The sequence below is a fragment of the Frigidibacter sp. MR17.24 genome, from assembly GCF_037095655.1.
Taxonomy (GTDB): Bacteria; Pseudomonadota; Alphaproteobacteria; order Rhodobacterales; family Rhodobacteraceae; genus Frigidibacter.
The window spans coordinates 1-56473 of sequence record NZ_JBAWKE010000011.1 but is presented as its reverse complement, the minus strand read 5'-3'; the positions used below and the strand labels follow the sequence as shown (position 1 = coordinate 56473).

Sequence of the window (56473 nt, the reverse complement as noted above, 5' to 3'; positions counted from 1 at the left end):
CTCGACGATCTACGTCTTCATCAACCTCGCCGTCGACCTGCTCTACGGGCTGTTCGACCCCCGCATCCGCTATTGACCGCTTCGGGCCCGCCCGGGCCCGCGGCTTCGCCCCCACCGCCACCGGAGGCAGGATGACCCGCGAAACCGCCCCCCCCACGACCGGCCTGCCGACCAGCGGCCTGCCCGCCACCGGCCTGCCTGCCAACGGCCTGCCGCCCGAACCCCTCGCCCTGCCCGACATGGCCGAGGCCGGCAACGCCTCCGGCGCCCGCGCGCTGATCGCGGGGGTGCTGTCCAGCTGGCCCGCGCGGATCTCGGCGGCGGTGCTGGCGCTGATCGTCGCGATGGCGGTGACGGCGCCGCTTCTGGGCACGGTCGACCCGGTGCAGCTCGATCCCTCGATCCGGTTGCAGGCGCCCTCGGCCGCGCACTGGCTGGGCACCGACAGCTTCGGGCGCGACATGTATTCCCGCATCGTCTACGGCGCGCGGGTCTCGCTTGCCGTGGGCGCCGGCACCGCGATCGCGGCCATCGCCTTCGGCATCTTCTTCGGCGTGCTGACCGGCTATTTCGCCTGGGCCGACATCATCGTCATGCGGTTCATGGACGGGCTGATGGCGATCCCGGGCATCCTTTTGGCGATCGCGCTCGTCGCGATCTCGGGCGCCACGATCACCACCGTGCTGATCGCCATCGCCATCCCCGAGATCCCGCGCGTGGCGCGCATGGTGCGCTCGGTCATCCTGGGCGTGCGCAACGAACCCTATGTCGAGGCCGCCTCGGTCCTCGGGACCGGGACGTTGCAGATGATCTGGCGCCACCTGCTGCCCAACACCGTCGCCCCGCTCATCGTGCAGGGCACCTACATCTTCGCCTCGGCGATCATGACGGAATCGATCCTGTCGTTCCTCGGCGCGGGCGTCCCGCCCGAAACGCCGAGCTGGGGCAACATGATGGCCGACGGGCGGGTCTACTTCCTGCTCAAGCCCGAGCTGATCCTCTACCCGGGCGTGATGGTCTCGCTCACCGTGCTCAGCGTGAACCTTCTGGGCGACGTGCTGCGCGACCGGCTCGACCCGCGCATGGCCAAGCGCCTCTGATCCCGGAGATCCAGATGACCGACACATCCCCCGACGTCGTGCTCTCCGTCGAAGGCGTCAGCATCGACACCCGGCCCGCGGGTGCCAAGCCCATCGTGCGCGACATCTCGTTCCAGGTCCGCGCCGGCGAGACGGTCTGCATCGTCGGCGAAAGCGGCTCGGGCAAGTCGGTGACCTCGATGGCGGTGATGGGCCTGCTGCCCAAGGACGCGCTGCAGGTCACCGCGGGCCGGATCCTGCTCGACGGCGAGGACGTGCTGAAGGCCAGCCCCGCGCGCCTGCGCCAGCTGCGCGCCGCCTCGGTCGCGATGGTGTTCCAGGAGCCGATGACGGCACTGAACCCGGTGCGCAGCGTCGGCGACCAGATCGACGAGGTGCTGCGCCTGCACACCCCGCTGTCGGCGGCCGAGCGGCGGCGCCGGGTGCTCGACATGCTCGAACGGGTGCACATGCCCGATGTCGAGCGGATCTACCGCGCCTATCCGCACGAGCTGTCGGGCGGCCAGCGCCAGCGGGTGGTGATCGCGATGGCGCTGATCCTGCGCCCGCGCCTGCTGCTGGCCGACGAACCGACCACGGCGCTGGACGTGACCACGCAAAAGCAGATCCTGTCGCTGATCCGCGAGTTGCAGGAGCAGGAACAGACCGCGGTCGTCTTCGTCACCCACGATTTCGGCGTCGTGTCCGAGATCGCCGACCGCATCGTGGTGATGAACCGCGGCGCGCTGGTCGAGACCGGCACCCGCGACCAGATCCTGTCGGCTCCGCGCGAGCCCTATACCCGGATGCTCGTGGCCTCGGTCCCCAGCCTGATCCCCCGCCGCGAGCCGCTGAGCGGCGCGCCGAAGCTGCTCGAGGTCATCGGCCTGCAGAAGCGCTACGGCAAGAAGTCGATCTTCGGCGACACGAGCGTGCTGGCCGCCGACGACATCCGCTTCACCGTCCACAAGGGCGAGATCACCGGCATCATCGGCGAGAGCGGCTCGGGCAAGTCGACGGTCGCGCGCTGCGTGATGCGGCTGACCGACCCGACCGACGGCGCGGTGGTGGTCGGCGGGCGCGACATCGTGCCCCTGCGCAACCTGCGCGAGATGCGCCGCCAGGTGCAGTACATCTTCCAGGACCCCTACCGCTCGCTGAACCCGCGCCGCACCATCGGCCAGTCGCTGATGGAGGGGCTGACGAACTACGGCACGCCCGAGGCCGAGGCGCGCGCCCGCGTGGGCCGCACGCTGGAACTGGTGAACCTGCCCGCCTCGGTGATGAACCGCTATCCGCACCAGTTCTCGGGCGGCCAGCGCCAGCGCATCGCCATCGCCCGCGCCGTGGTGATGGAGCCCGACCTCCTGATCGCGGACGAGGCGGTCTCGGCGCTCGACGTCACCGTGCAGGCCCAGGTGCTGAAGCTGCTCGAGGACATCCGCGACAACACCGGCGTGTCGATCCTGTTCATCACCCACGACCTGCGGGTGGCGGCGCAGATCTGCAACTCGGTCGTGGTGATGAGCCGGGGCCGGATCGTCGAACAGGGGCCCGCACGCGACGTGCTCTCGGCCCCCAGCCATCCCTACACCCGCACCCTGATCGAGGCCGCGCCGGCCCCGGACTGGGATTTCCAGAACTTCCGGCAGGCGGCGCACTGATCCCGCGCCGCCCACGCCCTTCCGGAGCCCCGACGATGCGCATCCTGCTTGCCGGTTTCCAGCACGAGACCAACACCTTCGCCACCAGCCGCGCCGATGACGCGGCCTTCGCCCATGGCGGCGGCTTCCCGCCCCGCTGCCGCGGCGAGGCGGTGCGCGCGGCGATGCACCCGGCCGTCAACCTGCCCGCCGCCGGCTTTCTCGCCGCCGCGGCCGAAGCCGGCGACACCGTGACGCCGATCCTGTGGACCGCCGCCTGCCCCTCGGGCTTCGTCACGCGCGAGATCTACGAAGAGGTCGCCGACGAGATCACCGCCGCCATCGCCGCCGACCCCGGGGCCGACGCGATCTACCTCGACCTGCACGGCGCGATGGTGGCCGAGCACCAGCCCGACGGCGAGGGCGAGCTTCTGGCGCGCATCCGCGCGCTCACCGACCGCCCGGTGGTCGTCAGCCTCGACCTGCACGGCAACATCTCGTCGCGCCTGCTGGAACTGGCGGACGGCGCCGTCGCCTTCCGCACCTATCCGCATGTCGACATGGCCGCGACCGGGCGGCGTGCCCATGCGCTGCTGACCCGGCGCGTCGCGCTCGGCCGGCCCTTCGCCAAGGCCTGGACCCGCGCCCCCTACATGACGCCGATCTGCTGGCAGTCGACCGATGTCGAACCCGCGCGCGGGCTTTATGCCGCGCTCGACCGGCTCGAGGCCGGCACGACCGCCTCGCTGTCCTTCACCATGGGCTTTCCCGCCGCCGACATTCCCGACTGCGGCGCGCTGACCTGGGCGCTGGCCGACACCCAGGCCGAGGCCGACCGCCTTGCCGCCGCGCTGCACGCGGCCGTCGTCGCGGCCGAACCCGCCTTTGCCGGCCCGCTCTACGCCCCCGACGCGGCGGTGGCCGAGGCGGCGCGCCTTGCCACGACGCCGGTCGTCATCGCCGATGCGCAGGACAATCCCGGCGCCGGCGGCAGCGGCGACACCACCGGCCTGCTGCGGGCGCTGGTCGCGGCGGGGGCGCAGGACGCGATCCTGGGCCTGCTGCACGACCCCGCCGCCGCCGCCGCCGCCCATGCCGCCGGCCCCGGCGCCACGATCCGCCTGCCGCTCGGCGGCCGCGCCGGCATCGCCGGCGACACGCCGTTTCAGACCGAGGCGGTGGTCGAGACGCTGTCGGACGGCCGCTTCCACACCTCGGGGCCCTATTACGGCCGGCTCGCCATGGATCTCGGCCCCTCGGCCTGCCTGCGCATCGGCGGCGTCCGGGTCGGCGTGGCGACCCGGATCGCGCAGATGGCCGATCTCGAGATGTTCCGCTACCTCGGGATGGAGCCCACGACCTCGGCCATCGTCGTGGTGAAAAGCGCCATCCATTTCCGCGCCCATTTCGCGCCCATCGCCGGGGCGGTGCTGACCGCCGTCGCGCCGGGCGCGATGATGATGCGCGCCACCGACTGGCAGTGGCAGTCCCTGCCCGGCTGGATGCGCCTGATGCCCGGGGGCCCCACCGCCGACGAAGCCCGCGCCGCCTGACCCCCTCCGGAAGAAGCAAGAGATGACCCGTACCGACCTGCGTTCCCCGAACCTCGCCCGCCGCCCCGCCGCCCCGGCCACCGCGACCCGATCCGACGGCGGCGTCGTCGCCGCGCAGAACCGCGAGGCCGCCGCCATCGGCGCCGCCGTCCTCGCGCGCGGCGGCTCGGCGGTCGATGCGGCCATCGCCACCTCCTTCGCGCTCGGCGTGCTGGAACCGTGGATGAGCGGCGTCGGCGGCGTCGGCGCGATGCTGGTGCGCCCCGCCGGCGGGCCGGTGACCGCGATCGATGCCGGCGCCCGCGCGCCCGCCACGCTCGACCCGGCCGACTTCCCGCTTGCGGGCGGATCGGACGACGACCTGTTCGGCTGGCCCTCGGTGCTCGAGGACCGCAACGTCATCGGCGCGAAGTCGGTCTGCATCCCGGGCCTGCTGAAGGGGCTCGCCGCCGCGCATGACCGCTTCGGCCGCCTGCCCTGGGCCGAGCTGGTGGCCCCCGCCATCGCGATCGCCGAGGCGGGCCCGGTCGTCGATGCCCACACCACCGCGATGATCGCCGCCGACATGGCCCGGATCGGGCGCGATCCGGCGGCAGCGGCGCTGTTCCTGCCCGGCGGCCTGCCGCTCGCGCAGCCCGCCGCCGTCACCGGCCGCACCGCGCGGATCCGCAACGCGGCGCTTGCCGCCACGCTGCGCACCATCGCCGCCGAAGGCGCCGCCGCGCTTTACGACGGGCCCCTGGCCGAGGCGCTCGCCGCCGACATCCGCGCGCTTGGCGGCTATCTCTCGCCCGCGGACCTCGCCGGGTTCGAGGCGGTGGTGACCGAGGCCGCGTCCGAGCCCTACCGCGACCACCAGCTGCATTTCGCGCCCGAGCTGAACGGCGCCGTCACCGTGGCCTTCGCCCTGCGCGGGCTGGCCGGGACCCCCGCGCCGACGGGGGCCGATCCGACCCCGGCCGAGATCCTCGCCAGCGCCACCGCGATGGCCGCCGCGTGGGAGCACCGCTTCACCCGCATGGGCGACGGCGCCGAGCGGCGGCTGCCCTCCTGCACCACCCACCTCAGCGTCATCGACCGCGACGGCATGGCGGTGTCGCTGACCCAGACGCTGCTGTCGCTGTTCGGCTCGGGCGTGATCTCGCCCGCGACCGGCATCCTGATGAACAACGGCGTGAACTGGTTCGACCCGCGCCCCGGCCGGATCAACGCCATCGGCCCGGGCAAGAAGGCCCTCGCCAACTACGCGCCGGTGCTGATGACCGGCCCGGGGGACGAGGTCGTCTCGCTCGGCGGCTCGGGCGGGCGCAAGATCCTGCCGGCGGTCTACCAGGCGCTGATCCACCTTGCCGACTACGGCTTCCCGCTGGCCGACGCGATCGCCGCGCCGCGCTTCGACCTGTCGGCGCCGCCGACGCTCGTGGCCGATCCCCGGCTGGGCGCGGCGACGCTGGATCTGCTGGAAACCGCCTTCCCGCTGGTGCTGGCCGACCGGGTCGCGCAGCCGCAGGCCTTCACCACCCTCGCCGCCGTGCGCCGCAAGGACGGCGTGACCGAGGGCATGACCGATCCCTGGCACCCTTGGGCCGCCGCCGTCGCCGAGGGCACGCCGGTGATGACCCTGCCCGACAGCTACCAGCGAGGCTGAGACCATGACCGACACCCCGCTCTGGGCCCTGCCCGCGACACGCATCGCCGCGATGGTGCGGGCGGGCGACGTGACCGCCGTCGCCGTGGCCGAGGCGGCGATGGGCCGCCTCGCCGCCGCCAACCCCGCGATCAACGCGGTGGTCGAGCATCGCCCCGAGGACACGCTCGCCGCCGCCGAGGCCGTCGACGCCGCGATCGCGGCGGGCCGCGACCCGGGGCCGCTGGCCGGGGTGCCGGTGACGATCAAGGTCAATGTCGACCAGGCGGGCTATGCCACCACCAACGGCCTGACCGCGCAGAAGGACCTGATCGCGACCAGCCACAACCCGGTCGTCGCGCACCTGCTTCAGGCCGGCGCCGTGCCGCTGGGGCGCACCAACACGCCCGCCTTCAGCTACCGCTGGTTCACGGGCAACCTGCTGCACGGCCACACCCACAACCCGCGCCGCCGCGACCTGACCCCCGGCGGCTCGTCCGGCGGGGCGGGGGCGGCGACGGCGGCGGGGATCGGTGCGATCGGGCACGGCACCGACATCGCCGGCTCGGTGCGCTATCCGGCCTATGCCTGCGGCATCCACGGCCTGCGCCCGACCATCGGGCGGATCGCGGCGCACAACGCCTCGGGGCGCGACCGCACCATCGGCGGGCAGATCATGGCGGTCTCGGGCCCGCTCGCGCGCAGCGTCGGCGACCTGCGCCTCGCGCTCTCGGCCATGGCGCGCGCGCATCCGCGCGACCCCTGGTCGGTGGCGATGCCGCTCGCGGGCCCGCCGGTCGCGCGCCGCGCCGCGCTCTGCCTGCGCCCCGACGGGATGCAGACCGCGCCCGAGCTGATGGCCGAACTTCTGGCCGCCGCCGAGCGGCTGCGCGACGCCGGCTGGCAGGTCGACGAGGTCGACGCCCTGCCTCCGATCGCCGAGGCCGCGGTGATCCAGCGCACGCTGTGGATGGGCGACGGCTATCAGGCGATGCGCGCCGCCGCCGAGGCCGAGGGCGATCCGGGCGCGCTTGCCGCGCTGGACGGCCAGCGCGCCTTCGCCGAGACGATCGGGCAGGCCGAATTCTCGGACGCGCTGGTGCGCCGCTTCGGCATCGCCAGCCTCTGGGCGCAGTTCACCGCGCGCTATCCGGTCGTGCTGCTGCCCCCCAGCGCCGAGCTGCCCTTCGCCGACGATCTTGACCTGAAAAGCACCGCTGACTACCAGCGCGTCTGGACGGCACAGGACGTGCAGGTCGGCCTGCCGGTGTCCGGCCTGCCGGCGCTGACGCTGGCGACCGGGCTGACGGGGGACGGCACGCCGCTGGGCATCCAGATCGTCGCGGGCAGGTTCCGCGAGGACGTGGCGCTGGAGGCGGCCGAGGCGATCGAGGCGCGGGGCTGGGCGGTAAGCATCGCCGAACCGCAGCACTGAGGGGATGGCGTGGGCGGTGAGACGACGATCAGCGGGCTGAAGCCCGTCGCGCGCCAGTCGACCGAGGCGATGGTGACCGAGCACCTGCGCGACTTCATCCTGTCGGGCGAGATCGCGCCCGGCGCCCGCCTGACCGAGATCGCGCTGGCCGAACAGCTGGGCGTCGCCCGCTCGACCCTGCGCATGAGCCTGCACCGGCTCGCGGGCGAGGGCATGGTGACGCTGGTGCCCTATACCGGCTGGCACGTCGCCGCCCTGACCGCCGAGGACATCTGGGAGATCTGGACCCTGCGCGGCAGCCTCGAAAGCCTCGCCTCGCGCCTCGCCGCCGCCCGCCCCGACCCCGAGGTCCACCACCGGCTGGAAACCTTCTTCACCGCGCTCGAGACCGCCTGCGCGCGCGGCTCGCTGCGCGAGATGATCGAGGCCGACGTCGCCCTGCACCGCGGCATCGTCGAGGCCGCCGGCCACCGCCGCCTTGCCGCGCAATACCGCGTGGTCGAGGCGCAGGTGCGCCTGTTCGTCTCGACCTCGAACAGCTTCGTCGCCACCGGGCCCGACGACATCATCGCCCAGCACGCGCCGCTGATCGCCGCCCTGCGCGCCCGCGCCCCCGAAGAGGCCGCCCGCGCCGCCTGGGAGCATGACGAGACCGAGGGCCGGCGCCTGACCGCCTGGCTTGCCGCCCATCCGGGCACCGGACCCGGCACCGGTCCCGGCACCCCCTAGGACGTCACGTCGCAGCCGAAAGGTTTGCCGCGCAGGGCGGAACATGCGATCTGGCGGGCATGGACGCGATCCCTCGCCTGCGCATGCTCGGCCTGATGCTGGTGGCCCTGCTGACCCTCGCCTTCGGGGCGGCGGGCCATGCGCACCATGTGCCGGACGCGGGCGACCTGCGGCTCGAGGCGCACCTGCTCGCGGGCGGATCGATCGCCGATCTCTGCGCCGACGGCGGCGCGGGCCACCATGCCGCCCCCGGCTGCCCGATCTGCCACCTGATCGGCGCCGCCGTGGTGCCGCCGGCACAGGAAGGCCTGCGCAGCCTCGAATACCGCGTGGTCGCCACCGTCACCCTGCCGCGCCTCGCGCGCAGCTTCGGGCGCGCCCGCGACCCGGCGGTGCCGCCGCGCGGCCCCCCGGCCCGCGCCTGACCGGCCCGATGCCCGACCGGTGACGCCCGACGGCTGACACCGGAGGCAGGGCGGGCCGCCTGCCCCGGCCCGCGGCCGACGCGCCGCCCGCCGGGCCCCACCGCCCCCGTTCCCGTTTTCCGGAGCATGGTCATGCGCCCCGCGCGACCCCGCCCGGCCAGCCGCGCCGCGCGCGCCGGCTGGCGCGAGGAGACCGGCCTGCTGGCCGCGCTCTTCTCGCTCCTCCTGCTCTCGACGCTCGCGCCGCTGCACCAGGGCTCGGCGCTGTCGATGCTGCGCGCGGCCGGCGCGGGCGCGGCCGGCGGCTGGACGATCTGCACCGCCACCGGCCCCGCCACCGGCCCACGGCCGCAGGCCGGGGCCGCGCCGCCGGGCGCGCCAAAGGGGACGGACCCCGCCGATGCCCGCGCCCGCGCGCTCGCCTGCCCGGTCCACGCGGCGGCGTCGCAGCTTCTGCCCGGCGGCCCCGGCCCCGGCCTTCCCGCCGCGCCCGCCCGGCCGGCAGCCGCCGTCGCGGGCCGCCATCGCCCCCGCGCGCCCCGTCCGTGCAGGCCGCGCCGGCGCCACCGGCCGCGCGGCCCCCCGGCGCGCGCCCCCGCGATCCGCCCAACCTGACCCATCGCACAACCGGAGACGCAGATGTCCCGCATCCTGACCCTTGCCGCGCTGATCGCGGCCACCACCACCGCCGCGCCCGCGCTGGCCCATGTCAGCTTCGAGCAGGCCGCGGCCCCGGCCGGATCGGCCTGGAAGGCCGTCCTGCGCGTGCCGCACGGCTGCGACGGCGCCGCGACCACCGCGCTGCGCATCGAGCTGCCCGCGGCGCTGCGCATGGCCAAGCCGATGCCGCATCCCGGCTGGACCCTCGCGACCGAGCCCGCGCCCGGCGGCGGCCTCGCCGCGATCGGCTGGTCGGGCGGCGCCCTGCCCGACGCGCAGTACGACGAATTCACCTTCCGCGCGACGCTGCCCGCGGATCTGGCGCCGGGAACGGTGATCGCGGTGCCGGTGATCCAGTCCTGCGGCGCCGCCAGCATCGCCTGGACCGCGACCGGCACCGGCGCGGGCGAACCCGCCCCTGCCCTGACCGTAACCGCGGCCGGGCCGACCGGCCACGGCCACCACGGCGCGATGGCGATGCCGGGCGGGGCTGCGCCCGATGCCGTGACGCTGGGCGATCTGACCCTGTCCGGCGCCTTCGCCCGCGCGACCCCGCCCGGCGCGCCGGTCGCGGGCGCCTTCGTCACGATCGAGAACCGCGGCGCCGAAGACGACCGCCTCGTCGCCGCAAGCGCCCCCTTCGCCGCCCGGACCGAGATCCACGAAATGTCGATGCAGGGCGACCGGATGCAGATGCGCGCGCTGCCCGGCGGGGTCGGGATCCCGGCCCATGGCACGGTCACCCTCGCGCCCGGCGGGCGCCACGTGATGTTCATGGACCTGACTGCGCCGCTCGTCGAGGGCACCCGCGCCGAGATGGTGCTTCGGTTCGAGAAGGCGGGCGCGGTCACGGTGCCGCTCGCGGTCACCGCGCCGGGCGCGACCGCGCCGCACGGGCACTGAGGGGGGACCGGCCATGACCGACCTGCGGATGATCCGGCTCGGGCTCTGGGCGATGGTGGCGCTGGCCGCGGCGGCGGCGCTGTGGTTCGGCGTCCTCGCGCCGCGCCTCGCGCGCGACGCCGCGCTCGCCTTCGGGCGCGGCGACTACCGGCTGACGACGACCGACGGCACGCCCTTCACCGAGGCCAGCCTGCGCGGCGGGCCCTCGGCGGTGTTCTTCGGCTTCACCCACTGCCCCGACGTCTGCCCGACCACGCTTGGCGACATCGCCACCTGGACCGAGGCGCTCGGCCCGCGCGCGGCGGCGCTGCGGGTGTTCTTCGTCACCGTCGATCCCGAACGCGACACCGCCGCGACGCTGGGACCCTATGTCTCGTGGGTGCCGGGGGTGACCGGCGTCACCGGCCCGCGGGCCGAGATCGACAAGGCGGTGCGCGCCTTCCGCATCTTCGCGCGGCGCGTCCCGCTCGAGGGCGGCGGCTACACGATGGACCATTCGTCCAGCGTGCTGCTGTTCGATGCCGCGGGCGACTTCGTGGCACCGATCCCCTACCAGGCGCCGGACGACATCGCGCTGGCGGCGCTGAACCGGGTGCTGCCCGCCGACGGCTGAGCGCGCACGAAAAAGGGGCCGCAGGCGATGCCCGCGGCCCCCGTTTTCATCCGTGCCGGCGCTCAGTGCGTCGGTGCCTCGCGCTGGGCGGCGACATCGGCGGCCGAGACGGCGCCCGCGTCGTTGCCCCAGGCCTGGCGCAGCCAGGTCGACAGCTCGGCGACCTCGTCATCCGACAGGCGGTCGGCATAGCCCTGCATCACCAGGTGCATCGGCCGCTTGGCGGTCGGCATCACCTCGGCCCCGTGCAGGATCACCGAGACCAGCGGCCCGACTTCCGAGCCGGTGACCAGGTGGTTGCCCTGCAGTTCCGGGAAGATCCCGGCGGCGCCCTTGCCGGTCACGAAGTGACAGGCCGAGCAGTTGTCGAGATAGAGGCGCGCGCCTTCGGGCAGGCCCGGTTCGGCGGCGGTCAGCATCTCGGCCGTGGCCTTGCCCGCGTCGTCGGCCGGTGCGGTCGGCGTCACGATCGGCCCGGCGTTGGCGAAGCTCGACGGCACCGCGACCTTCTCGCCGTCGATGCCCTTGAGGAAGGCGGCGATGGCGATGTTGTCCTCGTCGGTCAGGTACTGCAGCGAGTGCTCGACCACGAGACCCATCTCGCCGTTGGCGGTCGAGTGGGCGTTGCGGCCGGTGGCCAGGTACGAGGCCATTTCCTCGACCGACCACTGCTGCGGCGCCGAGCCTTCACCGCGCAGCGAGGGCGCGTTCCAGCCACCGATGACACCGCCCGACAGGAACGAGCCGTTGTCCGCCGTCACGCCGTCCTGCGCCATGAAGGTGTTGCGGGGCGAGTGGCAGGCAGCGCAGTGGCCGGGACCTTCGACCAGGTACTGGCCGCGATCCTCGGCCTCGGTCTTCTCCAGCGGGGTGAAGCCCGGGCCGTGCGACAGCGCCAGCCAGTTCCAGGCACGGATGCCGAAGCGCATGTTGAACGGGAACGACAGGCTCGTTTCCTTGTTCGCCACCGCGACCGGCTTCACGTCCGCCATCAGGTAGTCGTAGAGGGCGCGCAGGTCCTCTTCCTTCATCAGGCGGTAGTTCTCGTAGGGCATCGCCGGGTAGAGATGCGTGCCGTTCGGCGTCACGCCGTCGATCATGGCGGCGCGGAAGTCGGCGAAGGACCAGTCGCCGATGCCGTTTTCCTTGTCGGGCGTGATGTTGGTCGACCAGATCGTGCCCATCGGGCTTTCGATCGCGCGGCCGCCGGCAAGGGTCTCGCCGTCGGGCGCGGTGTGGCAGGCCACGCAGTCGCCCGCGTTCATCACGTATTCACCCTGGCCGGGGGCCGGGGTCCAGTCCGCGGCCAGTTCGGTCGCGGGCTCGGTCCGTTGCACCGGCACGAAGATGAAGGCCAGCAGGCAGACCACGCCAAGGATGACGAGGCCCGCGAGGATGCGAAGTGCTTTGTACATCTACGCTCTCCTCAGACCAGCGGACGCGGGTTGGACAGGTACTGCGTACGGATCGCATGCACCGTGTGATAGGCCAGGCCGCCGACCATGCCGGTCGGGTTGTACTGGGTGTTCTGGACGAAGTTGCCCGCGCCCATGCAGAACACGTTGTGCTTGTCCCAGGCCTGGCTGAACTTGTTCACCGCGCCGGTGGTCGGGCTGTCGGACATGATGTGCCCGCCGGTGTTGTGCGTGGTCTGGTACGGGCGCACGTCGTACTGCGCGCCCACGTCCTTGAACCCGGCCTGCCAGCTGTCGGCGCCCATCATCTCGGCGATCGGCTCCATCATCCGCTTCTGGAACTGGTTCATCCGCAGGTCGTTCTGGTTCCAGTTGAAGGTCATGCGCATCAGCGGGCGGCCGTGCGGGTCCTTGTAGGTCGGATCCAGGTCGAGGTGGTTGGTCTTGTAGGACATGTGCGAGCCGTGGCTGCCGATCGACATCGCGTGGCCGTACCACTCGCCGATGCCTTCCTTCCAGCCCGCGCCCCAGGTGGGCGTGCCCTTCGGCAGCGGCATCGAGCGGATCGGCTGGCCGTTGAACGTGCCCGCGCGCCAGTAGGCGCCACCGATGAAGCCCTCGGCCCCGAAGTCGATCTGGCTGATCGAATAGTCGTCGATCGCCTGGCCGTTGGCACCGTGGCCGACGAAGGGGTTGAAGTTCTTGTCCTTGAAGAACAGCGTGATGCCGCCGTTCATCTGGTAGGCATAGTTCTTGCCGGTCACGCCCTCGCCGGTCACGGCGTTGTAGGGCTGGCCGATCCCCGACAGCAGCATCAGGTGAACGTTGTTCAGCTGGTACGACGACAGGATCACGATGTCGGCGGGCTGGAAGACCTCTTCCTGCGCGGCGTGGTCGAAATAGGTGACCCCGGTCGCGGTCTTGCCGTCTTCCGCCATCTCGACGCGCAGGACTTCGGCCCCGGTGCGGTACGAGAAGTTCGGATAGGCCTTCAGCGCGTCGAGCGTCGCGGTCTGCGGCATCGACTTCGAATACTGGTAGCAGCCGTAGCGCTCGCAGAACCCGCAATAGTTGCACGGGCCCATCTGCATCCCGTACGGGTTGGTGTAGGCCTGCGAGGCGATGCCGGCGGGCGCCGGGAACGGGTGGCAGCCGGCCTTCTTGGCGGCCTCGGCGAAGAGCGAGGCGTCATAGGTCGTCTTCATCGGCGGCATCGGATAGTCTTCCGACCGCCAGCCCTCGAACGGGTTGCCGCCTTCGCGGATCTCGCCCTTGAGGTTGCCCGCGTAGCCCGAGATGCCCGCGACCTTCTCGAAGCGGGTGAAGAAGGGCTCCATCTCGTCATAGGTGACGGGATAGTCCTGCAGCACCATGTCGTCCGGAATGATCTGCTCGCCCCAGTGATCGCGGACGTGGCTGCGCAGCTGCAGCTCGACCGGCTGCGGGCGCCAGTTCAGGCCGTTCCAGTGCGTGCCCGCACCGCCGACGCCGTTGCCCGGCAGGAACGAGCCCAGCACGCGGTAGGGCAGCGCGTTCTCGCCCTCGTTGCGGCGGACCGTGACGGTCTGGCGCGACGGGTGCTGGAAGTTCGTGTTCCGCACGCCGTATTTCAGCTCGTCGATCTGGTTGGGATACTTGAAGGTCGGCACGACCGACTGGTCCTCGCCCCGCTCCAGCGCGACGATGTCCAGGCCTTCCTGCGCCAGTTCGATCCCGGCGATGGACCCCGTCCAGCCGAGACCGACGATGACGACGTCCTTTTTCTTTTCCTGACGTGCCATGCTCAGGCCCTCTCGCCTTTGATCGACACCGGGCCGAGCGGATACTTGATGTTGTGGCGTTCCGGCCATTCGCGGAACGCGGCGCGGGCGCCGGGGAAGCCAAGGTAGACCCACGAGGCCATGCCGTGGTTGCCACCGTACATCGGGTCGGCGAAGTAGCCTTCCTTGGTGTTGGCCAGCAGCGTCGTGAAGAAGATCGACAGCTCGGGCGCAAGCTTGGGCTCGCCCTTCTGCAGCGCGGTCAGCGCCGCATCCTGCTTGTCGGCGTCCAGCTCGGCGAACTTGGCGCCCTGGGTGCTCTCGCACCAGGCGTCGAAGGCCGGGATCGCCTGGCGGTACAGCTCGGCCGGGTTCAGCGGCGTCTGCCAGCCGCGGTCGGCGCTGGCGGTCGGGTCATGCGGACCTTCCATGTACCACATGTCGGCCGTGCCGTAGCTGCCGGCCAGCTGCAGGTCGATGAACACCGGCACGCGGGCCTCGATCGCGCCCGGGCCATTGCCCTCGGACGGGATCAGCCGCGCGGTCGCGGCCATGACGAAGGCCCATTCGTCGGCGTTCAGAAATTCGGGTTGATACTGGTCCAGCGGGGCAACCGCGGGCGCATTGCCCTGCGCCTTGGCCTGCGCCGCAACCCCGACCAGCGCGACCGAAGCCGCGGATGCCTTCAGGAAATTGCGACGGCTGGGAATACCGGGAAGATCGGTCATGTCCATTCCTGCCGTTAGGTGGGAGGCCAACAATATTGTCGACAATCGGGGGATATATCGCCGCTGCGACATTGTGAAGCTTCAAACTCAAAAAACGGTATTCCAATGCACACACGCCACAGGCGCCTTGATAATAAGGGCTTTGCTTGCGACGCGGGGCATGTCTCGCCCGGCGCGGCCGGGCCTGGGCACAGTCTGCGACAATATGGCACGCGAGTCGATCCGGCGGTCACGACGGGCGTCGCGGTCACCGCGGCGCGCTAGCCGCGATGGTCGGCGTCCAGCGCCCGGGCCAGCTGGCGGGCGAAGTTCGCCGCCGCGACGGGCAGCGACCGGCCGCGCAGCTGCGCCAGGTACAGCACCCCCGCCGGCAGGTCGCGCTGGCTGACGGGGCGCGACACCACCCGGTCGCGCTCCAGCTCGGGCGGCAGCCCGATCGGGATCTGGAACGTCACGCAATCCTCGAGCCCCGGGTAGTAGCGCAGGAACTCGAAACTGTCCGAGGTGATCGCCGGCGTCAGCACGACCCCGGTGCGGCGCATCGCGTGATCCATGATCTGGCGCACGGCATAGGGTTCGTTCGGCAGGCCGGCGGGATAGTCCACGCAGTCCGACAGCCGGATCTCGGCCTTGGCGGCCAGCGGGTGGCCGACGCGCATCACCGCGTGGATCGGCTGGATCGCGGTCGCCAGCACCTGCACCTCGGACAGCCGCACCGGCTCCAGCACCAGCGCGATGTCGGCCTCGTGCGCGACCAGCGCGCGCTCGGCCTGCTCGCGGTCGCGCAGCCGCACGTCGAAGGTCACCTGCCGGTGCCCGGCGCGGTAGGCCGCGATCTCGCGCGGCAGGAAATAGGGCAGCAGCGCCTGGCTGCAGGCGACGCTGACATGGCCCCGCCGCTCGCCCGACAGGTCGGCGATCTGGCTGCGCACCCGGTCGAGATCGGCGCGCTGGCTGCGGATGTGCTGCACCAGCAGCTCGCCCGCCGGCGACAGCCGCACCCCGCGCGGCAGCCGCTCGAACACCGGCGCGCCCAGTTCCCGCTCCAACGCCAGCAGCCGGCGGTTGAGCGCGGTCGAGGTGATCGCCAGCCCCTCGGCCGCCGCCCGGATCGAGCCTGCGCGCGCGATCGCCTCGATGAAGGCCAGCGGGGTCATCGTCGGCATGAGTGCTGCATTCCATGCATCGGTTCAGTGATAACTTAGCAGCAGACAGCAGCACTCCCAAGCGTAACCTTTTGGTGTCCACGCCGCTCCGCGCCCGCCCAGGACCGACGTCACCCCAGCCAAGAGGTTCAGACGCATGGCCGATTTCCGGATGCCCGCCCCCCGCCCCCGCCTGCTCGCCGCCCCCGCGCTCGACCGCCGCCGCTTCCTCGCGGGCGGCGCGGGCCTTGTCGGGGCGACCGCCCTTGCCGGCCTGCCGGCCCGCCCCGCCCGCGCCGCGGGCGAGCTGACCGTCGGGTTCATCTACGTCGGCCCCCGCGACGACTACGGCTACAACCAGGCCCAGGCGCTCGGCGCCGCCGCGGTGAAGGAGATCGCCGGCGTCACCGTCGTCGAGGAGGAGAACGTCGCCGAGACGCAGGACGTCCAGCAGACGATGGAATCGATGATCAACTTCGACGGGGCGGGCCTGCTGTTCCCGACCTCGTTCGGCTATTTCGATCCCCACATCCTCACCGTCGCCCCGACCTACCCCGAGGTCCGCTTCGAACATTGCGGCGGCCTGTGGAAAGAGGGGATGCCCGACAACACCGGCAGCTACTTCGGCTATATCGGCATGGGCCAGTACCTCAACGGCATCGCCGCCGGCCATGCCACCAAGTCGAAGAAGATCGGCTTCGTCGCCGCCAAGCCGATCCCGCAGGTGCTGCTGAACGTGAACTCGTTCCTGCTCGGCGCCCGCTCGGTCGATCCCGCGATCACCTGCCAGGTGATCTTCACCGGCGAATGGTCGATGGCGGTGAAAGAGGCCGAGGCGACGAACGCGCTCGCCGATGCCGGGGCCGACGTGATCACCTGCCATGTCGACAGCCCCAAGGTGGTGATCGAGACCGCCGCGGGCCGCGGCGCCTATGTCTGCGGCTACCATGCCGACCAGTCGAGCCTCGCGCCCGAGAAATACCTGACCGGGGCCGAGTGGAACTGGGCCAAGGTCTACACCGACATGGTCACCGCGACGATGGCGGGCGAGGCGATCCCGAACTTCGTCCGCGGCGGCCTCGCCGAGGGCTTCGTGAAGATGTCGCCGCTCGGCCCCGCCAACTCGGACGCCGCGCGCGCCCAGTTCGACGCGACCCTGGCCGAGATCATGAAGGGCGGCTTCGCGGTCATCAAGGGACCGCTGAAGGACAACGCCGGCAACACCGTCGCGACCGAGGGACAGGACTTCGCCGAAACCGACGTCGCGCTCGAATCGATGGGCTACCTCGTCGAGGGCGTCCTCGGCTCGACCTCCTGAGGGCCGGGGCGATGAGCGTCGGCATCGGGATGAAGCGGCCGGCCGAGGCCGGCCGACCGGCCTGGGTGATCCCCCTGGCCGCACGGATCGAGGCGCTGAGCCTGCCCCTTCTGTCGCTGCTGGCGGGGCTGGCGATCTTCGCGGTGTTCCTGGCCCTGCAGGGCCGCAACCCGGTCGACTTCTACGCGCTGGTGCTGAAGGCGGGCTTCGGCACGGCGTTTTCCTGGTCGAACACGCTCGCCCGCGCGGCGCCGCTGCTGTTCGCCGCGCTCTGCGTCGCGATCCCGGCGCGGCTCGGCCTTGTCATCATCGGCGGCGAGGGCGCGATCGTGCTGGGCGGCGTGGCCACCGGCGGGCTTGCCTTCCACGTCGCGGGCCTGCCGCCGGTGGTCGCGATGCCGCTCCTGGCGCTGGCCGCCGCGCTGACCGGCGCCACCTGGATCGGCCTGTCGGGCCTGCTGCGGCAATGGCGCGGCGTGAACGAGACCATCGCCTCGCTCTTGCTGGCCTATATCGCCATCGCGCTGATGAACCACCTGGTCGAGGGGCCGCTGCGCGATCCCGCCAGCCTCAACAAGCCCTCGACCGCGCCGCTCGAGGCCAGCCTGCGCGTGGGCGAGATCCCCGGCTGGTCGGTGCACTGGGGCCTCGCCGTGGCGCTTGGCGGCTGCCTGATCGCCTGGGTGCTGATCGAGCGCACGACGATCGGCTTCGCCGCGCGCATCGCCGGCGGCAACATCCGCGCGGCCCAGGTCCAGGGCCTGCCCGTGGGCCGGCTGGTCGTCGGCTTCACCGCGCTCGGCGGCGCCTTCGCCGGCCTCGCGGGGTATTTCGAGGTGTCGGCGGTGCACGGCTCGGCCAATGCCTCGCTCGCGGCGGGCTACGGCTATACCGGCATCCTGATCGCCTTCCTCGCCCGGCAGAACCCGCTCGCGCTGATCCCGGTCGCGATCCTGCTCGCGGGGTTCGAAGCCTCGTCGGGCCTCGTGCAGCGCCGGATGGACCTGCCCGACGCCACGATGCTGGTGCTGCAGGGCTTCGTCTTCGTCGCGCTCCTCGTGGGCGACAGCTTCCAGGGCCGGCTCGACCTTGCCGGCCGCCTGTTCCCGAAGGAGCGCTGAGATGCCCGACGACATCGGCCTCTGGGCCGTTCCCCTCGCGATGCTGGGCGGCGCGATCCGCGTCTCGACCCCCTTCCTCTTCGTCTCGCTGGGCGAGGTGATCACCGAGCGCTCGGGCCGCATCAACCTCGGGCTCGAGGGCACGCTCGTCTTCGGCGCGATGGCGGGCTACGCGACCGCCGTCCTGACCGGCTCGCCCTGGCTCGGGGTCGCGGCGGCGGCGCTGGCGGGGGCGGCGTTCGGGCTGGTCCACGGGCTGTTGTGCTCGCTGCCCAAGGTCAACGACATCGCGGTCGGGATCGCGCTGATGCTGCTGGGCATGGGCCTTGCCTTCTACTTCGGCAAGCCCTTCATCCAGCCCGTCGCGCCCGACCTGCCGGCGCTGAACCTCGGCGCCTGGTCCGACCTGCCGCAGGTGCAGGCGGCGCTGCGCGTCAACGTGCTGTTCGTGATCGGCATCGCGCTGGCCTTCGCGCTGGCCTGGGCGCTGAAGCGGACCCGCGCCGGCCTGATCCTGCGCGTCGTCGGCGACAGCTCGGACGCGGCGCGCGCGCTGGGCATCCGGCCCGCCCGCGTGCGCATCCTCGCCACCAGCCTCGGCGGCGCGATGGCGGGCATCGGCGGGTCCTACCTGTCCCTCTATTACCCGGGCAGCTGGACCGAGGGCATCTCCTCGGGCCAGGGGCTGATCGCGGTGGCGCTGGTGATCTTCGCCCGCTGGTCGCCGACGGCCTGCCTCGGGGCCGCTGTTCTGTTCGGCGCGGCGGGTGCCCTCGGCCCCGCGCTGCAATCGGTGGGTATCACCGGGGGCTACTACCTCTCCTATGCGGCACCCTACGTGCTGACGTTGATCGTGCTCGTGATCTCGTCGTCGAAGACCGCGGCGCTGACCGGCGCCCCGCGCGAACTGTCCCTCACCAAGTAACCCTGCCCGACACAACCGGAGGCCGTTGCCATGAACGTGCAGTCCACCGCCCCGCAAAGCGGCACCACGATCCGTTCCGAACCCTACCGCTGGCCCTGGAACGGCGACCTGCGCCCGGAAAACACCGCCCTGATCATCATCGACATGCAGACCGACTTCTGCGGCATCGGCGGCTATGTCGACGCGATGGGCTACGACATCTCGCTGACCCGCGCCCCGATCGAGCCGATCGGCCGCCTGCTCAAGGCCTTCCGCGACCGCGGCTTCATGGTGATCCACACCCGCGAAGGCCACCGCCCCGACCTCGCCGACCTGCCCGCCAACAAGCAGTGGCGCTCGCGCCGCATCGGCGCGGGCATCGGCGATCCGGGGCCGCAGGGCCGGATCCTGACCCGCGGCGAGCCGGGATGGGAGATCATCCCGGAACTCGCGCCGGTCGAGGGCGAGGTGATCATCGACAAGCCCGGCAAGGGCTGCTTCTGCGCCACCGATCTCGAGCTGATCCTGCGGCTGAAGGGGATCGACAACATCGTGCTGACCGGCATCACCACCGACGTCTGCGTCCACACCACCATGCGCGAGGCCAACGATCGCGGCTTCGAATGCGTGATGCTGACCGACTGCTGCGCCGCGACCGACCCCGCCAACCACGAGGCGGCGATCAACATGATCAAGATGCAGGGCGGGGTCTTCGGCGCGGTCGCGGCCTCGGACGCGCTGCTGATGGCGGTCGCATGACCGTCATCGGCGCCGATCCCCCGCCCGCCACCGCGATCGGCATCGAGACGATCGCGATGACCATGCGCTTCGGCGCCATGACCGCGCTCGACGCGGTCTCGATCTCGGTCCCGCCCGGCAGCTTCCACGTGCTTCTGGGCGAGAACGGCGCCGGCAAGTCGACGCTGGTGAAATGCATCATGGGCTTTTACCACGCGACCGCGGGCCAGCTGGTCGTCGACGGGCGCGAGGCGCGCGTGACCGACCCGCGCGACGCCCACCGCCTCGGGCTCGGGATGGTCTACCAGCAGTTCACCCTGGTCCCGGCCCTGACCGTGGCCGAGAACCTAGTGATCTCGCGCCCCGACGTGCCCGCCGTCATCGACTGGGCGGCCGAGCGGCGCGCCCTGTCGGACTTCATGTCCCGGATGCCGTTCCGCGTTCCGCTCGACCAGCCCGTGCACCGGCTCGCCGCCGGCGAGAAGCAGAAGCTCGAGATCCTCAAGCAGCTCTACCTCGGGCGGCGGTTCCTGATCCTGGACGAGCCGACCTCGGTCCTGACCCCGGACGAGGCCGACGAGGTGCTGGGCCATGTCCGCGGCCTGTGCGACGCGGGCGAGATCACGGTGCTGATGATCAGCCACAAGTTCCGCGAGGTGATGGCCTTCGCCGATGCCGTCACCGTGCTGCGCCGGGGCGCCCATGTCGGCGGCGGGCTCGTGCGCGACCTGACGCCCGCCGACATGGCCGCGATGATGATGGGCGAGGCGAAGCCCCTCAAGCCCGCCGCGCGCCGCGCCACCGACGGCGCCCCGGTGCTCGTGGTCGACGGGCTGCGCGCCCGCGACCGCTCGGGCTATGGCGAGATCGCCATCGACGGGCTGAGCGTGCGCGGCGGCGAGGTCGTGGGCATCGCCGGCATCTCCGGCAACGGCCAGATGGAGCTGATGGAGATCCTGACCGGCCAGCGCCCGGCCAGCGCCGGCACGGTGACGGTCCATGGCCGGCCCTATGGCGCCACCCGCGCCGAAAGCCGCCGCCACCGCGTGCGCTATCTGCCCGAAGAGCCGCTGGTGAACGCCTGCGCGCCGGCGATGTCCGTGGCCGAGAACATCGCCTTCCGCAGCTTCGACGCCGAGGATACCGAGCGGCCGCGCTTCTGGCTGTCGCGCCGGGCGATGCGCGCCCGGGCCGAGCGGCTGGTCGCGGACTACAAGGTCCGGCTGCCGGGCATCGACGCGCCGATCCGCGCGCTCTCGGGCGGCAATGTCCAGCGCGCGGTGCTCGGGCGCGAACTCGACGGCGAGGTCGAGCTTCTGGTGATCTCGAACCCCTGCTTCGGGCTCGATTTCACCGCCGTGGCCGAGATCCGCGCCCGGATCATGGCCGCGCGCAACCGCGGTGCGGCGGTCCTGCTGATGAGCGAGGATCTCGACGAAATCCTCGAACTCGCCGACCGGGTGATGGTGATGGCCGAGGGCAGCCTCGTCTACCAGTGCCCCGCCGCCGAAGCCGACATCGCCGTCATCGGCCATCACATGGGAGGTCACGCATGATCCTCGACGCCGCCCCCTTCCCGCTCGACTTCGCGCCCCGCTCCACGGCGCTGATCGTCATCGACATGCAGCGCGACTTCATCGAACCGGGGGGCTTCGGCGCCTCGCTCGGCAATGACGTCGCCCTGCTGCAGGCGATCGTGCCCACGGTCGCGGCGCTGATCGGCGGCTGCCGCGCCGCCGGCATCCCGGTGATCCACACCCGCGAATGCCACCGCCCCGACCTTGCCGACTGCCCGCCCTCGAAGCGGCTGCGCGGCGCGCCGGCGCTGCGCATCGGCGACGCGGGCCCGATGGGCCGGGTGCTGATCGCGGGCGAGCCGGGGGCCGAGATCGTGCCCGCGCTGTTTCCCGCGCCCGGCGAGATCGTCATCGACAAGCCTGGCAAGGGCGCCTTCTACGCCACCGACCTCGGCGCGCATCTGGCGCGGATGGGCACGCGCACGCTGATCTTCGCCGGGGTCACGACCGAGGTCTGCGTGCAGACCACCATGCGCGAGGCCAATGACCGCGGCTTCGACTGCCTGCTCGCGACCGATGCCACCGAAAGCTACTTCCCCGCCTTCAAGGCCGCCGCGATCGAGATGATCCGCGCCCAGGGCGCCATCGTCGGATGGACGGCCGAGACGGCGCAGATCCTGTCCGTGCTGGAGACCACCGATGCCTGACGCCGCCGCCCTGCCCCCGCCCGACCTGTCGCGCCTGCTCACGCCGCGCGGCTGGCACGACCAGCCCTATGTCCCCTTCCGCGACGGGATCGAGATCTGCACGCTCTGGCAGGGGCCGCCCTCGGTGGCGCTGCTGCGCTATCGGCCCGGCGCCGTGGCCCCGCGCCACCGCCACGACGGGCTCGAGACGATCCTGGTGCTGGAAGGCGCGCAAAGCGACGAATCCGGCACCTACGGCGCGGGCTCGGTGGTGTTCAACCCGCCCGGAACCGAACATTCCGTCTGGTCCGACGAGGGCTGCGTCGTGCTGATCCAGTGGGAGCGCCCGGTGGCCTTCCTGGCCGGCGAGACCGGCGCGGCATGACGGCCGACCTCTCCATCGCGGCGCTGCACGCCCGCTACGCCACAGCCGACGACGCCAAGGCCGAGGCCGCGACCGTCCTGACCGAGATCGCCGCCCGGGCGGCCGCCCTCGGCGATCCCGGTATCTACATCACCCCGACCCGGCCAGAGGCGCTGGCCGCCGCCGTCGCCGCCCTGCCCGCCTTCGATGCGGCCGCGCACCCGCTCTGGGGCATCCCCTTCGCGGTCAAGGACAACATCGACGTCGCGGGCCTGCCCACCACCGCCGCCTGTCCCGCCTTCGCCCATGCGCCCGCGGGCGACGCCGCGGTGGTCGCCCGCCTGCGCGCGGCCGGCGGCATCGTCACCGGCAAGACCAACCTCGACCAGTTCGCCACCGGCCTCGTCGGCACCCGCAGCCCCTATCCGGTGCCCCGCAACGCCCGCGACGCGGCGCTGGTGCCCGGCGGCTCGTCCTCGGGCTCGGCGGTGGCGGTGGCGCGCGGCCTCGCCAGCTTCGCGCTCGGCACCGACACCGCCGGCTCTGGCCGCGTCCCCGCGGGGCTGAACGGCATCACCGGGCTGAAGCCCACGCTGGGGCTGCTCTCGGCCGCGGGCATGGTGCCCGCCTGCCGCACGCTCGACACCGTCTCGGTCTTCGCGGCCGGCATCGCCGACGCCTGGGCCGTGACCTGCCTCGCCGCCGGCTTCGATCCCGCCGACGCCTATTCCCGCCCCCTGCCCCCGCCGCGGCTCGACGCCCGGCCCCGCCCGGTGGTCGGCATCCCCGACGCCGCCTCGCGCCTGTTCTTCGGCGACACCCTGCAAGAGGCCGCCTTCGACGCCGCCCTCGCCCGGCTCGCCGCGCTCGGCTGCACGCTGCGCGAGATCGACCTCGCGCCCTGCTTCGCCGTCGCGCGCATGCTCTACGAAGGCGCCTGGGTCGCCGAGCGCATGGCCGCGACCGAGCCGTTCATGGCCGGCGCCGCCCCCGACCTGCACCCGGTCACCCGCCAGGTGATCGCCCCCGCGCGCGGGCTGACCGCCGTCGACGCCTTCCGCGGCCTCTACCGGCTGGCAGAGCTGCGCCGTGCGGCAGAGCCGGCGCTCGCCGGGCTCGACCTGCTGTGCGTGCCGACCTATCCCCGGCCCGTGACCCTGGCCGAGATCGCCGCCGACCCGATCGGCCCGAATGCGCGCAACGGCACCTACACCAATTTCGTCAACCTCATGGACATGTGCGCCCTGACCGTGCCGACCGCGCCCCGCGAAGACGGGCTGCCCGCCAGCGTGACGCTGATCGCGCCCGCGGGCGCCGACGGCCGGCTCGCCGCCCTCGCCGCCCGGATCGAGACCGACGCCGCCCTGTCGCCCGGCGCAGGCCTTGCCCCGCCCGCGCCGCTGGCCGTGCCCGCGGCCGCACCCGACGAGACGGTGATCGCCGCCGTCGGCGCGCACATGACCGGGCTGCCGCTCAACCACGAACTCACCCGCCTCGGCGCGCGCTGCCTCGGCCCCGCGCGCACCGCGCCGCACTACCGGCTGTTCGCGCTGGCGGGCGGCCCGGTGCCCAAGCCCGGAATGATCCGCGACCCGGCCGGCGCCGCGATCGAGATCGAGCTTTGGGCACTGCCGACCGACCGGGTCGGCGCCTTCATGGCCGGGATCGCGGCGCCCCTGGGGATCGGCACCGTCGCGCTGGCCGACGGCGGCAGCTGCAAGGGCTTCCTGTGCGAGGCCTACGCGCTTGAGGGCGCGGTCGAGATCACCGCGCTCGGCGGCTGGCGCGCGCATCTGGCCAAAGGGTCTGCGGCGGCGGAATAGGGTCTAGTCCAGCACGATCGCATAGCTGGTCGACCGCCCCCCCGCCTCCGAGCGGCGCAGCACCCCGGCCTCGGCCAGCGCCGCAAGATCCCGCGTCGCCGTCGGCCCCGAGACGCCGGCGATCCTGGCATAGCTGCGCGCGCTCAGCCCCTCGGCCACCCGCGGCGCGCCCTGCGCGAAGATCCGGCGCAGCACCGCCTCGGCGCGGGGCGAGATCTTCGGCGTCCAGCGCAGGAAGAAGCGGTTGCGGCCCAGAAGGAACAGCGCCTCGTCCCGCGCCGACCCGGCCGCCCGCGCGAGGCAGTCTAGGAACCACTCCACGAAGGGCGTGGCATCGATGCGCCCGCCCGCCTCGTGCCGGCCGGCCTGCAAAGCCTCGTAATAGACCCGCTTTTCGCGCTCGATCTGGCGCGAGAGCGAGAATGGCAGCGCCCGGCCGCGGGCGAAGACATGTTCCACGATCGCGCGCCCGATCCGGCCGTTGCCGTCCGAAAACGGGTGGATCGTCTCGAACCACAGGTGCGCGATAGCCGCGCGCACCGGCAGGGGCTCGGGTGTTTCGGCCGCCAGCCAGTCCAGGAACCGCGCCATCTCCGGCTCCAGCCGCTCGGGCGGCGGCGCCACGAACAGCACCTCCTGCCGGCCCGCCGCGGCCGAACGCACGATCTCGATCCCCGCCTGCCGCCAGCGGCCCGGGTCCTCGACCTCGATCCCGTGGAACAAGAGCCGGTGCCAGCGCCCCAGCACGGCTGCGTCGAGCGGCGCGCCATGGCCCCGCGCCTCGAGCATCAGCGCCGCGATCGCGTCCGAGCGTCGGGCGAAGCCGGCCCGGTCGCGGTGGCGCAGCGAGGCGACGACCGAGGCCTCGATCTCGGCCGCGTCCAGCGTCACCCCCTCGATCCCGAACGAGGCCCGCGCTTCGGACACGATCTCGCGCAGCAGCATCTCCTCGCGCTCGGCGGGATCGAGACCCTGCTGCAGCCCGCCGATCTCGCCGATGGCCTCGGTCGCACGGGCCAGGGGCGCGGCCAGCCGTGCCGCGTCGCAGGTGAATTCCGGCCAGGCCGGGCTTTGCCAGATCCAGGGCATGAGGCGATCGTCCCGTTCATTCAGATCATGATATTGCCACGGATGATGCGATTGTCAGCCCCAATCCCCTCACATCCGCGGGGCCGCCTGCCGCTTGCAGTGCCCTGTCCCCGCGGGGACAGGCGCGGCGAGTGGCTTGCACGGACTGCCCGCATTCGACCCTAAAGCGCGCATCAGGGTCGAATTCCGGTGCCTGGGCCCCTGCCCCGCTAGTCGGCGATGACCCGCACCAGGGCCAGGTCGGGCATCAGCCGCCGGGCGGCGCGGCGCAGCACGTCGCCCAGGTGGGTCTCGACATACGAGGCGTGGAACCGGCTCGGCGCGCGCAGGACCAGCCGGTCCTCGGCGGTTTCCGCCGCGACCAGCGGCGCGATCCAGGCGGCGTGCCGGGCCGGGTTGTCGGAGGAGAGGCTGGCAGAGATCCGGCCCCAAAGACCCTGATCCCGCGGTTTAGGCTCGATTGCCGGCGCGGCGACACCGGGTGCGGAGGCCTCGGGTTCCGTCCCCGTGCCGCCCGGGAACGGGATGACCTTCGGATCTGTCCCCGCGGGGACAGCCGTGGCTGACAGCCGCTCGACCAGATCTGGCCCGACCGCGGCCCAGTGCGGCCGCGTCGCCGCGAGGATCGTCTCGATCGCCAGCGCATATTCGCTGACACGCCCGCGCGCGCCCTGCCGGCGCAGGATCAGCCAGCCGGCATCGCGCAGCCGCGCCATCTCGCGCTTCACCGTCCGCTCGTCGACCGACCAGAGCGCCGCGATCTCGCGCTGGCCGACCGCGAGCCGGTCGCGGCGCCAGTCATAGCGCGCGGTGACCAGCACCATCAGCCGCAGGGCCCGGCGCTGGTCCGCGGGATCGCCGGCAAGCCCCGCGGCACCGATCGCGCTCAGCAGGTCGTACTTGCGCGACGCCGCGCCGGCACCGCTCATCAGCTGGACGGGAACGTTGCCCGTCGCCGACGACCCGTGCTGTCCTTCGATCCTGACCATCTGCCGCCCGTCAATTCTTCCCCGCCCCGCGAGATGCGGGTTGAAGGTGCTCTGCCTCGTAACGGCCCGGACTCAGACTGGAATCACGCCGGGCTCTTGTTCTGGGGGCAGGATGCCGTGTCGCGCCTTCCGACACAACGCTTTTCATCCGCCTCATTCGATTTGCGTTGGGAGGTTCGATTCTGTCAAGCCGTCAGCCCCGCGGCCGCCCGGCGCCGATCGGCCGGGATCCGGGGCGAAGACCCTTATTCCGATCCTGAATCGGAAAAGGTTTCCGGTATAGGGGGGCAGCCTGGGAGTCCCGCAATCGCGCCGGAAATGTCCCGTGTTAGAGCCGCTGGCGTGCCGGCGCGTCCCCCATTAACGCTTCCTTAACCTTGCGGCCGGGGCGCGCCGGACGCCCGATCTGTCCCCGCGGGGACATCAACGCTAAATCCGGTGAGATTGCATTTTGCGTTTTCCCGAAATTCAGCGTAAATGATCCTGACGGGGTGATCAACGTTGCGTTGCCGCCCCACAGCTTCTTCCCCGCGGGGCCGTCCGAGGCAGTCGGTCCCGCATCACCGCAACCCCGAGCCACACCCCCGGAGAGACGATGTTCACGCACGAAGACCTCGCTCGCCTGCAGGCGCAGTCGTTGAAGATGCAGGGCTGGATCCGCCAGCAGACCTATTCGCCCGAGATGGAGAAGACGCTGCGGCGCTTTTCCAGCTGGGAGCTGGGCGAGCTGATCTTCAAGGTCAACCAGTCCACCCTGCGCGGCCGCCTTGCCGCCGACCCTAGCCTGCCCCAGGGCCAGGTCGAGGAGGACGGCCGCCAGCGCTGGTACACGCTGGAAGAGATCAACGAGATCCGTCGCCGGCTGAAGATCAACCGCAAGTCGCTGCTGCCCGCCCGTCCCCACGGGGTTCGCGCGATCCGCGCCGCGGTCGCGAACTTCAAGGGCGGCGCCGGCAAGTCGACCGTGGCGCTGCACTTCGCCCATGCGGCCGCGCTCGACGGCTACCGGGTGCTGGTGGTCGATTTCGACCCGCAGGCGACGCTGAGCCACTCGATGGGGCTGAGCGACGTGGCCGAGGACTACACCGTCTGGGGCATCATGGCGCGCGACCTGATCCGCGAGACCGAGCGGATGAACGCGGGCCTGCGCGGCGCCGAGTCGGGCACCGCCCTGCCGCAACGCCGCCTGCCCGCCGCGATCACCGACATGGGCCTCGACGAGCTGCGCACCACCGATTTCATCAAGCCGACCTCGTGGCCCACGATCGACATCGTGCCCTCCTGCGCCAACGCGGCCTTCGTCGAATTCGCCTCGGCGCAGTACCGGCACCTGAACCCGGAATGGTCGTTCTTCGCCGCCGTCTCGCGCTATCTCGACGCGCTGCCCGACGATGCCTACGACATCATCCTCTTCGACTGCCCGCCCGCGATCGGCTACCAGTCGATGAACGCGGTGTTCGCGGCCGACGTGCTCTACATCCCCTCGGGGCCCGGCTATTGGGAATACGACTCGACCACCTCTTTCGTCGGCCAGCTGGCCGAGGCGCTGGGTGACCTCAGCCAGTTCGAGGGCGTTGTCCCCGCGGGGACACTGAAGCTGCCGAAGGTCTTCCACGACATCCGCTTCCTGATCACCCGCTACGAGCCGAACAACGATCTGCACCGCGCGATGCTGGAAGCCTTCCGCAAGGTTTTCGGTGACAGGGTGACGTCGAACCCGATCGAGATGACCCGGGCGGTCGAGCAGTCGGGGCGGTTCCTCGCCTCGATCTACGAGACCGACTACCGCGAGATGACGCGCGAGACCTGGCGGCGCGCGCGCACCTCGTTCGACAAGGCCTACGAGGAATTCCGCGACCACCTGGTCGAGGCATGGGGGCGGCTGGATGGCGCGCCGGCCAGCACGGCAGGGGCGCCCGAGGAGATTGAGGCATGAGCAAGCGTCGCGTCTTCGACATCGACTTCGACAGCGCGCCGGCGCCCGCGCCCGAGCCTGTCCCCGCGGGGACAGAAGAGCGCGGCCGGCGCGGGCCGATGGCCGCGGCGATCACCGAGAATGCCGGGGCCCTGCGCAGCCGGCAGGCGGCCGAGGCGGCGATCCGGGCCGAGAACGACCGGCTGGCGCATGAATTCGTGCGGCTCAAGCAGCTGGGGCTGGTGGTCGACAGCCTGCCGGTCGACGCGATCCGCATCGGCAAGCTGACCCGCGACCGCGCCGCCAACCGCGACCCCGAGCTGGACGAGCTGAAGGAGTCGATCCGCGCCATCGGCCTGTCGAACCCGATCCGGGTCGAGGAGGACGGCGAGGGCGGCTTCGAGCTGATCCAGGGCTTCCGCCGGCTGTCGGCCTATCGCGAGCTGTTCGCCGAGACCGGCGACGAGCATTTCGCCTTCATCCCCGCGGGGCTGGTCGCGCGCGGCCAGACGCTCGAGGCGCTGTACCGCCGGATGGTCGACGAGAACCTCGTGCGGCGCGACATCTCCTTCGCCGAGATGGCGCAGCTGGCGCGCAGCTATCTCGCCGATCCGCAGACCGAGGCGCGCGACATCGATGCCGCGATCGCCACGCTCTATTCCTCGGCCGGGCGGCAGAAGCGGATCTACATCCGCAACTTCGCGACGCTGCTCGACCGGATCGGCGCGCATGTGGCGCATCCGCATGCGATCCCGCGCGCGCTCGGCCTGTCGCTGCTGAAGCGGCTGGAGCGCGAGCCGGGCGCGACCTCGGCGCTGAGCCGGGCGCTGATGGCCGAGACCGGGCGCGACGAGGCGGCAGAGCTGGCGCTGCTGCGCCAGTTCGCCGAGGCGGCGGGGCAGGGGGCCACGGGGGGCGAGCGTGTCCCCGCGGGGACACGGCCGGCGCCGACCGGGGCCGCGCGCACCGCGATGCGCGTCGCCTACATGGACGAGGTCGCGCGACTCACCGCCGGCGACGGCCGGGTCGAGATTCGCATGGAGCGCGACTTCTCGGCCGTCGATCGCCACACTCTGGAGAAGGCGGTCGAGGCCTTCCTTCTGGCGCTGGAGGAGTGACGGCGCCGTCCCCGCAGGGTCAGCGCGCCGGAGAAATCCCGGCGCGAAATGGCTTAACGCACTGATATTGTTGAATAATTAGGTTTGAAGACGCGCAGGGCTGGCGATCCGTGGCGGGGCTGCCAGGCCGCGCGCCGCTGGTTACACGAGTACCAAAGACTCCCCGGATCCGCCGGATTGCTGCCACATTCGGGGTGAAATCTCGGCCTCACGGGACAGTTCCGATCCGGCAGAACGCCAGATCTCCCGCCGAAACAGGAGCGTTGCGATGCAACATCCCATCACCGCCGATATCTGGCATGTCGCGTCGCAGAAAGGCGATGGCAGCATGACGGGTCAGCGGCAGATCAACATCCTGGGCGCGGTGCTGCTGGCGCTGCCCTTCGCGCTGCTGGCGACGCTGGCCATGGTGCCGATGGACAGCTGGAACGCCGTGGCGCTGATGCCGCTGGTGGTCGCGCTGACCAGCGGGCTTACCCTGGGCTTCACCGCCCTGCAGGCGATCCGCGAAGCCGCGGTCCGCGACGCACGGGGCTGAGATGTCCCCGCGGGGACAGTCCGTTCCGGAACAGGCGGACTGATTCCGATTGGCACCACCCCCGCCATCGCCTATCACCTGTTCGCGACATAAGAACAGGCAGGCCATGTCCCCCACCAGAGGCATCCCGAAATCACTGACCGGGATCTCCGGCTTTGACGATCTCACTTTGGGTGGTCTGCCCACCGGGCGCCCGACCCTGGTCTGCGGATCGGCCGGCTGCGGCAAGACGCTGTTCGCCTCCACCTTCCTGATCAACGGCGCCCGCCACCATGACGAGCCCGGGGTCTTCGTCACCTTCGAGGAACGCCCCGTCGACATCGTCAGCAACGTCTCGTCGCTGGGCTTCGAGCTGGACCAGCTGGTCGCCGACGAGAAGATCGTGCTTGAACACATCGCCGTCGACCCGGCGGAACTGGCCGAGATCGGCGAATACGATCTCGAGGGGCTGTTCCTGCGGCTGGAGCTGGCGATCGAGCAGGTCGGCGCCAAGCGCGTCGTGCTCGACACGATCGAAAGCCTGTTCTCGGCCTTCTCGAATCCCGCGATCCTGCGCGCCGAGATCCGGCGGCTGTTCGACTGGCTGAAGGACCGCGGCCTGACCACCGTCATCACCGGCGAACGCGGCGACGGCGCGCTGACCCGCCAGGGGCTCGAGGAATACGTCTCGGACTGCGTGATCCTGCTTGATCACCGGGTGCAGGACCAGATCTCGACCCGCCGGATGCGGATCGTGAAATACCGCGGCACCGCGCATGGCACCAACGAATATCCGTTCCTGATCGACGAGGACGGCTTCTCGGTGCTGCCGGTCAGCTCGCTCGGGCTCGACCACAAGGTGATGGAGGACCGCATCTCGTCGGGGGTGCCGGATCTCGACGCGATGGCGTCGGGCGGCGGGTTCCACCGTGGCTCGTCGATCCTGATCTCGGGCGTGGCGGGGTCGGGGAAATCCTCGCTCGCCGCCAGCTTCGCCGCCGCGGCCTGCGGCGCGGGCGAACGCGCGCTGTACTTCTCGTTCGAGGAATCGGCGGCGCAGGCGGCGCGCAACATGCGCTCGATCGGGATCGACCTGCAAAGCTGGCTCGACGAGGGGCGGCTGCGCTACATCGCGGCGCGGCCCACCTTCTACAGCCTCGAGATGCACCTGGCGGTGATGCTGCGCGAGGTGAACCGCCACGCGCCCGACATCGTCATCCTCGACCCGATCTCGGCCTTCCTCGACACCGGCAACCGGGCCGAGGTGCAGTCGATGCTGCTGCGCGTCATCGACTACCTGAAGAACCGCGGCATCTCGGCGGTGTTCACCCACCTGACCCATGGCACGATCGACAGCGCGATGACCGATGCGGGGCTGTCGTCGCTGATGGATGTCTGGGTGCTGATGCTGAACCGCGAGACCGGGGGCGAGTTCAACCGCGAGCTTTACCTGCTCAAGGCGCGCGGGCAGGCGCATTCGAACCAGGTGCGCGAATTCGTGCTGGACAACGACGGGATCCGGCTGCTGCCCCCCTACCTGGGCGAGGACGGGGCGCTGACCGGCTCGGCCCGCCGCGTGGCCGAGGCGCGCGCGCGGCGCACCGAGGTCGACCGTCTGGCCGAGATCGAGCGCGTGGCGCGCCGCCTCGAGGAACGCCGCCGCAAGGCCGAGGCGCAGATCGCCGCGCTGACCGCCGAGATCGAGGCCGATGCCGATGAACTCGCCGACCTGCGCCGCAACGAGGACACATACCAGAGACAAGCCCAAGACGATGCCGACGCGCTCAAGCGCGGACGGCGCGTCTGAGCCAGGATCAGATGACCATGACCGAACTGCCGAAGACCAAGAAACTGGTGCTGTACGTGGCGGGGCAGACGCCCAAGTCGCTGGCGGCGATCGCGAACCTGCAGCGGATCTGCGACACCCACCTGCCCGGGGAATACGAGATCGACGTGGTCGACCTGCGCCAGAACCCGAAGCTGGCGCGCGAGCACGGGATCGTCGCGATCCCGACCCTGGTGCGCGAACTGCCGGTGCCGCTGCGCAAGATCATCGGCGACCTGTCGGACGACGAGAAGGTGCTGGTCAGCCTGAAGGTCGAGGGATGAACATCTCGCCCGAGGCGATCGCGGAACTGAAACGCCGGCTGCGCGAGGCCGAGGACACGATCCGCGCGATCCGCGAGGGCGAGGTCGACGCGCTGGTCGTCGGGCTCGAGGACCGGGCCGAGGTCTTTCCGATCGGCGGCGACGTCGATGCGTTCCGCGCCTTCCTCGACGCGATGCAGCCCGGCGCGGCGGCGATCGACGGCGAGGGGCGGCTGCTCTACGCCAACGCGGTCTTCGCCGAGATGATGGGCGCCCCGCTCGAGACGCTGCGGGGCCGCGTGGTCGCGTCGCTGTTCGACGAGGCCGCCGCGGGCGTCATCGCCGAGGTGATCTCGGGCTCCGAGGGCTGCCGGTCGGGCCTGCCGCTGCGGCTGCAGGCCGGGTCGGCGCCGCGCGACGTGCTGGCGGCGGCCGCGCCGCTCAGCCTCGGGACGACGCGGGGCGTCGCGCTGACGCTGACCGACCTGACCGAGCGGCTGCGGGCCGAGCAGCTGGAACGCTCGGGCCGGGTCGCCGCGGCGATCATCGCCTCGGCCGCCGAGGCGGTGATGGTCTGCGACCTGGCGGGCATCGTCACCCATGCCAACAACGCGGCACGCGCGGTCTTTGCCGGCGCGCCCGAGGGCCAGCCGCTGGCGCAGATCGTGCCGCTGGAGTTCGTGGCGCCCGACGCGCCCTGCAACATGGCCGAGATGCTGCGCCGCGCGATGGCGGGCGAGGCGGTGCAGGGGCTCGAGGCGCGGGCGCCGCAGGGCGCGACCGCGGTCGACCTGCTGGTCAGCGCGGCGCCGCTGATCGTGGGCGAGGCCGAGGTCGCGGGCTGCGTGGTCACGCTGGTCGACATCGGCGAGCGCAAGGCGCTCGAGCGTCAGCAGCTGCTGCTGATGCAGGAGCTGGACCACCGGGTGAAGAACATCCTGGCGGTCGTGCTGTCGATCAGCCGCCGCACCCAGCGCCACACCGACGGGATCGAGCAGTTCATGGGCGCCTTCACCGGGCGCATCCACGCGCTGTCGGCGACGCACAACCTGCTGGCCGAGAAATCCTGGGCCGAGCTGACCGTGGGCGAGATCCTGGGGGCCGAGCTGGCGCCCTTCGGGCTGGAGGGCAGCGGGCGGGTGGTGCTGCACGATCTCGACCGCGCGATCTCGCCCAGGGCGGCGGTCTCGCTGGGGATGCTGTTCCACGAGCTGACGACCAATGCCGCCAAGTACGGCGCGCTGCGGGGCGACAGCGGGGTGATCACCGTCTCGGCGCGCCGGGTCGCGGCGCCGGGCGGGCTGGTCATCGTCTGGAAGGAACAGGTGAGCCACGCGGTCACGACGCCGGTCAAGCAGGGCTTCGGCACCGCGGTCATCGCCCAGAGCATGCAGCACGCCCCCGGCGGCGGCACCGAAGTCGCCTTTGAAACCGACGGTCTGCGCTGCACGATCGCGGTCCCGGGCGAGGACACGCTCTAGACTGTTGCTTGGCGGCGCGGCCGGGCCGTATCCCTTGGGAATGGCGCTTCAGACCGAGACCCGAATCGTGCGGCACGTCCTCGATGCGATCGCGGATCAGAAGCTGCATGCCGGGACCAAGCTGGGCGAGCTGGAGCTGGCCGCGATCTTCGCGTGCAGCCGCGCCCAGATCCGCCGGGCGCTGGCGATGCTGGCCCAGTACGGCGTCATCGAGCTTCGGCGCAACCGCGGCGCCTTCGTCATCGTGCCCGGCCCCGACGAGGCGCGGCAGGTCTTCGAGGCGCGCCGCGCGATCGAGGCGGTGATCTGCCGCAACGTCGTGGCCAATGCCGACGAGGTCGATTTCGCGCGGCTGCGGGCGCATCTGGCCGACGAGGCGCGGGCCGGCACGGCAATGAGCCGGTCGCAGGTGCTGCGGCTGTCGCGGCGGTTCCACCTGATCCTGGCCGAGATCGGGCGCAACGCCGTGCTGGAGAAATACCTGGCCGAGCTGACGCTGCGCTCGGCGCTGATCCTGGGCTGCTGGGGCACCAGCCGCGACCGGCTCTGCGCCTCGGGCGAGCATGACGAGATCCTGGCCGCGATCGAGGCGCGCGACACCGCGCTGGCGGTGGCCCTGCTGGACCACCACCTGATGCACCTGCAGGACGAGATCGACTTTTCGGCGCCGCCGCCCGCGCGCAGCCCGCTGGCACAGGTTCTGGCCGCCGACTGAGCCCGGGCTGGCCCGGGGGGGCACCCGGGGGGCACCCGGGCGCGCCTCGGGAAGGGCGCCCAGGGCAGGGCAGGGGGCCCGCGCTACTGCGGCAGGGCGTAGGCCACGACCTCGTCCCCGACCTGGTCCTTGATGATCGGGTTGCCGCCGGCCACGAAGGCCACGTATTCCCGGCCCTTGTAGTCGTAGACCGCCGGGGTGGCGACGGCCGGCGCCTCGACGATGCTCGACCACAGTTCCCGGCCGGTGCCGAGGTCGTAGGCGCGGACCTTGGAATCGATGGTCGCGCCGATGAAGATCACCCCGCCCTTGGTCACCGCCGGGCCGCCGATCGTCGGCGAGCCCCAGCTTTCGGGCATGTAGAAGCCGTATTGCTGCGAGGCGCCGATCGGGCGGCGCCATTTCACCGCACCGGTCTTCATGTCGATCGCCACCAGCTCGCCGAAGGGGGGCTTCCAGCAGGGCATCCCCAGCCAGTTGCGCGCCACGTCCAGCATCATGCCATAGGGCGCGCCCTCCTGCGGGTAATAGCCGTTCTCGGCCCCAGAGGCGCCCGCGACCCGGTCGTAGGTCTCGCGGTCGAACAGCTTGAGGTACTGCACGATGTGCGAGGTGTTCACGACCGCGGTCTGCGACACCGGGTCGACGGCGACGCCGCCCCACTGCACCCCGCCCGAGCTGTCGGGATAGGCCAGCACGCCGCCGCCCGTGGTCGTCGGCGGCGAATACATGCCCTCGTAGGACAGGCTGTCGAACAGCCGCGAGCATTCGCCGAACCCCACGAGGTCGGCCAGCCACCAGACCTCGGGCTTGGCCGACTGGTCGAGAAGCGGCGCGGGCCGGGTCGGGAAGGGCTGGGTCGCGGAATAGACCTCGCCCGGCACGTCGCCCTGCGGCACCGGCCGTTCCTCGATCGGCCAGACCGGTTCGCCCGTCAGGCGGTTCAGCACGAACAGGAACCCCATCTTGGTCGCCTGGATCAGCGCGGGCACCGTCTGGCCGTCGACGTCGATGTCCACCAGCGTCGGCGCCGAGTTGATGTCGTAGTCCCAGATGTCGTGATGCACGAGCTGGCGGGTCCAGACCATCCTGCCAGTCGCGAGGTCGAGCGCGGTGACGGCGGTGGTGGTCGGCAGCGCCGCGGTCCGGTTGCCGCCCCAGTAGTTCGGCGAGGGCGAGGAGACCGGCAGGTAGACAAGGCCATGCGCCTCGTCGACGGACATGCCGGCCCAGACGTTGGCGGTGCCGGTCTGGTCGCGGATGCCGGCGGGCAGGGTGTCGTAGGTCCATTCCAGCCGGCCCGTGCGCGCATCGACCGAGAAGACCGAGCCCGGCGGCGCCTGTTCATAGGCCCAGTCCTTGCCGGCCCAGCCGAAGATCAGGTGGTCGCCGACCACGGTCGGCGGCTGCAGCACCGACAGCGGCCAGCGCGCGTTGGTGGTGTTCCAGCGGTTCACGTCCAGCACGCCGTTGTCGGCAAAGCCGGCGCAGGGCGTGCCGCTGTCGGCGTCGACCGCGAAGATCCGCGCGTCCATCGTGCCGATGTAGACGATCTTCTGGCACGAGGCGCCCGGTTCGGGCGCGGCCGCCTGCCAATAGGCGACGCCGCGGTTCTTCAGCGCGGGCTGGGTCAGGGGCTTGAGTTCGGATTTGGTGTCGAAGGCCCATTTCTGCCGGCCCGTCCCGGGGTCGAGCGCGAGGATCCGGTAGAACGGCGTCCCGAGGTAGAGGGTGTCGTTGGCGAAGATCGGCGTCGCCGACCAGACGGTCTCGGTCCCGCCGCCACTGCCGTCGTCGACATCGCCGGTATGCACCTCCCATGCCTTTTGCAGCTGGCCCGCGTTGGCGGCGGTGATCTGGTCGAGCGGCGCGTATTTCTGCGCGTTGAGCTGGCCGTGGAAGCTGTCCCAGGTCGCCGTCGGCGGCACCAGCGGCCGGTCGGTCGGCGCGGGCAGCGGCGCGCCGTGCACGGTGCCGGTCTCGGGCGCATAGCCCGCGGGTGCGGCGAGGGTGGCGGTAGGCAGGGCGGTGGCGGCCAGCAGGGCGAGGGCGAGGGGCGCGCGGGTCATGCCGCCACCCCGCGGCGCGCCGGGGCGCGCGATTGCGCGAGATCGATCGCGAGCCCGGCAAGCGCGATCGCCATCGCGAGCACGAGCCAGCCCTCGTGCAGCAGGAGCCCGGCCAGCGCGGTGCCGAGGATGCCAAGGCCCGCGAGCGTGCGCAGCACGACGCGCCCGGCGCGCCCCGCCAGCGCCGGCAGCACCAGCGCCGCGGCGGCGACGAGCGCGGAGCTGACGATCACCAGAAGCGCGCCGCCCGAGCCGGTGACGCCGGTGAGCGGCACGAAATAGTTGTAAAGCGCGACCGCGCAGCCGCCGATCGCGCCTGCGAAGAGGACGATTGCGCCGCGTCGGCGGGACCGGGTGGGGGATGGCATGGGTCTGTCCTTCCTTGGGGGGCGGCGGGGCCCTGTCGGGGAAGGCCGGGAACGCGCCGGTCAGGTGCCGGCCACGCTGGCGGTCGTCCCGGTCGCGCGCCGCGGTTCGGGGAGCGGTCTGTCGGGTTGTCTTGCCGGGTGAGCTAAGCCGGGGCCGCGTCCCCGCCAGCGCCCGCCGGCCGAAATCCGCCCGGCGCGGCTTCACGACTGCGCGACACACCGCCGATCGCCGGGCCTTGGGCGGCGCGGCGGGACCCGGCCGGCGGGGCTGAATCACCCCGCCGGCGGCGGGGGACCGGACGCCTGCATGGCAGCCGCAGGCTGTCATTCCGTGCCCGCAGGCACCGCTGCGGTTGTTGCGGGATCGAAAACAGCGGCCCGGGGCGCGACCGCCGCGGGCGAAGGCCCGGAATTGCCGATTGGCAATTCGCGCAACACCCCGGGATAAAACGCATAATTCGCGAAACGTCACCGGTGCGGGGGCGGGCTTTTCGGCGGGAACTTTTCCCCTGATCCCGGCGTCTTGTGGGTGTCCCGTTCCCCTCTGGCGGGGCTTTAGCTGGCCATGAGCGGATAATCGCCCTATTATACCGTGCAGATGCAGAAACCAGACGACAGCCAACCGACCGTCGCCGGGCTTGATCGGCCCTCATCGAAACCCGACCAGGGAGAGCGCGCGGTGACCCAGCCGCCCGACCCACCCGGCGCGGAGATCCCCGTCCCCCGCGACGGTGCGCCACGACCTTACAGCGCCATCGCCGTGATCGGCGGCGGCTCGTGGGGCACGGCGCTTGCCACCGTGGCCGCCCGCGCCGGCCGCGACACGCGGCTGTGGCTGCGCGACGCGGCGCTGGCCGACGAGATCAACCGCGACCACGTCAATTCGCGCTACCTGCCCGGCATCGCGCTGCCCGAGCGGCTGGTGGCGATGACCGACATGGCCGCGGCGCTGAAGGGCGCCGAGGCGGTGCTGCTGGTCACGCCCTCGACCACGATCCGCGACATGGCCGAGAAGATCGCCGCGCTGTCGCCGCGCGGGATCCCGATCTTCGTCTGCGCCAAGGGGATCGAGAAGGGCTCGGGCCTGCTGATGTCCGACGTGGCCAGCCAGATGGCGCCGGAGCGCCCGGTCGGCACCGTCACCGGCCCGACCTTCGCGACCGAGACCGCCGCCGGCCATCCGACCGCGGTCACCGTCGCCTGCACCTCGGACGTGCGCACCCCGCCGGGGCAGCGCGCCGCGGCGCGGATGGCGCTGTCGCTGACCACCGACAGCTTCCGGCCCTATGTCTCGGACGACATGCCGGGGGTCGAGGTCGGCGGCGCGGTGAAGAACGTGATCGCCATCGCCTGCGGCATCCTTGCCGGGGCGGGCTTCGGCGAGAACAGCCGCGCGGCGCTGATCACCCGCGGTCTCGACGAGATGAAGGAGCTGGCGGTGCGCCTGGGCGGCCGGCGCGAGACGGTCACCGGCCTTGGCGGGCTTGGCGACCTGATGCTGACTTGTTCGTCGCAGCAGTCGCGCAACTTCTACTACGGGTTCCAGCGCGGGCAGGGCGTCGCCGATGCCGATGTCTTCGACGGCAAGCCCGTGGTGGTCGAGGGCCGGCACAATGCCGTCACCGTCACCGACCTGGCGCGGCGGCTGAACCTGCACATGCCGATCTCGGAGATGGTGCGCGCCATCGTCGCCGAGGATGCGCCCATCGGCGAAGCCTTCGCCGCCTACTGGGCCTCGCCCATCCGCGCCGAGCGGCGCGGGCTGGAACTGGAATTCGCGCACCCGGCCGTCGAGGCCGTGACGCGCCGCTTCGAGGATATGACCGGATGACCCTGCTTGCCGAACACGAGATCGACACCGCGACGCTGGTGTCGGACCGAAGCGCCTGGAAATTCGTGCTGGCGACGGATCTCGACGGCACCTTCCTTGGCGGGACCGACGAGATGCGCCAGAGCCTCTACGACTGGATCGAGGCGCGGCGCGGCGAGGTCGGGCTGATCTTCGTCACCGGCCGCGATCCCGGCTTCATCGCCGAGCTGTGCGGCACCGGGAAGGCGCCCTGGCCCGACTATGTCGTGGGCGATGTCGGCACCACCATCGCCGGCGTCGACCGCAAGGCCGGGGGCCTTGCGCCGATCGCGGCGCTCGAGGGGCACATCCGCGAGGCCTGGGGCGATCGCGGCGACTGGATCCGCGGCGTGCTGAAGGATGCGCCGGGCCTGTCGGAACAGCAGACGCCGTTCCGCCACCGGGTGTCCTATCACTGGGACCCGGTCGCCTATGACCCGGCCTCGGTCGCCGAGCTTGAGGCCGCGGGGCTCGACATCCTGATCTCGCACGGCTGCTACCTGGACGTGCTGCCGGGCGGCGTCAGCAAGGGCCCGTCGCTGCTGCGGCTGCTGGGCCAGCTGTCGATCCCGAAGGACCGGGTGCTGGTCGCGGGCGACACGCTCAACGACCTGTCGATGTTCCAGACCGGCCTGCACGGCGCCGTCGTCGGCGAGAGCGAGGCGGGCCTGCTCGAGGCCACGCGCGGCCTGCCGCTCGCCCGGCACTGCGACCTGCCCGGCACCGGCGGCATCGCCGAGGCGATCCGGGCCTTCGGACTGCATCCCACGCCCCCGGCAGAGGTGACAGCATGAGCCGCCAGAAATCCGATCTCGTCGTCGTCTACCACCGCCAGCCCTACGAGGAGCACGTCCGCGAGGACGGCACCGTCGAGCTGCGCGAGAACCGCAGCCCGAACGGCGTCGTGCCGACGCTGAAGGGCGTGATGGGCAAGATGGGCAACGGCGCCTGGGTGGCGTGGAAACATGCCGAGGACCCGTCGAACCCCGAGTTCGAGCGGGTGATCGACATCGAGGACAGCTATGGCAGCTACAAGGTCAGCCGCCTGCCGCTGACCCCGGCGCAGGTGTCGAGCTTCTATCACGTCACCTCCAAGGAGGCGTTCTGGCCGATCCTTCACGGCTTCAAGGAACGCTACAACTACGACCCGGTCGACTGGCCGACCTTCCGCGAGGTGAACTGGGCCTTTGCCGAGGCCGCCGCCAACATCGTCTCGGACGAAGGGGTGGTGTGGATCCACGACTACAACCTGTGGCTGGTGCCGGGCTATCTGCGCCAGCTGAAGCCGCAGGCGAAGATCGCCTTCTTCCACCACACGCCCTTCCCCTCGGCCGACATGTTCAACGTGCTGCCCTGGCGCGAAGAGATCATCCGCTCGCTTCTGGCCTGCGATTCCGTGGGCTTCCACATCCCGCGCTATGCGCAGAACTTCACGAGCGTCGCGCATTCGCTGACCTCGGCGCGCACGGTGCAGGATCACCGCACCGAAGAGAACATGACCCCGCGCGGCGCGGCGCTGTCGGAACGCTTCACCCCCGACACGATGATCTACAAGGGCCGCAAGGTGCATGTGGAGACCAACCCCGTCGGCGTGAACTACGACTATCTCGAAGAGCTGTCCGAGGGCGAGGAGGTCGCCGAGAAGGTGCAGGCGATCCGCGACTGGATGGGCGACGGGCAGCTGGTGCTGTCGGTCAGCCGCACCGACTACACCAAGGGCAACATCGAGCAGCTCGAGGCCTTCGAGCGGCTGCTGATCCGCCGCCCCGAACTGAAGGGGCAGGTGCGGCTGATGCTGGTGTCGGTCGGCGCGAACCGCAACATGACCGCCTACGAGGAGGTGCAGACCAAGATCGAGGAGCTGACCGGCCGGATCAACGGCACGCACGGCACCTTCGAATGGCAGCCTGTGTCGCTGATCTCGACCGCGATCCCGCTGGCGGAACTGGTCAGCTACTACCGCGCGGCCGATGTCTGTTCGATCACGCCGCTCGCGGACGGCCTGAACTTGGTCGCGGCCGAGTATTGCGTGGCCAAGGGGCACGAGAAGGACGGCGCGCTGATCCTGTCGGAATTCGCCGGCTGCGCGGTGCTGCTGAACGGCGCGATCCCGGTGAACCCGTTCAGCCACGCCTCGATGGACCGCGCGCTGGATCAGGCGCTGGCGATGTCGCCCGAGGAGAAGCGGGCGCGGATGAAGGAGCTGCGGACCTCGGCCAAGCGGTGGAACATCACCCAGTGGCGCGAGGCGACCACCGGGCTGTTCACCACCCTGCGCGAAGAGCCGGCGGTGGAAGAGACCATCACCTGATCCCGCCCTCTCCAGGCGGCGGCACCTTTGCCGCTGCGCGGGGCGGGCGGTCCCGTTGACTTCGGGGCATTGGTTAACGGACTTGCGCGCGGCGGAGTGTCGCGCGTAACGTTTCCGTTATGTACAAGCAAAAGCTTGGCCAAGACTTTGCCCTAGGGGGAGACATGGGAATGACCTACGCCAAAGCCTTTACCGGCGCGGCGCTCGCGCTCGGCCTGATCGCGACGGCTGCCTCGGCGCAGCAGATGAGCTTCTTCCGCATCGGCACCGGCGGCACGGCCGGCACCTACTATCCGATCGGCGGCCTGATCGCGAACGCGATCTCGAATCCGCCGGGCTCGCGCGCCTGCGACGCGGGCGGCTCGTGCGGGGTGCCCGGGCTCGTCGCCTCGGCGCTGGCCTCGAACGGGTCGGTCGCCAACGTGAACGCCATCGCCGGCGGCACGCTGGAATCGGCCTTCGCCCAGTCCGACGTCGCCAGCTGGGCCTATAACGGCACCGGCATCTGGGAGGGCAAGCCCGCTGTCGAGAGCCTGCGCGCGATCGCCAACCTCTATCCGGAATCGATCCACCTCGTGGCCTCGGCCGCGTCGGGGGTGAAATCGGTGGCCGACCTGAAGGGCAAGCGCGTCTCGATCGACGAGCCGGGCTCGGGCACGCTGGTCGACGCGAAGATCATCCTGGAAGGCTACGGCCTGTCGGAAAGCGACATCACGGTCGAGAACCTCAAGCCCGACCAGGCCGCCGACCGGATGCGCGACGGCGCGATGGACGCGTTCTTCTTCGTCGGCGGCTATCCCGCGGGCGCGATCGCCGAGCTGGCGAGCCAGCACGAGATCACGCTGGTGCCGATCAGCTGCACCGAGGCGCCGACGATCTGCGAGAACTACACCTTCTTCGCCGAGGACACCGTCCCGGGCGGCACCTACGACAACGTCGCCGAGGACACGCCGACGCTGGCGGTGGGCGCGCAGTGGATCACCTCGGCCGACCAGCCCGAGGAGCTGATCTACGAGATCACCAAGGCGATGTGGAACGACTCGACGCGCAAGCTGCTCGACTCGGGCCATGCCAAGGGCAAGGCGATCACCAAGGAGAACGCGGTGAAGGGCCTTGGCATCCCGCTGCATCCGGGCGCCGAGAAGTTCTACAAGGAAGCCGGCCTGATCAAGTGATCGGCCGCGGCTGACGATCTGCGGCGCGGGGGTCTTCATGCCCCCGCGCCCTTCTTGCATCCGAAGGACGGAGAGCGGGCCGATGGCGACGCATGACCACCGCGCGGCGGGCGATGACGAGATCCGCAGCCTGTCGGCCGAGGAGCTGCAGGCGCTGGAGGAGAAGTTCGACCCCGAGCTTCGGTTCCGCACGCTCGCGTTTCCGCTGAGCCTGCTGGCGGCGCTGATCCTGTTCGGCCTGTCGTGCTATCACTACTACACCGCCGGCTTCGGCATCCCGCAGGCGGTGGTGCACCGCGGCGGGCACCTGGCGGCGACGCTGGCGCTGACCTTCCTCAGCTTCTCGGCCTTCGGCCGGCGCGAGGTCGCGCCCTCGGCGCTGGCGCCCTTCGGGCTGCCGCTGATCGACTGGGTCTTCGCGATCGCGGGCACGGTGGCCGCGTTCTACGTGCCGTGGATCTATGACGATCTCGCGTTCCGGGTCGGCAACCCGCTGCCGATCGACGTGATCATGGGCACGGTGCTGATCGTGGTGCTGCTCGAGGCGGTGCGCCGCTCGATGGGCTGGCCGCTGCCGGTGATCGCCTGCCTGTTCATCGCCTATGCCTGGTTCGGCCGCTCGATGCCCGGCATCCTCGTGCATCCGGGGGCGAGCTGGTCGGGGATCGTCAACCACCTGTATCTCACCTCGCAGGGGATCTACGGCACCGCGCTGGGGGTGATCGCGACCTATGTCTTCCACTTCGTGCTGTTCGGGGTGATGGCGCAGCGCATCGGGCTGGGGCAGCTGTTTATCGACGTCGCCTCGGCGCTGGCCGGGCGCTATGCGGGCGGGCCCGCCAAGGTCTCGGTCGTGTCGTCGGCGATGCTGGGCTCGATCTCGGGCTCGTCGATCGCGAACACGGTGACGACGGGGGCGCTGACGATCCCGGCGATGATCCGCATCGGCTATCCGCGCCACTTCGCCGCCGCGGTCGAGGCCGCGGCCTCGACCGGGGGCCAGATCACGCCGCCGGTGATGGGCGCGGTCGCCTTCCTGATGATCGAATACCTGGGCGTGCCGCTGACCACGATCCTGACCGCGGCGCTGGTGCCCGCGTTCATGCACTTCTTCGGCGTCCTCGTGCAGGTGCATCTCGAGGCGCGGCGGCTGGGCCTGCGCGGCCTGAGCCGGGACGAGCTGCCGAATGCCTGGAAGGTGCTGAGGGAAGGCTGGCTGTCCACGATCCCGCTGATCCTGCTGGTGGCGATCCTGCTGTCGGGGCGCACGCCCTTTGCCGCCGCCTTCTGGGCGATCACCTCGTGCATCGCGGTGCTGGTGATCCAGCAGGTGATGGCGAACGGGGTGGCCAAGGGCGTGGCCGAGGCCGCGCGCGGCGTCTGGGAAGGCTTCATCCTGGGCGCCAAGCAGTCGCTGTCGGTGACCGCCGCCGCGGCGCTGGTCGGCGTGGTCATCGGCGTCGTCACCCTGACCGGCGTCGGCTTCAAGATCGCCTACATGGTCACGAGCGTCGCCGCCGGCTGGGCCGAGGGGCTGTCGGGCGCGCTGGCCTTCCTGCCGTTCGAGGTGATGAGCGTGGCGACGATGACGCTGCTGTTCACGCTGATCCTGACGGCGGTCGTGTGCATCCTGATGGGCTGCGGCATCCCGACCACGGCGAATTACATCATCATGGTCGCCGTCGCGGCGCCGGTGCTGGGAATGCTGAACGTCCAGCCGATCGTCGCGCATTTCTTCGTGTTCTACTACGGCGTGCTGGCCGACATCACGCCGCCGGTCGCGATGGCGGCCTATGCCGCCGCCGGCATCGCGGGCGCCAATGCCTTCAAGGCCGGCAACACCGCCTTCCGGCTGGGCATGGGCAAGGTGCTGGTCCCGTTCGTCTTCGCCTTCCAGCCCGCGCTGCTGCTGGTGACCGACGGCTTCACCTGGGGGGCCTTCGCGCTTGCGCTGTTCGGGGCGGTGGCCGGGGTCTGGGTGCTGGCCGCGGCCGTCACCGGCTGGCTGTTCGCGCCGCTGCGGTCGTGGGAGCGGCTGCTGCTCGCGCTGGCCGCGCTGCTGCTGATCGCGCCCGAGCTGACGGTGACGGTGATCGGCCTCGTGCTGATCGCGCCGGTCGCGGCGCGCCAGCTGATGGCCCGCCCCGCCGCGGCATGATTGCCGCCGTGTGACCGGCGCAGTGTGACCGCCGAAGCCTGACCGCGGTGGCGCGGTTCCGCTCTGCCTGAACTATGGGCAGACGACCCGCGCCGGCCCGGTCCGGCGCGGGTTTTTCTTTCCAAACGGTCAAATTTTTGGACACTGGCGGAAAACCATAGCCATACGAACGAACGGGGAGACTGCCATGACCATCCGACTGACCCGCCGCCACCTGCTGGCCAGCGGCGCCGCCGCCTCGACCCTGGCGCTGGGGCTGCCCCTGCGGGCGCAGGCCGCGCCGATCAAGGTCGCGGGGATCTACACCGTTCCGGTCGAGCAGCAGTGGGTGAGCCGCATCCACCTGGCCGCCGTCGCCGCGCAGGAGGCCGGCGAGATCGAGTACACCTATACCGAGAACGTCTCGAACACCGATTACCCGCGGGTGATGCGCGAATATGCCGAGGGCGGCACCCAGCTGATCCTGGGCGAGGTCTTCGGCGTCGAGCAGGAGGCGCGCGAGGTGGCGATGGACTATCCCGACACCGCCTTCCTCGTCGGGTCGTCGTTCAAGCCCGACGGCAGCCTTGAGAACTTCGGCGTCTTCGACAACTACATCCAGGATGCCAGCTACCTGACCGGCATCGTCGCGGGCGCGATGTCGAAGACCGGCAACATCGGCATGGTCGGCGGCTTCCCGATCCCCGAGGTCAACCGGCTGATGCATGCCTTCATGGCCGGCGTGAAGGAGACGCGTCCCGACGCCACCTTCCAGATCAGCTTCATCGGGTCGTGGTTCGATCCGCCCAAGGCCAAGGAGACCGCGATCGCGATGGTCGAGGGCGGCGCGGACGTGCTTTATGCCGAGCGCTTCGGCGTGTCGGACGCGGCGATGGAGAAGGGCGTGCTGGCGATCGGCAACGTGATCGACACCCAGGCCGACTATCCCCAGACCGTCGTCGCCTCGGCGCTGTGGGACTTCGGGCCGACGCTGGCGGCGGCGCTGGCGAAGGTCAAGGCGGGGGACTTCGCCTCGGACGACTACGGGATCTATTCCTTCATGAAGGAGGGCGGCGCCTCGCTCGCCCCGTTCGGCACCTTCGAGGGCAAGATCCCGGCCGCGGCGCTGGAGCTGATCGCGGCGAAGCAGGCCGCGATCATGGACGGCAGCTTCGAGGTCGAGATCGACGACAGCGAACCCTCGGCCTGATGACGCTGCCCGCGCAGAGATGGCCCGCGCTGAGACTGACCGGGATCACCAAGCGTTTCGGCGCGGCGCTGGCCAATGACGGCATCTCGCTGTCGGTCCAGCCCGGCGAGGTGGTGGCGCTGCTGGGCGAGAACGGCGCGGGCAAGACCACGCTGATGAACATCCTGTTCGGCCATTACACGGCCGATGCGGGCACGATCGAGGTGGCGGGCCGCGCGCTGCCGCCGGGCCAGCCGCGGGCGGCGCTGGCGGCGGGCGTGGGCATGGTGCACCAGCATTTCACGCTGGCCGAGAACCTGACGGTGCTGGACAACCTGCTGCTGGGGACGCGGCCGCTGTGGCGCCCCGGCGCGGGCCGCACGGCGGCGCGGGCGCGGATCACGGCGCTGTCGCGCGACTTCGGCCTGGCGGTGGACCCCGGCGCGCGGGTGGCCGAGCTGTCGGTGGGCGAGCGGCAGCGGGTCGAGATCCTCAAGGCGCTCTACCGGCAGGCGCGGGTGCTGATCCTGGACGAGCCGACCGCGGTGCTGACCCCGCAGGAGGCCGAGGCGCTGTTTGCCACGCTGCGCCGGGCGGTGGCGCAGGGGCTTGCGGTGATCTTCATCTCGCACAAGCTGCACGAGGTGATGGCGATCGCGGACCGGGTGGTGGTGCTGCGCCACGGCCGCGTCGCGGGCGAGGCGCGGATCGCGATGACCGACCCGGCGCGGCTGGCCGCGATGATGGTCGGCGCCGAGGTCGCGGCCCCCGCCGTCGCCCCCGCGCGCGAGGGGGGCGTGGCGATGCGCCTGTCGGGCGTGTCGACCGCCGGGTTCCGGCCCGACCTGCGCGCGCTGTCGCTGGATCTGGTCGCGGGGCGGATCACCGGGCTGGCCGGGGTGTCGGGCAACGGGCAGGGGGCGCTTGCGGCGCTGGTGGCGGGGCTTGCGCGCCCGGCCGCGGGCCGGATCGAGATCGCGGGCGGCGCCGTCGCCGACTGGTCGCCGCGCGCGGCGGTCGGGCACGGCATCGCGCGCATCCCCGAGGACCGCCACCACGACGGCACGATCGGCGATTTCACCCTGGCCGAGAACGCGGTGCTGGAGCGCCTGCGCGACCGCCGCTTTTCGCGCCGCGGCTGGATCGACCGGGCGGCGGTGCGCGCCCATGCCGAGGCGCTGATCCGCGGCTATGACATCCGCTGCCCCGGCCCCGAGGCGCGGATCCGGCTTCTGTCGGGGGGCAACATGCAAAAGCTGATCCTGGGCCGCGTGCTCGAGGAAGATCCGGCGATCATCCTGGCGAACCAGCCGGTGCGCGGGCTGGACATCGGGGCGGTGGGCTTCGTGCAGGACCGGCTGCTGGCGGCGCGGGCGCGCGGGGCGGCGGTCCTGCTGATCTCGGAGGATCTCGAAGAGGTGATGGCGCTGGCGGACGTGGTCCACGTGATCTCGCAGGGGCGGCTGTCGCCCGGGTTCGCGCGCGGCAGCATGACCGCGGCGGGGCTGGGGCTGTGGATGGCGGGGCAGGGGTTCGACGATGCGGCTTGAACCGATCGCCGCGCCGACGCTGGCGCGCCGCCTGCTGCCGCCGGTCGTCGCGCTGGGCTGCGTCGCGGTCTTCGGCGGCGCGCTCGCGGCGCTGGCGGGGGCCGATCCGCTGGCGATCTTCGGCCTGATCGTGACCGGCGCGGCCGGGTCGAAATTCGCCGCGCTCGAGACGCTGAACCGCGCGACGCCGCTGATCTTCACCGGGCTTGCGGTGGCGGTCGCGTTCCGCGCGCGGCTGTGGAACATCGGCGCCGAGGCGCAGCTTTACGCCGGCGCGCTGATGGCCGTGGTGCTGGGCAGCGGCGCGCTGCCCTGGCCGGGCTATGCGCTGATCCCGGCGATGCTGGCCGCCGCGATGGCCGCGGGCGCGCTGATGCTGATCGGGCCGGCGGTGCTGAAGCTGCGCTTTGGCGTCGACGAGGTCGTGACCACGCTTCTGCTGAACTTCGTCATGCTGCTGTTCGTCTCGATGCTGCTCGAGGGGCCGCTGAAGGACCCGATGGGCATGGGCTGGCCGCGATCCCCCGCGATCCTGCGCGAGGCGCGGCTGCCGCGCATCGTCACCGGCCTGCGACTGCACTGGGGCTTTGGCCTTGCGCTGATCGCCGCGGTCGCGGTCTGGGTGATCGACCGGCGCACCGTCGCCGGGTTCGAGATGCGCGCCGTCGGCGCGGGCGAGGCCGCGGCGCGCTTCGCCGGGATCCGGGTGCCGCGGGTGGTGATCGCCACCGCGGCGCTGTCGGGCGCGCTCGCCGCGCTTGCGGGGCTGTCCGAGGTCGCGGGGCTGCGCGGCGCGCTGACGATGGATCTGAGCCCGGGCTATGGCTACACCGGCATCGTCGTGGCGATGCTCGCGGGGCTCAACCCGCTGGGGGTGGTGGCGGCGGCGCTGTTCGTCGCCGCGATCTCGGTCGGGGCGGACAGCATGAGCCGCGCGGCGGGGGTGCCCACCTACATCGCCGACATGCTGCTGGCGGCGGCGCTGCTGGCGATGGTGCTGGCGCTGATGCTGACGCGCTACAGGGTGCGGCGGGCATGATCGACATCCTTCTGTCCGTCAGCTTCTGGGTCGCGATGGTGCGCATCGCCTCGCCGCTGATCTTCGCCACGCTGGGCGAGCTTCTGTGCGAACGCGCCGGCGTGCTGAACCTGGGGATCGAGGGGATCATGGTCGCGGGCGCCTTCGCGGGCTGGTACGCGGCCTATGCCGGGCTGGGCCTGTGGCCCGCCGTCGCGGTGGCCTTCGCGACGGGCATGGCCTTCGGCGCGCTGCACGCGGGCCTGACCGTGGCCTTCGGCCTGTCGCAGCACGTGGTCGGCATCGGCATCACGCTTCTGGCCACCTCGGCCAGCTATTACGCCTATCGCCTCGCGCTGCCCGAGGTCACCTCGCCGCCGCGGATCGAGGCCTTCGCGACCTGGCCGGTGCCGGGGCTGTCGGCGATCCCGCTGATCGGCCCGGCGCTGTTCGACCAGACGCCGCTGACCTACCTTGCCTACGGGGTCGCGGTCGCGCTGGCGCTGGTGCTGGCGCGCACGCCGCTGGGGCTGGCGATCCGCGCGGTGGGCGAGAACCCGGCCGCGGTCGAGGCGCAGGGCCTGTCGGTTTCGGGGCTGCGCACGCTTGCGGTGGTGGCGGGGTCGGGGCTGATGGCGGTGGGGGGCAGTTTCCTGACGCTGTCGGCGTTCAATTCCTTCTTCTTCGAGATGGTGAACGGGCGCGGCTGGATCTGCATCGCGCTGGTGGTGTTCGGCGGCTGGCGGCCGGGCAAGGCGGTGGCGGGGGCGTTCCTGTTCGCGGCCTTCGACGCGTTGCAGATCCGGCTGCAGCAGACGCCGATGGGGGCGGCGGTGCCCTACCAGCTGTTCCTGATGCTGCCCTACCTGCTGTCGATCGCGGCGCTGATCGCGATGTCGCGCCGCGCCGCGGTGCCGGCCGCGCTGATGCTGCCCTTCCGCAAGGGCGAGAGATGAGGACGTTCTGAGATGGCCGAGTTCGATCTGATCGTGACGGGCGGCACGCTGCCCGACGGCCGCGTGGCCGACATCGCCATCCGCGGCGACCGCATCGTCGCGGTCGGGGCGCTGCCCGAGGGCGCCATCGCCGGCGAGGTGATCGACGCGACCGGCGATCTGGTCAGCCCGCCCTTCGTCGATCCGCATTTCCACATGGACGCCACGCTGAGCTATGGCCTGCCGCGGGTGAACGCCAGCGGCACGCTTCTCGAGGGCATCGCGCTGTGGGGCGAGCTGAAGCGGATCGTCACCGTCGAGGAGATGGTCGAGCGGGGCCTGCAGTATTGCGACTGGGCGGCCTCGATGGGGCTGCTGGCGATCCGCAGCCATGTCGACACCTGCGACGACCGGCTTCTGGGCGTGCAGGCGATGCTCGAGCTGCGCGAGAAGGTGAAGGGCTACATCGACCTGCAGCTGGTGGCCTTCCCGCAGGACGGCTTCCTGCGCGACCCGACCGCGCGGGCCAACACGATCCGCGCTCTGGACATGGGCGTCGAGGTGGTGGGCGGCATCCCGCATTTCGAACGCACGATGGCCGACGGCGCGGCCTCGCTGGCCGAGCTGTGCCGGATCGCGGCCGAGCGCGGCCTGATGGTCGACATCCATTGCGACGAGACCGACGACCCGATGAGCCGCCACATCGAGACGCTGGCGGACGAGACCATCCGCCACGGGCTGCAGGGCAGGGTGGCGGGCAGCCACCTGACCTCGATGCATTCGATGGACAACTACTATGTCTCGAAGCTGTTGCCCCTGATCGCCGAGGCCGGGATCTCGGCCATCCCGAACCCGTTGATCAACATCATGCTGCAGGGCCGGCACGACAGCTTCCCCAAGCGCCGCGGCCTGACGCGGGTGCGCGAGATGCAGGCCGCGGGCATCCGCGTGGGCTGGGGGCAGGACTGCGTGCTGGACCCGTGGTATTCGCTGGGCACGGCCGACATGCTGGACGTGGCCTTCATGGGGCTGCATGTCGCGCAGATGTCGCACCCGGCCGAGATGGCGCGCTGCTTCGAGATGGTGACCGAAACCAACGCGGCGATCCTCGGGCTGGACGGCTACGGGATCGCGGCGGGCAAGACGGCCTCGCTGGTGGTGCTGGATGCGAAGGACCCGGTCGATGCGCTGCGGCTGCGCCCGGCGCGGCTGGCGGTGGTGTCGAAGGGCCGGGTGATCGCGCGCAGCCCGCGCGCCGATGCCACGCTCGCGATCCCGGGCCGGCCGGGTACCGTGCGGCGGCGCAGCCCGCGCTAGCGGGCCCCGCGCCGGGTCAGAGCGACTTGATGTAGACCGCGTTCGAGCGGTCGATGTGATCGCCCATCGCGAAGCAGGCGTTGTGGCCGTCGCCGGCCTCGATGAAATCGACGATGCGGTGATGCTCGCCCATCGTCACCACCTCCTGCCCCGACCAGTGCAGCAGCCCCTCGTGGTAGCGGAAGATCCAACGCAGCATGGTCTGGCTGATCGCGGCGAACAGCGGGTTGCCGGTCATCATCGCGATCCGGCTGTGGAAGCGGATGTCGGCGGCGATGAAGGCCTTGGCGTCGCGCATCATCTCGGCCTGATCGGCGAGGATGGCGCGCAGCTCGGCGATGTCCTCGGGCGTGGTCCGCTGCGCGGCGGCCTGCACCATGCCGCATTCGAACATCCGGCGCGCTTCCTTCAGGTGGCCAAGCTGCTGCGGTTCGGCCAGCAGCATCAGCTGCGCGACCGCGTCGATGCGCTGCAGCACGCTGCCCACCGTCAGCACGTTGACCCGGCTGCGCTCGCCATGGGCGATGGTGATCAGGCCCATGGTCTGCAGCTGCTGCAACGCCTCGCGCACCGCGGGGCGGCCTACGCCGAACCGCTCCATCAGTTCGCGTTCCGAGGGCAGGTTGTCCCCCGGGGCAAGCTGGCCGCTCTCGATCATCTCCTGAAGTCGGTCCAGGACACCGTCGGAGAGCTTGCGCCGCACGATGCGCTGTCGGCCCGTCGCGTCGGTCTCCGGAGGGATCGGCGGGGGCAGGGAACGCGCGCGCATGATACAAATCTCCTAAGCAGGGTAGGAAATATTGGTTTGAGAGCGCTTCCGCAACTGTGCGCTGTGCCCGTGGTACGGAATATTTACCAGTGTGGCGCGACTGTCGCTGCGGTTGCACGCATTGGCGCGGCGGTTCCGTCGCGGGGGCCCGAAACTTTTCCCGCCGCACTGGCGCCGCCGCGGAATTCCCGCCGCAGAATTCCTGCGGGGGCGTCGGGGCGCGGCTTTCCCGTGCCCGGCAGGGCCGCTAGGCTTTCCACGATGTGGAAGCGGGGGCGGGAATGGTTCAGGCGGTGGATCGGGCGCTGGCGCTGATCGAGCATCTGGCCGAGGCCGAGGAGGGCGCGCGGCTGTCGGACGCGGCGCGGGCGGTGGGGCTGGCGCCCTCGACCGCGCACCGGCTGCTGACGACGATGGAGCAGCGCGGCTTCGTGCAGTTCGCCGCCGCGACGGGGCGGTGGTATGTCGGCCGGCGGGCCTTCGCGGTCGGCGCGGCCTTTTCGCGGCGCGAGAACCTGGTGGCGCCGGCGCTGCCGATCCTGCGCCGGCTGCGCGACGCCACGCGCGAGACGGCGAACCTGGGCGTGATCGAGGACGGGGTGGTGCGCACCGTGGCGCAGGTGGAAAGCCGCGAGATCATGCGCGCGATCGCCAGCCCGGGCGGGCGCACGCCGGTCGGCTGCTCGGGCATGGGCAAGGCGATCGTCGCGGCCTGGCCCGATGCCGCGATCGAGGCGCTGGTGGCGCGCCACGGGCTGGCGCCGAAGACGCCGCGCAGCCTGACGACACCGGCGGCGCTGATGGCCGAGATCGCGCGGGTGCGCGCGCAGGGCTATGCGGTGGATGACGAGGAATTCGTGGCCGGGATGCGCTGCGTCGCGGCCGTGGTGCGCGACGCGGGCGGCGAGCCGGTCTGCGCGGTGTCGATCTCGGGCCTGGCGGCGCGGGTGACGCAGGCTTCGGTGCCCGAGCTGGCGCAGGTCGTGCGCCGCGCGGCCGAGGCGCTGACCGAGGCGCTGGCCGGGCGCGCCGACGGACAGCAAAAGGGGCCGGCCACTCCCCACGGGTGACCGGCCCCCCTCGCGCGCTCCGAGGTACAGGCGGAGGCGTCTTGCGCGACCTCAGGCGTCTTTCGAGTGCGAAAGGTCACCGATGGTGACGTCGAGATCACGGTTCTCGCCGTGGCGCAGCACGGTCAGCTTCTCGGTCGTGCCGGGCTTGGTGTCGGCCACGGCGCGGGTCAGGTCGTGCACGGTGTCGATCTTGGTCTTGCCGATGTTGAGAAGGATGTCGCCGTTCTGCAGGCCCGCCTTGTCGGCCGGGCTGCCCGGGACGACCGCGGCGACCACCGCGCCCTTCTCGTTGTCATAGCCCAGCACCTGCGCGACCTCGTCGCTCATCGGGCGGATCTGCACGCCGAGCCAGCCGCGGCTGATCTCGCCGCCGTTCTCGAGCTGGCCGACCACGTTCTGCACGAGGTCCGAGGGCACGGCGAAGCCGATGCCGACCGAGCCGCCGTCGGGCGAGAAGATCGCGGTGTTGACGCCGATCACCTGGCCCTGCTCGTTGAACAGCGGCCCGCCCGAGTTGCCGCGGTTGATGGCGGCGTCGGTCTGGATGTAGTCGTCATAGGGCCCGGCCTGGATGTCGCGCGACTTGGCCGAGATGATCCCCGAGGTCACCGTGCCGCCCAGCCCGAAGGGCGAGCCGACCGCCAGCACCGCGTCGCCGACCCGCATCGTGTCGCTGTTGCCGAAGTTCACCGCCGGCAGGTCGACATCGGCGCTGATCTTGATCACGGCCACGTCCGTCATCGGGTCGGTGCCGATCACCTTGGCGTCGAAGCTGCGGCCGTCCGACAGCTTGACCTTCACCGTCTCGGCGCCGTCGACGACGTGGTTGTTGGTGACGATCGTGCCGTCCTTGTTGATGATGAAGCCCGAGCCGACGCCCATCACCGGCTTCGAGTTGCCCTCCATCGCGCCCGGGGGGATGCCCGGCATGCCGAAGCGGCGCTGCAGCTCCTGCATCATCTGCATCTGCTCTTTCTGCTGGTCCGACATCTCGGGCTGCTTCTCGGTCACCTCGATGTAGACGACCGAGGGGGCGAGCTTCTCGACGAGATCGGCATAACCGCCGGCGGGCACGGCGAGGGCGGGCGAGGCCGTCATCATCGCGGCGCCGCTCGCGCCCACGGCCGCGGTGATCGCGAGCCCGGCAAGCGCGGAGCGGGAGGCCTTGGAGCGGGTGATGGTGCGAATGGACATGAGATCCTCCGGTGTGACTGTCTGGTGCCGTGGTCCGTGGCCGGGGTCGTCCCGTCGCCGTCTCGGCATGGTGGTCAATCTGGGCCGCCGGTTTCGCCGCTGCCTGTCGTCGCGATTACATCTGTGTAATCGGGCCGGGCCGGGGGGTTACGGTTCTGTAATCTGCGCGTCAGGCCGGCGAGAGGGCGGCGCGCCAGACCGGCGGGGACACTCGCCATCGGCGCGGGTTTCGCCTAACTGGAGGAAGGGCCATGCCCGACGCTGCCACCCCGACCCGGACACCCGCGGGAGACGACATGAAGATACTCGTGCTCGAGGACGACCGCACCACCGGCGACTACATCGTCGACGGGCTCGCGCGCGAGGGGCATTCCGTCGATTTGCTGACCGAGGGGCGCGAGGGGCTGATCCGCGCCACCACCGCCGATTACGACGTGATGGTGGTCGACCGGATGCTGCCCGGGCTTGACGGTCTGTCGGTGGTGCGCACGCTGCGCGCCTCGGGCAACCTGACGCCGGTCCTGTTCCTGACCTCGCTCGGCGGGGTCGACGACCGGATCGAGGGGCTGAACGCGGGCGCCGACGACTACCTGACCAAGCCCTTCGCCTTCGGCGAGCTGTCGGCGCGGCTGTCGGCGCTGGCGCGGCGGCCGCAGATGAAGGCCGAGGAGACGGTGCTGGCGGCGGGCGACCTGAAGATGGACTTGATCCGGCGCCGGGTGACGCGGGCGGGGCAGGAGATCGACCTGCTGCCGCGGGAATTCGCGCTGCTGGAACACCTGCTGCGCCGCAAGGGCCGGGTGCAGACCCGCACCATGCTGCTCGAGGCGGTGTGGGACCTGAACTTCGATCCGCAGACCAACGTGGTGGAAACCCATGTCAGCCGGCTGCGCGCCAAGGTCGACCGGCCCTTCGATCGCGAGCTGATCGAGACCGTGCGCGGCGCCGGCTACCGGATCGCGGAATGAGCCGCCGGCCGGCGCGGGGGCTGTGGCTGTCGACGCCGGTGCGGCTGGCGGGCGGGCTGGTGGCGCTGTTCACGCTGGCCAGCATGGGCACGCTGGGCGCGTCCTATGTCGTCACCCGCGCCGCGCTGGCCGAAGGGCTGCGCGACGACCTGCGCAGCGCGGTCGCGGGCTATGCCGCGGCGCCGACCCCCGGCGCGATCGGCGAGCTGGTCGCGGCCGAGGCCGAGGCGACCGATGCCCGGCGCCGGATCATCAGCTACCTTGCCCCGGATGGCCGGCGCTATGGCAACGGCTATCTCGCGCCGGGCGAGGAGGGGTTCCGGCTTTATCCGCTCGAGGATCTGCAGCTGCAGAACCACCTGCCGTATCTCGCGCTGACCGCGCGGCTGCGGGGCGGGCTTCTGACCGTCGCCGCAAGCCAGAGCCAGATCGAGGACCTGGGCCGCGCCTATGTCACGCTGCTGCTGGTCAGCCTGCTGCCCAGCGTGGTGATCGCGATGGCCGGCGGCGTCTGGATCGCGCGGCGCACGGGGCGGCGGATCGACGGGCTGGGCCGGGTGCTTGACCGCATCGCCGCCGGCGATCTGGCCGCGCGGGTGCCCGAGACGGCGCGGCGTGGCGACGACCTGACCGTGATCGGCGAGCGCATCAACGACATGGCCGCCGCGCGCGAGGCCGCGACCGAGGCGCTGCGCCAGGTCTCGGCCGACATCGCCCATGATCTGAAGACGCCGATCCAGCGGGTGTCGGTCCTGCTCGAGCGGCTGCGCGACCTGCCCGAGCTGCCGCCGGCGGCCGAGGATCTGGCCGGGCGCGCCGTGGCCGAGACCGAGGGCATCGCCGCGACCTTCCAGGCGCTGCTGCAGATCGCGCAGATCGAGGGTGGCTCGCCCCGGGCGCGGTTCGGCGCGGTCGACCTGACGGCGGTGACCGAGACCCTGGCCGAGGTCTATACCCCCGCGGCCGAGGACAGCGGCCATCTGCTGCGCACCGATCTTGCGCCGGGGCCGCTGCTGGTGACCGGCGACCGCGCGCTTCTGGGGCAGGTGCTGGCGAACCTGATCGAGAACGCGCTGCGCCACACCCCCGCCGGCTGCGAGATCCGCGTGCGACTGCAGCGCGAGGCGGGGGCGGTGGTGCTCGAGGTCAGCGACGACGGCCCCGGGATCCCGGCCGAGGAGCATGGCCGCGTGCTGCGCCGGCTCTACCGGCTGGAGCGCAGCCGCACCACGCCGGGCAGCGGCCTGGGGCTGAGCCTTGTCGCCGTGATCGCCGACCTGCACGGCGCCGACCTGCAGCTGGGCGACGCCGCGCCGGGCCTGCGGGTGCGGCTGCGATTCCCCGCGGAATCTTCGGCGCTGGCCGGAAAAGGCTAACCGATTCGAATCGGATCGGCTAAGCATTGCCCGGGGGGCAGCGATGCGGCGTTTGGGAGGACGGACCTCATGCGCGGACGGGGATGGCGGCGGACATGGCGCGGCGGCGCGCTGGTCGGGGCGGCTTTGCTGTCGGTGGGGCTGTATCTGGGCTGGCTGCAGCTGACCGGGAACATCCATGCCGTCGTGCAGGGCGAGGTCTACCGCTCGGCCCAGCCCGATGGCGAGACGCTGGAACGGCTGGTCCGGCTTTACGGCATCCGCAGCGTCGTGAACCTGCGCGGTGCGGAATCCCACGCCGACTGGTACCGCGACGAGATCGCGACGGCGGCGCGGCTTGGCCTCGAGCATGTCGACTACCGCATGAAGGCCGATCGCGACGTCCCGCCCGAGGAGGCGCAGCGCATCATCGCCCTGCTGCGCGACCTGCCGAAGCCGCTGCTGATCCACTGCAAGTCCGGCTCGGACCGCACCGGGCTCGTCTCGGCGCTGTATCTGGCGGGGGTCACCGGCGCCGACGAGGACAGCGCCGAGGACCAGCTGTCGATCTACTATGGCCATATCGGCGTGCCGGTCCTGTCGGCGGCCTGGCCGATGGATCGCAGCTGGGAGGCGGTCGAACACCTGTTCGGCTTCGACTCCTGACCGCCGCCTGATCCGGGACTGCGACCGCGAGAGGACCCGCGCAGGTTGCCGCGGGGGCAGCGAAAGTTTTTCGACGAATCCTCTTGCGCCCCCCGGCCGACATCCGTAGATACCGCCTCACCGAAGCGGACAACACTGCAACGGGGCGCTGGACGGGTCGCAAGACACTGAAGACGCTAAGAAAAATTCGAAGACGGTTGGAGCGGGTGGCGCCAAGGGATTGGCGGTCCGGTTTGATTTTGTCTTCACGCTCTTTGACATTGATGGATGACTGAAGAGATATGTGGGCGGTTTGGTTCGTTTCGACGGACGAAGCTCTTACATATCGGCCTTCTAGCTGAAGCCTTTTGGTGGATGCGATGATGAAGGTGTCAGCTTCACTGTTTGGCGGGATTGCTTCGGCGGTTTCGACAAGCAGAGAACCGGTCAGAA

General features: G+C 71.3%; 50 protein-coding genes (1 of these 50 cut by a window edge). 40 read left to right on the top strand and 10 right to left on the bottom strand.

Features of this window, described 5'->3' with window-relative positions:
- The 11 genes from V8J39_RS21090 to V8J39_RS21040 all read left to right on the top strand — a co-directional run.
- On the top strand, positions 1–76 hold the 3' portion of the coding sequence (locus tag V8J39_RS21090) for an ABC transporter permease (RefSeq protein ID WP_336462949.1). The gene continues 866 nt to the left of window position 1, outside the view; the window shows 76 of its 942 coding nt (coding positions 867–942); its start codon lies off the left edge, out of view; the stop codon is at positions 74–76.
- Positions 77–131: 55 nt separating this feature from the next.
- Positions 132–1100 (top strand): ABC transporter permease, encoded by a 969-nt coding sequence (locus V8J39_RS21085; RefSeq protein WP_336462948.1) that lies wholly within the window; start codon positions 132–134, stop codon positions 1098–1100.
- Positions 1101–1114: 14 nt separating this feature from the next.
- Positions 1115–2743 carry an ABC transporter ATP-binding protein gene (locus tag V8J39_RS21080; RefSeq protein ID WP_336462947.1) on the top strand — a complete coding sequence of 543 codons (1629 nt, stop codon included), beginning with the start codon at positions 1115–1117 and terminating at the stop codon, positions 2741–2743.
- A gap of 35 nt (positions 2744–2778) precedes the next feature.
- Positions 2779–4275 carry a M81 family metallopeptidase gene (locus V8J39_RS21075; RefSeq protein ID WP_336462946.1) on the top strand — a complete coding sequence of 499 codons (1497 nt, stop codon included), beginning with the start codon at positions 2779–2781 and terminating at the stop codon, positions 4273–4275.
- A 22-nt stretch (positions 4276–4297) separates the two neighbouring features.
- Positions 4298–5923, top strand: a complete 1626-nt coding sequence (locus V8J39_RS21070) for a gamma-glutamyltransferase (RefSeq protein ID WP_336462945.1) — start codon at positions 4298–4300, stop codon at positions 5921–5923.
- Between the two features lie 4 nt (positions 5924–5927).
- Positions 5928–7337, top strand: a complete 1410-nt coding sequence (locus V8J39_RS21065; protein ID WP_336462944.1) for an amidase family protein — start codon at positions 5928–5930, stop codon at positions 7335–7337.
- Positions 7338–7346: 9 nt separating this feature from the next.
- Positions 7347–8066: a GntR family transcriptional regulator gene (locus V8J39_RS21060; protein ID WP_336462943.1), complete on the top strand. Its 720-nt coding sequence runs from the start codon at positions 7347–7349 to the stop codon at positions 8064–8066.
- A 59-nt stretch (positions 8067–8125) separates the two neighbouring features.
- Positions 8126–8491, top strand: a complete 366-nt coding sequence (locus V8J39_RS21055; protein WP_336462942.1) for a hypothetical protein — start codon at positions 8126–8128, stop codon at positions 8489–8491.
- A 132-nt stretch (positions 8492–8623) separates the two neighbouring features.
- On the top strand, positions 8624–9106 hold the full coding sequence (locus V8J39_RS21050) for a hypothetical protein (protein WP_336462941.1): 483 nt from the start codon (positions 8624–8626) through the stop codon (positions 9104–9106).
- 24 nt (positions 9107–9130) lie between these two features.
- A complete protein-coding gene (locus V8J39_RS21045) occupies positions 9131–10054 on the top strand; it encodes a copper chaperone PCu(A)C (protein ID WP_336462940.1) in 924 nt (307 codons plus the stop codon).
- A gap of 13 nt (positions 10055–10067) precedes the next feature.
- Positions 10068–10667 carry an SCO family protein gene (locus tag V8J39_RS21040; RefSeq protein ID WP_336462939.1) on the top strand — a complete coding sequence of 200 codons (600 nt, stop codon included), beginning with the start codon at positions 10068–10070 and terminating at the stop codon, positions 10665–10667.
- 62 nt (positions 10668–10729) lie between these two features.
- On the opposite strand, the gene V8J39_RS21035 is transcribed toward V8J39_RS21040, so the two are convergent.
- The 4 genes from V8J39_RS21035 to V8J39_RS21020 all read right to left on the bottom strand — a co-directional run bounded on the left by V8J39_RS21035 (position 10730) and on the right by V8J39_RS21020 (position 15736).
- Positions 10730–12082, bottom strand: a complete 1353-nt coding sequence (locus tag V8J39_RS21035; protein ID WP_336462938.1) for a cytochrome c — start codon at positions 12080–12082, stop codon at positions 10730–10732.
- A gap of 11 nt (positions 12083–12093) precedes the next feature.
- Positions 12094–13863, bottom strand: coding sequence for a GMC family oxidoreductase (locus tag V8J39_RS21030; RefSeq protein ID WP_336462937.1), 1770 nt, complete (start codon positions 13861–13863; stop codon positions 12094–12096).
- 2 nt (positions 13864–13865) lie between these two features.
- On the bottom strand, positions 13866–14570 hold the full coding sequence (locus V8J39_RS21025; protein WP_336462936.1) for a gluconate 2-dehydrogenase subunit 3 family protein: 705 nt from the start codon (positions 14568–14570) through the stop codon (positions 13866–13868).
- 260 nt (positions 14571–14830) lie between these two features.
- Positions 14831–15736, bottom strand: a complete 906-nt coding sequence (locus V8J39_RS21020) for a LysR family transcriptional regulator (protein ID WP_336462935.1) — start codon at positions 15734–15736, stop codon at positions 14831–14833.
- A gap of 136 nt (positions 15737–15872) precedes the next feature.
- Here V8J39_RS21020 and V8J39_RS21015 point away from each other — a divergent pair, with 136 nt between their 5' ends.
- Genes V8J39_RS21015 through atzF form a run of 8 tightly spaced genes read left to right on the top strand, consistent with a single transcriptional unit; the run spans position 15873 to position 24186 of the window.
- Positions 15873–17033 carry a BMP family ABC transporter substrate-binding protein gene (locus V8J39_RS21015; RefSeq protein ID WP_336462934.1) on the top strand — a complete coding sequence of 387 codons (1161 nt, stop codon included), beginning with the start codon at positions 15873–15875 and terminating at the stop codon, positions 17031–17033.
- A gap of 11 nt (positions 17034–17044) precedes the next feature.
- Positions 17045–18154 (top strand): ABC transporter permease, encoded by a 1110-nt coding sequence (locus V8J39_RS21010; protein ID WP_336462933.1) that lies wholly within the window; start codon positions 17045–17047, stop codon positions 18152–18154.
- A 1-nt stretch (position 18155) separates the two neighbouring features.
- The gene (locus V8J39_RS21005; RefSeq protein WP_336462932.1) at positions 18156–19079 is read left to right on the top strand and encodes an ABC transporter permease; all 924 of its coding nucleotides are present in this window, start codon (positions 18156–18158) and stop codon (positions 19077–19079) included.
- Positions 19080–19109: 30 nt separating this feature from the next.
- Positions 19110–19817 (top strand): biuret amidohydrolase, encoded by a 708-nt coding sequence (gene biuH, locus V8J39_RS21000; protein ID WP_336462931.1) that lies wholly within the window; start codon positions 19110–19112, stop codon positions 19815–19817.
- Positions 19814–21352 (top strand): ABC transporter ATP-binding protein, encoded by a 1539-nt coding sequence (locus V8J39_RS20995; protein ID WP_336462930.1) that lies wholly within the window; start codon positions 19814–19816, stop codon positions 21350–21352. The genes biuH and V8J39_RS20995 overlap by 4 nt, the downstream gene beginning before the upstream one ends.
- Positions 21349–22020 carry a cysteine hydrolase family protein gene (locus V8J39_RS20990; RefSeq protein WP_336462929.1) on the top strand — a complete coding sequence of 224 codons (672 nt, stop codon included), beginning with the start codon at positions 21349–21351 and terminating at the stop codon, positions 22018–22020. Before V8J39_RS20995 ends, V8J39_RS20990 begins: the two co-directional genes overlap by 4 nt.
- A complete protein-coding gene (locus V8J39_RS20985; protein WP_336462928.1) occupies positions 22013–22384 on the top strand; it encodes a cupin domain-containing protein in 372 nt (123 codons plus the stop codon). Before V8J39_RS20990 ends, V8J39_RS20985 begins: the two co-directional genes overlap by 8 nt.
- Entirely contained in the window at positions 22381–24186 is a 1806-nt protein-coding gene (gene atzF, locus V8J39_RS20980; RefSeq protein ID WP_336462927.1) for an allophanate hydrolase, read from the top strand. The genes V8J39_RS20985 and atzF overlap by 4 nt, the downstream gene beginning before the upstream one ends.
- 3 nt (positions 24187–24189) lie before the next feature.
- Here the strand turns inward: atzF and V8J39_RS20975 are convergent, their stop codons facing one another.
- Positions 24190–25275, bottom strand: coding sequence for a Fic family protein (locus V8J39_RS20975; RefSeq protein WP_336462926.1), 1086 nt, complete (start codon positions 25273–25275; stop codon positions 24190–24192).
- Between the two features lie 209 nt (positions 25276–25484).
- A complete protein-coding gene (locus tag V8J39_RS20970; RefSeq protein WP_336462925.1) occupies positions 25485–26264 on the bottom strand; it encodes a DnaA N-terminal domain-containing protein in 780 nt (259 codons plus the stop codon).
- A 595-nt stretch (positions 26265–26859) separates the two neighbouring features.
- Here V8J39_RS20970 and V8J39_RS20965 point away from each other — a divergent pair.
- The 7 genes from V8J39_RS20965 (at position 26860) to V8J39_RS20935 (ending at position 34098) form a co-directional block, all read left to right on the top strand.
- A complete protein-coding gene (locus V8J39_RS20965) occupies positions 26860–28200 on the top strand; it encodes an AAA family ATPase (protein ID WP_336462924.1) in 1341 nt (446 codons plus the stop codon).
- A complete protein-coding gene (locus V8J39_RS20960) occupies positions 28197–29297 on the top strand; it encodes a ParB/RepB/Spo0J family partition protein (protein ID WP_336462923.1) in 1101 nt (366 codons plus the stop codon). Before V8J39_RS20965 ends, V8J39_RS20960 begins: the two co-directional genes overlap by 4 nt.
- Positions 29298–29565: 268 nt before the next feature.
- On the top strand, positions 29566–29835 hold the full coding sequence (locus tag V8J39_RS20955; protein WP_336462922.1) for a hypothetical protein: 270 nt from the start codon (positions 29566–29568) through the stop codon (positions 29833–29835).
- Between the two features lie 106 nt (positions 29836–29941).
- Positions 29942–31621: a circadian clock protein KaiC gene (gene kaiC, locus V8J39_RS20950; protein ID WP_336462921.1), complete on the top strand. Its 1680-nt coding sequence runs from the start codon at positions 29942–29944 to the stop codon at positions 31619–31621.
- Between the two features lie 17 nt (positions 31622–31638).
- Entirely contained in the window at positions 31639–31923 is a 285-nt protein-coding gene (locus V8J39_RS20945) for a circadian clock KaiB family protein (RefSeq protein ID WP_336462920.1), read from the top strand.
- Complete coding sequence (locus V8J39_RS20940) at positions 31920–33383, top strand: sensor histidine kinase (RefSeq protein WP_336462919.1); 1464 nt, start codon at positions 31920–31922, stop codon at positions 33381–33383. The genes V8J39_RS20945 and V8J39_RS20940 overlap by 4 nt, the downstream gene beginning before the upstream one ends.
- Positions 33384–33423: 40 nt before the next feature.
- Positions 33424–34098: a GntR family transcriptional regulator gene (locus tag V8J39_RS20935; protein ID WP_336462918.1), complete on the top strand. Its 675-nt coding sequence runs from the start codon at positions 33424–33426 to the stop codon at positions 34096–34098.
- Positions 34099–34181: 83 nt separating this feature from the next.
- Here V8J39_RS20935 and V8J39_RS20930 read toward each other — a convergent pair whose 3' ends face one another.
- Together V8J39_RS20930 and V8J39_RS20925 are read right to left on the bottom strand one after the other, a co-directional pair.
- A complete protein-coding gene (locus V8J39_RS20930; RefSeq protein WP_336462917.1) occupies positions 34182–36167 on the bottom strand; it encodes a pyrroloquinoline quinone-dependent dehydrogenase in 1986 nt (661 codons plus the stop codon).
- Entirely contained in the window at positions 36164–36535 is a 372-nt protein-coding gene (locus V8J39_RS20925) for a hypothetical protein (RefSeq protein ID WP_336462916.1), read from the bottom strand. The genes V8J39_RS20930 and V8J39_RS20925 overlap by 4 nt, the downstream gene beginning before the upstream one ends.
- 679 nt (positions 36536–37214) lie before the next feature.
- Here V8J39_RS20925 and V8J39_RS20920 point away from each other — a divergent pair.
- The 10 genes from V8J39_RS20920 (at position 37215) to V8J39_RS20875 (ending at position 50016) form a co-directional block, all read left to right on the top strand.
- Positions 37215–38366, top strand: coding sequence for an NAD(P)H-dependent glycerol-3-phosphate dehydrogenase (locus V8J39_RS20920; protein WP_336462915.1), 1152 nt, complete (start codon positions 37215–37217; stop codon positions 38364–38366).
- A complete protein-coding gene (locus V8J39_RS20915) occupies positions 38363–39178 on the top strand; it encodes an HAD family hydrolase (RefSeq protein ID WP_336462914.1) in 816 nt (271 codons plus the stop codon). The genes V8J39_RS20920 and V8J39_RS20915 overlap by 4 nt, the downstream gene beginning before the upstream one ends.
- On the top strand, positions 39175–40695 hold the full coding sequence (ggpS, locus tag V8J39_RS20910; RefSeq protein ID WP_336462913.1) for a glucosylglycerol-phosphate synthase: 1521 nt from the start codon (positions 39175–39177) through the stop codon (positions 40693–40695). Before V8J39_RS20915 ends, ggpS begins: the two co-directional genes overlap by 4 nt.
- Before the next feature lie 170 nt (positions 40696–40865).
- Positions 40866–41870 (top strand): TAXI family TRAP transporter solute-binding subunit, encoded by a 1005-nt coding sequence (locus tag V8J39_RS20905; protein WP_336462912.1) that lies wholly within the window; start codon positions 40866–40868, stop codon positions 41868–41870.
- 82 nt (positions 41871–41952) lie between these two features.
- A complete protein-coding gene (locus V8J39_RS20900; RefSeq protein WP_336462911.1) occupies positions 41953–44028 on the top strand; it encodes a TRAP transporter permease in 2076 nt (691 codons plus the stop codon).
- 187 nt (positions 44029–44215) lie between these two features.
- Positions 44216–45217 (top strand): BMP family protein, encoded by a 1002-nt coding sequence (locus V8J39_RS20895; protein WP_336462910.1) that lies wholly within the window; start codon positions 44216–44218, stop codon positions 45215–45217.
- Positions 45217–46746, top strand: coding sequence for an ABC transporter ATP-binding protein (locus V8J39_RS20890; RefSeq protein WP_336462909.1), 1530 nt, complete (start codon positions 45217–45219; stop codon positions 46744–46746). Before V8J39_RS20895 ends, V8J39_RS20890 begins: the two co-directional genes overlap by 1 nt.
- Positions 46736–47785, top strand: a complete 1050-nt coding sequence (locus V8J39_RS20885) for an ABC transporter permease (RefSeq protein WP_336462908.1) — start codon at positions 46736–46738, stop codon at positions 47783–47785. Before V8J39_RS20890 ends, V8J39_RS20885 begins: the two co-directional genes overlap by 11 nt.
- Positions 47782–48720: an ABC transporter permease gene (locus V8J39_RS20880; protein WP_336462907.1), complete on the top strand. Its 939-nt coding sequence runs from the start codon at positions 47782–47784 to the stop codon at positions 48718–48720. Before V8J39_RS20885 ends, V8J39_RS20880 begins: the two co-directional genes overlap by 4 nt.
- A gap of 12 nt (positions 48721–48732) precedes the next feature.
- Entirely contained in the window at positions 48733–50016 is a 1284-nt protein-coding gene (locus V8J39_RS20875; RefSeq protein WP_336462906.1) for an amidohydrolase family protein, read from the top strand.
- A gap of 16 nt (positions 50017–50032) precedes the next feature.
- Here V8J39_RS20875 and nanR read toward each other — a convergent pair whose 3' ends face one another.
- Entirely contained in the window at positions 50033–50785 is a 753-nt protein-coding gene (gene nanR / locus V8J39_RS20870) for a transcriptional regulator NanR (protein WP_336462905.1), read from the bottom strand.
- Between the two features lie 281 nt (positions 50786–51066).
- On the opposite strand from nanR, the gene V8J39_RS20865 reads away from it, so the two are divergent.
- Positions 51067–51855, top strand: a complete 789-nt coding sequence (locus tag V8J39_RS20865; protein WP_336462904.1) for an IclR family transcriptional regulator — start codon at positions 51067–51069, stop codon at positions 51853–51855.
- Positions 51856–51906: 51 nt separating this feature from the next.
- Here V8J39_RS20865 and V8J39_RS20860 read toward each other — a convergent pair whose 3' ends face one another.
- Positions 51907–53052, bottom strand: a complete 1146-nt coding sequence (locus V8J39_RS20860; protein WP_336462903.1) for a Do family serine endopeptidase — start codon at positions 53050–53052, stop codon at positions 51907–51909.
- 296 nt (positions 53053–53348) lie between these two features.
- Here V8J39_RS20860 and V8J39_RS20855 point away from each other — a divergent pair, with 296 nt between their 5' ends.
- From V8J39_RS20855 to V8J39_RS20845, 3 genes are all read left to right on the top strand, one after another.
- Positions 53349–54020 carry a response regulator transcription factor gene (locus V8J39_RS20855; protein ID WP_336462902.1) on the top strand — a complete coding sequence of 224 codons (672 nt, stop codon included), beginning with the start codon at positions 53349–53351 and terminating at the stop codon, positions 54018–54020.
- Positions 54017–55396, top strand: coding sequence for a sensor histidine kinase (locus V8J39_RS20850; protein WP_336462901.1), 1380 nt, complete (start codon positions 54017–54019; stop codon positions 55394–55396). The genes V8J39_RS20855 and V8J39_RS20850 overlap by 4 nt, the downstream gene beginning before the upstream one ends.
- A gap of 69 nt (positions 55397–55465) precedes the next feature.
- Positions 55466–56041, top strand: a complete 576-nt coding sequence (locus V8J39_RS20845; protein WP_336462900.1) for a dual specificity protein phosphatase family protein — start codon at positions 55466–55468, stop codon at positions 56039–56041.
- Positions 56042–56473 lie beyond the last annotated feature (432 nt).

Bases quoted from the DNA above. Each gene is read 5' to 3' on its own strand.
- V8J39_RS20970 (WP_336462925.1), bottom strand. From the start codon at position 26,264: ATGGTCAGGATCGAAGGACAGCACGGGTCGTCGGCGACGGGCAACGTT.
- V8J39_RS20860 (WP_336462903.1), bottom strand. From the start codon at position 53,052: ATGTCCATTCGCACCATCACCCGCTCCAAGGCCTCCCGCTCCGCGCTT.
- V8J39_RS20925 (WP_336462916.1), bottom strand. From the start codon at position 36,535: ATGCCATCCCCCACCCGGTCCCGCCGACGCGGCGCAATCGTCCTCTTC.
- V8J39_RS20885 (WP_336462908.1), top strand. From the start codon at position 46,736: ATGCGGCTTGAACCGATCGCCGCGCCGACGCTGGCGCGCCGCCTGCTG.
- nanR (WP_336462905.1), bottom strand. From the start codon at position 50,785: ATGCGCGCGCGTTCCCTGCCCCCGCCGATCCCTCCGGAGACCGACGCG.
- V8J39_RS20940 (WP_336462919.1), top strand. From the start codon at position 31,920: ATGAACATCTCGCCCGAGGCGATCGCGGAACTGAAACGCCGGCTGCGC.
- V8J39_RS20915 (WP_336462914.1), top strand. From the start codon at position 38,363: ATGACCCTGCTTGCCGAACACGAGATCGACACCGCGACGCTGGTGTCG.
- V8J39_RS20965 (WP_336462924.1), top strand. From the start codon at position 26,860: ATGTTCACGCACGAAGACCTCGCTCGCCTGCAGGCGCAGTCGTTGAAG.
- V8J39_RS20900 (WP_336462911.1), top strand. From the start codon at position 41,953: ATGGCGACGCATGACCACCGCGCGGCGGGCGATGACGAGATCCGCAGC.
- V8J39_RS21050 (WP_336462941.1), top strand. From the start codon at position 8,624: ATGCGCCCCGCGCGACCCCGCCCGGCCAGCCGCGCCGCGCGCGCCGGC.
- V8J39_RS21030 (WP_336462937.1), bottom strand. From the start codon at position 13,863: ATGGCACGTCAGGAAAAGAAAAAGGACGTCGTCATCGTCGGTCTCGGC.
- V8J39_RS20975 (WP_336462926.1), bottom strand. From the start codon at position 25,275: ATGCCCTGGATCTGGCAAAGCCCGGCCTGGCCGGAATTCACCTGCGAC.
- V8J39_RS21025 (WP_336462936.1), bottom strand. From the start codon at position 14,570: ATGACCGATCTTCCCGGTATTCCCAGCCGTCGCAATTTCCTGAAGGCA.
- biuH (WP_336462931.1), top strand. From the start codon at position 19,110: ATGAACGTGCAGTCCACCGCCCCGCAAAGCGGCACCACGATCCGTTCC.
- V8J39_RS21085 (WP_336462948.1), top strand. From the start codon at position 132: ATGACCCGCGAAACCGCCCCCCCCACGACCGGCCTGCCGACCAGCGGC.
- V8J39_RS20905 (WP_336462912.1), top strand. From the start codon at position 40,866: ATGACCTACGCCAAAGCCTTTACCGGCGCGGCGCTCGCGCTCGGCCTG.
- V8J39_RS21035 (WP_336462938.1), bottom strand. From the start codon at position 12,082: ATGTACAAAGCACTTCGCATCCTCGCGGGCCTCGTCATCCTTGGCGTG.
- V8J39_RS21015 (WP_336462934.1), top strand. From the start codon at position 15,873: ATGGCCGATTTCCGGATGCCCGCCCCCCGCCCCCGCCTGCTCGCCGCC.
- V8J39_RS21040 (WP_336462939.1), top strand. From the start codon at position 10,068: ATGACCGACCTGCGGATGATCCGGCTCGGGCTCTGGGCGATGGTGGCG.
- V8J39_RS20890 (WP_336462909.1), top strand. From the start codon at position 45,217: ATGACGCTGCCCGCGCAGAGATGGCCCGCGCTGAGACTGACCGGGATC.
- V8J39_RS20955 (WP_336462922.1), top strand. From the start codon at position 29,566: ATGCAACATCCCATCACCGCCGATATCTGGCATGTCGCGTCGCAGAAA.
- V8J39_RS20865 (WP_336462904.1), top strand. From the start codon at position 51,067: ATGGTTCAGGCGGTGGATCGGGCGCTGGCGCTGATCGAGCATCTGGCC.
- atzF (WP_336462927.1), top strand. From the start codon at position 22,381: ATGACGGCCGACCTCTCCATCGCGGCGCTGCACGCCCGCTACGCCACA.
- V8J39_RS21075 (WP_336462946.1), top strand. From the start codon at position 2,779: ATGCGCATCCTGCTTGCCGGTTTCCAGCACGAGACCAACACCTTCGCC.
- V8J39_RS20985 (WP_336462928.1), top strand. From the start codon at position 22,013: ATGCCTGACGCCGCCGCCCTGCCCCCGCCCGACCTGTCGCGCCTGCTC.
- V8J39_RS20990 (WP_336462929.1), top strand. From the start codon at position 21,349: ATGATCCTCGACGCCGCCCCCTTCCCGCTCGACTTCGCGCCCCGCTCC.
- kaiC (WP_336462921.1), top strand. From the start codon at position 29,942: ATGTCCCCCACCAGAGGCATCCCGAAATCACTGACCGGGATCTCCGGC.
- V8J39_RS21065 (WP_336462944.1), top strand. From the start codon at position 5,928: ATGACCGACACCCCGCTCTGGGCCCTGCCCGCGACACGCATCGCCGCG.
- V8J39_RS20935 (WP_336462918.1), top strand. From the start codon at position 33,424: ATGGCGCTTCAGACCGAGACCCGAATCGTGCGGCACGTCCTCGATGCG.
- V8J39_RS21005 (WP_336462932.1), top strand. From the start codon at position 18,156: ATGCCCGACGACATCGGCCTCTGGGCCGTTCCCCTCGCGATGCTGGGC.
- V8J39_RS21020 (WP_336462935.1), bottom strand. From the start codon at position 15,736: ATGCCGACGATGACCCCGCTGGCCTTCATCGAGGCGATCGCGCGCGCA.
- V8J39_RS21055 (WP_336462942.1), top strand. From the start codon at position 8,126: ATGGACGCGATCCCTCGCCTGCGCATGCTCGGCCTGATGCTGGTGGCC.
- ggpS (WP_336462913.1), top strand. From the start codon at position 39,175: ATGAGCCGCCAGAAATCCGATCTCGTCGTCGTCTACCACCGCCAGCCC.
- V8J39_RS20945 (WP_336462920.1), top strand. From the start codon at position 31,639: ATGACCGAACTGCCGAAGACCAAGAAACTGGTGCTGTACGTGGCGGGG.
- V8J39_RS20895 (WP_336462910.1), top strand. From the start codon at position 44,216: ATGACCATCCGACTGACCCGCCGCCACCTGCTGGCCAGCGGCGCCGCC.
- V8J39_RS21010 (WP_336462933.1), top strand. From the start codon at position 17,045: ATGAGCGTCGGCATCGGGATGAAGCGGCCGGCCGAGGCCGGCCGACCG.
- V8J39_RS20960 (WP_336462923.1), top strand. From the start codon at position 28,197: ATGAGCAAGCGTCGCGTCTTCGACATCGACTTCGACAGCGCGCCGGCG.
- V8J39_RS20850 (WP_336462901.1), top strand. From the start codon at position 54,017: ATGAGCCGCCGGCCGGCGCGGGGGCTGTGGCTGTCGACGCCGGTGCGG.
- V8J39_RS20875 (WP_336462906.1), top strand. From the start codon at position 48,733: ATGGCCGAGTTCGATCTGATCGTGACGGGCGGCACGCTGCCCGACGGC.
- V8J39_RS21045 (WP_336462940.1), top strand. From the start codon at position 9,131: ATGTCCCGCATCCTGACCCTTGCCGCGCTGATCGCGGCCACCACCACC.
- V8J39_RS20995 (WP_336462930.1), top strand. From the start codon at position 19,814: ATGACCGTCATCGGCGCCGATCCCCCGCCCGCCACCGCGATCGGCATC.
- V8J39_RS20930 (WP_336462917.1), bottom strand. From the start codon at position 36,167: ATGACCCGCGCGCCCCTCGCCCTCGCCCTGCTGGCCGCCACCGCCCTG.
- V8J39_RS20880 (WP_336462907.1), top strand. From the start codon at position 47,782: ATGATCGACATCCTTCTGTCCGTCAGCTTCTGGGTCGCGATGGTGCGC.
- V8J39_RS21070 (WP_336462945.1), top strand. From the start codon at position 4,298: ATGACCCGTACCGACCTGCGTTCCCCGAACCTCGCCCGCCGCCCCGCC.
- V8J39_RS20845 (WP_336462900.1), top strand. From the start codon at position 55,466: ATGCGCGGACGGGGATGGCGGCGGACATGGCGCGGCGGCGCGCTGGTC.
- V8J39_RS21080 (WP_336462947.1), top strand. From the start codon at position 1,115: ATGACCGACACATCCCCCGACGTCGTGCTCTCCGTCGAAGGCGTCAGC.
- V8J39_RS20855 (WP_336462902.1), top strand. From the start codon at position 53,349: ATGAAGATACTCGTGCTCGAGGACGACCGCACCACCGGCGACTACATC.